At 71.0% G+C, this 57,671-nt stretch carries 23 protein-coding genes (2 of these 23 cut by a window edge); 18 read left to right on the forward strand and 5 right to left on the reverse strand.

What is annotated here, in order from left to right; genetic code table 11:
* Positions 1 to 414: the 3' end of a VWA domain-containing protein gene (locus BJ998_RS32795; RefSeq protein ID WP_184867189.1), read on the forward strand. Its footprint begins 1,542 nt before the window's first position; the window shows 414 of its 1,956 coding nt (coding positions 1,543-1,956); the start codon falls outside the window, past its left edge; its stop codon occupies positions 412 to 414.
* Between the two features lie 127 nt (positions 415 to 541).
* Here the strand turns inward: BJ998_RS32795 and BJ998_RS32800 are convergent, their stop codons facing one another.
* The gene (locus BJ998_RS32800) at positions 542 to 1,042 is read right to left on the reverse strand and encodes an FBP domain-containing protein (protein ID WP_184867190.1); all 501 of its coding nucleotides are present in this window, start codon (positions 1,040 to 1,042) and stop codon (positions 542 to 544) included.
* Positions 1,043 to 1,261: 219 nt separating this feature from the next.
* Entirely contained in the window at positions 1,262 to 1,948 is a 687-nt protein-coding gene (locus BJ998_RS32805; RefSeq protein WP_312890438.1) for a dienelactone hydrolase family protein, read from the reverse strand.
* 148 nt (positions 1,949 to 2,096) lie between these two features.
* Here BJ998_RS32805 and BJ998_RS32810 point away from each other — a divergent pair, with 148 nt between their 5' ends.
* From BJ998_RS32810 to BJ998_RS32820, 3 genes are all read left to right on the forward strand, one after another.
* A complete protein-coding gene (locus tag BJ998_RS32810; RefSeq protein ID WP_184867192.1) occupies positions 2,097 to 4,025 on the forward strand; it encodes a DUF6541 family protein in 1,929 nt (642 codons plus the stop codon).
* Between the two features lie 59 nt (positions 4,026 to 4,084).
* Positions 4,085 to 5,323, forward strand: a complete 1,239-nt coding sequence (mshC, locus tag BJ998_RS32815) for a cysteine--1-D-myo-inosityl 2-amino-2-deoxy-alpha-D-glucopyranoside ligase (RefSeq protein ID WP_184867193.1) — start codon at positions 4,085 to 4,087, stop codon at positions 5,321 to 5,323.
* 160 nt (positions 5,324 to 5,483) lie between these two features.
* Positions 5,484 to 5,786, forward strand: a complete 303-nt coding sequence (locus BJ998_RS32820; RefSeq protein ID WP_184867194.1) for a DUF1540 domain-containing protein — start codon at positions 5,484 to 5,486, stop codon at positions 5,784 to 5,786.
* Here BJ998_RS32820 and BJ998_RS32825 read toward each other — a convergent pair.
* Positions 5,771 to 6,523 carry a class I SAM-dependent methyltransferase gene (locus tag BJ998_RS32825; RefSeq protein ID WP_184867195.1) on the reverse strand — a complete coding sequence of 251 codons (753 nt, stop codon included), beginning with the start codon at positions 6,521 to 6,523 and terminating at the stop codon, positions 5,771 to 5,773. The two genes, BJ998_RS32820 and BJ998_RS32825, sit on opposite strands and share 16 nt — an antisense overlap.
* A 113-nt stretch (positions 6,524 to 6,636) precedes the next feature.
* On the opposite strand from BJ998_RS32825, the gene BJ998_RS32830 reads away from it, so the two are divergent.
* Positions 6,637 to 8,193: an ATP-binding protein gene (locus BJ998_RS32830; RefSeq protein WP_184867196.1), complete on the forward strand. Its 1,557-nt coding sequence runs from the start codon at positions 6,637 to 6,639 to the stop codon at positions 8,191 to 8,193.
* Positions 8,194 to 8,227: 34 nt separating this feature from the next.
* On the opposite strand, the gene BJ998_RS32835 is transcribed toward BJ998_RS32830, so the two are convergent.
* Together BJ998_RS32835 and BJ998_RS32840 are read right to left on the reverse strand one after the other, a co-directional pair.
* A complete protein-coding gene (locus BJ998_RS32835; RefSeq protein WP_184867197.1) occupies positions 8,228 to 9,319 on the reverse strand; it encodes a phospholipase D-like domain-containing protein in 1,092 nt (363 codons plus the stop codon).
* 81 nt (positions 9,320 to 9,400) lie between these two features.
* Positions 9,401 to 12,322, reverse strand: coding sequence for an AfsR/SARP family transcriptional regulator (locus BJ998_RS32840; protein ID WP_184867198.1), 2,922 nt, complete (start codon positions 12,320 to 12,322; stop codon positions 9,401 to 9,403).
* 728 nt (positions 12,323 to 13,050) lie between these two features.
* Here BJ998_RS32840 and eccCa point away from each other — a divergent pair.
* From eccCa to BJ998_RS32905, 13 genes are all read left to right on the forward strand, one after another.
* On the forward strand, positions 13,051 to 16,989 hold the full coding sequence (eccCa, locus tag BJ998_RS32845) for a type VII secretion protein EccCa (protein WP_184867199.1): 3,939 nt from the start codon (positions 13,051 to 13,053) through the stop codon (positions 16,987 to 16,989).
* A 76-nt stretch (positions 16,990 to 17,065) separates the two neighbouring features.
* Entirely contained in the window at positions 17,066 to 18,550 is a 1,485-nt protein-coding gene (gene eccD, locus BJ998_RS32850; RefSeq protein WP_184867200.1) for a type VII secretion integral membrane protein EccD, read from the forward strand.
* A gap of 3 nt (positions 18,551 to 18,553) precedes the next feature.
* Positions 18,554 to 19,894 carry a type VII secretion protein EccB gene (eccB, locus tag BJ998_RS32855; RefSeq protein WP_184867201.1) on the forward strand — a complete coding sequence of 447 codons (1,341 nt, stop codon included), beginning with the start codon at positions 18,554 to 18,556 and terminating at the stop codon, positions 19,892 to 19,894.
* Between the two features lies 1 nt (position 19,895).
* Positions 19,896 to 22,748, forward strand: coding sequence for a hypothetical protein (locus BJ998_RS32860; protein ID WP_184867202.1), 2,853 nt, complete (start codon positions 19,896 to 19,898; stop codon positions 22,746 to 22,748).
* Positions 22,745 to 25,885, forward strand: a complete 3,141-nt coding sequence (locus BJ998_RS32865; RefSeq protein ID WP_184867203.1) for a right-handed parallel beta-helix repeat-containing protein — start codon at positions 22,745 to 22,747, stop codon at positions 25,883 to 25,885. The genes BJ998_RS32860 and BJ998_RS32865 overlap by 4 nt, the downstream gene beginning before the upstream one ends.
* A 71-nt stretch (positions 25,886 to 25,956) precedes the next feature.
* Positions 25,957 to 26,280, forward strand: a complete 324-nt coding sequence (locus BJ998_RS32870; RefSeq protein WP_184867204.1) for a WXG100 family type VII secretion target — start codon at positions 25,957 to 25,959, stop codon at positions 26,278 to 26,280.
* Between the two features lie 49 nt (positions 26,281 to 26,329).
* Positions 26,330 to 26,620, forward strand: coding sequence for a WXG100 family type VII secretion target (locus tag BJ998_RS32875; protein ID WP_184867205.1), 291 nt, complete (start codon positions 26,330 to 26,332; stop codon positions 26,618 to 26,620).
* Positions 26,621 to 26,636: 16 nt separating this feature from the next.
* A complete protein-coding gene (locus BJ998_RS32880; protein ID WP_184867206.1) occupies positions 26,637 to 27,209 on the forward strand; it encodes a hypothetical protein in 573 nt (190 codons plus the stop codon).
* 104 nt (positions 27,210 to 27,313) lie between these two features.
* Positions 27,314 to 30,292: a hypothetical protein gene (locus BJ998_RS32885; RefSeq protein ID WP_184867207.1), complete on the forward strand. Its 2,979-nt coding sequence runs from the start codon at positions 27,314 to 27,316 to the stop codon at positions 30,290 to 30,292.
* A 28-nt stretch (positions 30,293 to 30,320) separates the two neighbouring features.
* Positions 30,321 to 30,752 carry a YbaB/EbfC family nucleoid-associated protein gene (locus tag BJ998_RS32890; RefSeq protein ID WP_184867208.1) on the forward strand — a complete coding sequence of 144 codons (432 nt, stop codon included), beginning with the start codon at positions 30,321 to 30,323 and terminating at the stop codon, positions 30,750 to 30,752.
* Between the two features lie 39 nt (positions 30,753 to 30,791).
* Positions 30,792 to 32,207 (forward strand): hypothetical protein, encoded by a 1,416-nt coding sequence (locus BJ998_RS32895; RefSeq protein WP_184867209.1) that lies wholly within the window; start codon positions 30,792 to 30,794, stop codon positions 32,205 to 32,207.
* Between the two features lie 33 nt (positions 32,208 to 32,240).
* The gene (locus BJ998_RS32900; protein ID WP_184867210.1) at positions 32,241 to 57,212 is read left to right on the forward strand and encodes a toxin glutamine deamidase domain-containing protein; all 24,972 of its coding nucleotides are present in this window, start codon (positions 32,241 to 32,243) and stop codon (positions 57,210 to 57,212) included.
* Positions 57,202 to 57,671: the 5' portion of a type VII secretion system-associated protein gene (locus BJ998_RS32905; RefSeq protein ID WP_184867211.1), read on the forward strand. It continues 43 nt past the right edge of the window; 470 of the gene's 513 nt are visible here — the first part of the coding sequence; the start codon lies at positions 57,202 to 57,204; the stop codon falls past the right edge of the window. Before BJ998_RS32900 ends, BJ998_RS32905 begins: the two co-directional genes overlap by 11 nt.

A 57,671-nucleotide genomic window follows, 5' to 3' on the forward strand; every position in this document is an offset into this window, starting at 1 on the left:
TCCACTGTGGACATCGGCGAGCTGACGGCGCTGGAGGGCGCGTGGGAGCAGGGCACCAACCTGCACCACGCGCTGCTGCTGGCCGGCCGGCACGTGCGGCGGCACCCCGACGCGCAGCCGGTGGTGCTCGTGGTCACCGACGGCGAGCCGACCGCGCACCTGGAGCCCGACGGCGAGGCCGTGTTCAACTACCCGCCGATGCAGCGGACGTTGGGCAAGACGCTCGTCGAGGTCGATGCGCTGGCCAAGCTGGGCGCGTCGATCAGCGTGTTCCGGCTCGGCGACGACCCGCGGCTGGCGCACTTCGTCGACCTGATCGCCCGCCGCAGCGGCGGCCGGGTGATCGCCCCCGACCTCGACGGCCTCGGGGCCGCCGTGGTCGGCGACTACCTGCGCAACCGCCGTCACCGCTGACCCCGCGAGGTCGTGCCGGCCTCCGGAGCCGCGGGCCGGGAAATCGCATCTGTTCAGCGATTTTTCCGGCCAAGGCGAAGAGGCCGGCACGACCTCGCCCTGCGCGGAACGCGCGGCACAAGCACTGTCAGGCGTTGTCCGTCAGCACCTCGTCCACGAACTTGTTCAGGCTGGCCATGGTCCGTGCGACGTCTTCGTCCACAGTGGACGTGAGTCGGGCGTTCGGCGTCGACGGCTTGCGCTTGCCGCGCAGATACAGGCTGCAGGCCAGGTCCGCGCAGATGTACGTGCCGACCGTGTTGCCCAGCTTGCCCGCGTTGCCGACACGCCGGGCGGCGAACAGCGACACGTCCGCCGCCGCGTGCGCGGTCTGGCACAGGGCGCACAGCGAGCTCTTGAGCTGGCTCGAGTGCGGCGCCGCCGCCCGCATCGCCAGGCCGACGTACTTGCCGTCGCGCGGCAGCACCAGGTAGGCGTTCGCCGGCGCCTTCGGATCGCGCCAGCCGAGGAAGTCCAGGTCGGCCCAGTCGACGTCGGCCAGGCGGCCCGGCAGGCTCAGCCGGCGCGCCTCGCCCTTCGAGCAGTTCACGAAGGACGCGCGGATGGTTGCTTCGTCGAGAGGTTCCACAGACCAGAATCCTGCCTCACCGACGCAACCGGGTTTCGCCCGTCAACCCCCGCGAGTCCCGCTCTCCGGCACACCGAATGTCGGTTTCGGACATACCCCCGCGAGTCCCGTTCTCGGGCGCCTCGGCGAGTTCCGCCCTCGGGCATTTTCCAGCGTGGTTGCGTGGGTGGGTGGGCCCGAGGACGGAACTCTCCAGCCCGAGAACGGGACTCGCGGGGGTCAGCGGAGGTGGGTGGTGAGGAAGGTGGTTGCCAAGCGCCAGGCGGCAGCGGCGGCCTCGGGGTTGTGGAACATCGGGGCGACGTGGTTGTGGAAGGCGTGCCCGGCCTGCTCCTGGACGTGGATCTCGATGTTGGCGCGGCCGGCGACGGCGGCCTCGACCTTGGCGACGGCGTCGCGCGGGATGTAAGGGTCCTGGCCGCCGAAGTGGAACTGCAGGGGACAGCTGATCCGGTCCAGCAGGTCGAGCTGGTCGGGCACGGTCGAGCCGTAGAAGGACACGACGGCGTCGGGGTCGGACACCGCGGCCAGGCCGTAGGCGAGGGAGCCGCCGAGGCAGAAGCCGAGGGCGCCGGCCTTGCCGGCGACCTCGGGCAGCGACCGCAGGTGCTCCAGGCTGGCGACGACGTCGGCCAGGCCCAGCTCGGGGTCGAACTCGCCGGCCACGGCCAGCGAGGCGTTGAGGCCGGCCTCGTCGTGGCCGGAGGACCAGCCGGGGTCGGTGCGCCAGAACAGGTCGGGCACGCCGACCACGAAACCGGCGGCGGCCAGCTCGCCGGCCACCGAGCGCAGGCAGCCGTCCAGGCCGAAGATCTCCTGGACCAGCACGATGGCGGGGCCCTGCCCGCCGGCCGGCAGCCACACCGGCAGGTCGAAGTCGCCGACGCTGTCCACGCGAGTCGTCACGGTGTGCGTTCTACCAGCCGCGCGGTCTCGGGTCGATAACGACCCGGGTCGCCGGGCAACGGCCATTCCGGAAAACCGTCTCATGGACGTACAGCCGGTTGGATGATTCGCCGGCCGATGAAGTCGGTGTGTGCAGGGGGGAAATATCATGAGCGGGGCGGCGTCTGCCGTCGCGTTGACGGCTGCCGTTTATCTGTTGGTCGTCATCGTGCCGGGCCTGGTCATCGGATTGGCGTCGGGAATTCGCGGGTGGTTGCTCGCCGCGGCGGCGCCGGTGCTCACCTATGGTGTGATCGGAATCTTCGGCCCGTTGGCGCCGATGATCGGTGTTCGGTGGAATGCGCTCACATTATTGACGGCGAGCGTGCTGTGCGCGGTGGCGGCGCACGGCGTCCGGCGGCTGTTCCGTATGCCGGACGCGGCCAGACCACGCGTGACACTGGATTGGCCCAGGCCACGGCACTGGATGATGGCTGGTGCGGTGGCCATCGCGACCGGAGTCGGGCTGCTGGCGATGCTGCGCGCGAGCGGCTTCACAGCCATCCCGCAGTGGTGGGACGCCGAGTTCCACGCCAATGCGGTGCGGTTCATCGCCGACACCGGCGACTCGTCACCGGCGGCTCTGGCCGCGATCAATTCGACGGGAAGCAGCAGCTTCTTCTATCCGAACGCCTATCACGTGTTGGACGCCACCGTGGCCCAGATCGGTGGCTGGCCGATCCCGCAGGTGCTCGACGTGAGCAATGGATTCCAGGTCGGCCTGTTCAGTCTGTCGATTTCAGTTCTGGTCGCGGAGATCACGAAGCGACCCGGCCTCGCCGCCGCTACGGCTCTTTTGGCCTGCGCGTTCACGCAATTCCCGTACGACACGCTCACGTGGGGTCCGCTGTTCCCGTTCACCGCCGGCGTCGCGCTGAGCCCGGCGTTCCTCGCGCTGCTGTCCCGGGTGCTGACCTCGCCCACCAGCGGCACGATCATCGCCACCGCCCTAGCCGGCATCGGCCTGACCGCGGTGCACCCCAGCATCACCGTCGCCGCCGCCATCCCGGCCGCCTTGTTCCTGGCCCAGCGCTGGATCCGCGCCCGAAAGGTGCCGGCCGCCGATCTGCGCACGCTGCTGCTGGTCGCTGTGGTCGGCGGCGTTGCCGGTGTCTTCCAGGTGCTGGGGGTGCTCACCGCCACCGGCGGCGCGGCCGTCACGTGGACGCCGGGCCTGAACGTGCCCGATGCCGCCGCGCAGTTCGTCACCGGCAGCCGGTCCACCGGCCTGCCCGCAGTGTGGCTGATCGCGCTGTGCGTCGCCGGCCTCGTCGGCCTGTTCCTGCTGGGTGGCGTGACCAAGCTGATCTGGTGGCTGCTCGGCGGCGCCGTGTTCGGCGTGCTGTTCGTGCTCGACGCGACCTCCGCCGCCCCGTGGGTACAGGCGATCACGCGGCCGTGGTGGAACGATTCGTGGCGGCTGTACGCGATCGGCGCGATGGGCCTGGTCGTGCTGGCCGCGGTCGGCCTGGTCACCGTTGCCGACCTGCTGTCACGGCTGGTGCCGCGGCTGCCCTCGGCCGTCGTGCTGGCGGTGGTCGCGCTGCTGGTGATCATCGCCACCAAGGGCCTCTACCTGAACCGCAACACCCAGCGGCTCGCCGTCGCGTTCCCCGACGGGCCGGTGGTCACGCACACCGAGCAGGCCGCGATGCTGGAGCTGGCCAAGCTGGCCCCGGCCGGGTCGATGGTGATGAACGACCCGTACGACGGCTCGCCGTGGATGTGGGCGCTGGCCGGCGTGCACCCGGTGTTCGGGCACGCCCCGATCTTCCCGAACGACGCCGAGGCGGTCGGCCCGCAGCGGCTGCACCTGTTCCAGAGCTTCAACCGCCTGGACACCGACCCGGCCGTGCGGGCGTCGGTGCGGGAGCTGCACATCCGGTACGTCTTCCTGTCCGACGGCTCGATCACCGGCTCGACCGCCGGCCACTCGCCCGGGCTCACCGGCCTCGACCAGGTCAAGGGGCTCAGGCTGGTGTTCCGGAATTCCCAGGCCGAGATCTACCAGGTCACGTCCCAGATCGTGGACGGCTGACTCGGCCGGTCGGACGGGGCGTGCTGACCGGTCCCGTTGCCACAGTTAGTGTCGGGGGCATGCAGACCTGGTCCTCAGTCCCGGTACCCCGGGTCCCCGGCACGCCCCGGCCCCTGCGGCTGTTCGACACCTCGACCGCGCAGGTCCGGCCGACCGCCCCCGGCGAGACGGCGACCATCTACGTCTGCGGGATCACCCCGTACGACGCGACCCACCTCGGCCACGCCGCCACGTACCTGGCGTTCGACCTCGTGCAGCGGCAGTGGCTGGACAACGGGCACCAGGTGCACTACGTGCAGAACGTGACCGACATCGACGACCCGCTGCTGGAGCGGGCCGAGCGCGACCAGGACGACTGGGTGGTGCTCGGCATGCGCGAGACCGCCCTGTTCCGGGAGGACATGGTCGCGCTGCGGGTGCTGCCGCCGCGCGAGTTCGTCGGCGCCGTGGAGGCCATCCCGGAGATCGTCGAGGCCATCGGCAAGCTGCTGGCCAGCGGCGCCGCCTACCGGGCCGACGACCCCGAGTACCCCGACGTCTACTTCGACCGGAACGCGTCGGGGCACTTCGGCTACGAGTCCAACTACGACATCCCCACCATGACCGAGTTCTTCGCCGAGCGCGGCGGCGACCCCGACCGCGTCGGCAAGCGGGACCCGCTCGACGCGCTGCTGTGGCGGATGGCCCGGCCGGGCGAGCCGTCGTGGGAGTCCGAGCTCGGCGCCGGCCGGCCCGGCTGGCACATCGAGTGCAGCGCCATCGCCCTCAACCGCCTCGGCGACGGCTTCGACGTCCAGGGCGGCGGGTCCGACCTGGTGTTCCCGCACCACGAGTTCAGCGCCGCCCACGCCGAGGCCCTCACCGGCAAGCACCCCTTCGCCCGGCACTACGCCCACGCCGGCATGATCGGTCTCGACGGCGAGAAGATGTCGAAGTCCCGCGGCAACCTCGTCTTCGTGTCGCGCCTTCGGGCCGACGAGGTCGACCCCGGCGCCATCCGGCTCGCCCTGTTCGCCGGGCACTACCGTCAGGACCGGGCGTGGACCTCGGACCTGCTGTCCGACGCTCAGGCGCGCCTGGCCCGGTGGCGCGAGGCGGTGGCGCTGCCGTCCGCTCAGGACGCCACCGACACCGTGGCCCGGCTGCGTGACCACCTGTCCGACGACCTCGACACGCCGAAGGCGCTGGCCGCCGTGGACGCGTGGGTCGAGCAGGCGCTGACCCACGGCGGCGGGGACGCCGACGCCCCGGGCCTGATCCGCACCGCCGTCGACGCGCTGCTGGGCATCGAGCTCTGACACCGCGGGTGTCCCTGGGCCTTTGCCCCAGGGACACCCCGGAAAGTAAGGGATTCTTCGCCTATTTGGTCGAGGCTCGCCTCATTCTCCTTCGCGTTGCGATCATGGTGGTGGGGTGGCAGCGTCGTTTCCGCCGAACACGACGCCATGAGGAGTACTCATGACCACCACGGAAATGCCCGTAGTCAGCGAGTGCACAGTCACGGGCTGTTCGTACAACCACGACGGATGCCACGCCTTCGCGATCACGGTCAGCGGCGAGCACGGCAGCGCCGACTGCGCGACCTTCATCCCGCTGGCCCGCAAGGGAGGCCTGCCGATGGCGGTGGCCCAGGTGGGCGCCTGCTCCCGGAGCGACTGCACGCACAACCGGGACCTGGAGTGCACGGCCCCCGGCGGCGTGCGCGTCGCGCCCGGCGATGGCGGGCACGCGAGCAACTGCATGACCTACGCCCCGGCGTAGCCGGCCGACCTCGCCGTGAACACCGCGAAGCTGGGGCTGCGGCGGAGGTCGGCCCAGAACTCCTCGCCACGGTCGTCGTCCGGGACGACCGTGGGGGCGCGCCGCACGTCGACGAGGCCGGCTCGCTGCAACGCGCCGTCGAAGGCGCCGGGCGGCCAGAAGTAGGAGTCGAAGGCGAAGGCGGGGGCGTCGAGGACCCGGACGGAGACGGGCTGCCGGAAGGTGGCCTTTGCGGTCTTGACGACGTCGTAGCCGTAGCGGCCGTAGGGGCCGGCGAGGATGTCGAAGTCGGCGTCGGGGTTCGGCACCAGCACGACGAGGGTGCCGCCGGGGGCGAGGTTCGACGCCAGGTTGGCGGTCATGCCGTCCAGCGCCGAGGGATCGTCGGCGTAGCCGAGCAGCCAGACGGCGGTGACGACGTCGAAGCGGCCGAGGACGGGCAGGGCGGTGGCGTCGTGTTGTAGGTACTCGATGCCGCGAGGCTGCTTGCCCTCGACGTACCGCGCGTACGCCAGCATCTCGGCGGCGGAGTCGACGCCGACGACCCGGGCGGCCCCGAGGTCGACGAACTTGCGGGGATAGAAGCCGGTCCCGCAGGCGACGTCCAGCACGGACTTGCCGGTGAGGTCGGGCAGCGCGGACAGGAAGGTGGCCTGCTCGGCCAGGCCGGTGGGAATGTGCTTGGCGCGCTCGTAGGTCTGGCCGAGCGCGTCGTACTGCTCGTCGGAATCCGCCATGGGCACGAACGGTAGTGGCAAACGACCCGCACGAACGGGCAGAGCCGGCCTGACGCGTGCTCACCCGTGCAGCGGATGCGCCCGCCGACTCCGCCCCGGCAGGCTTGTCGACCATGACCGACGGGCGGCAGCGGCATGTCAACCAGGCGCTCATGCGCATCCCGCGCCGCGCCGAGAGCACCGATCGGTACACGCTGGCCACGACGTACGTGGCGGCGGGATCGTTCTCGGCGATGCTGAACTCGGAGGACCACCAGATCCTGTACGGGCGCAGGGGCACGGGTAAGACCCACGCACTGCTCCATCTCAGCGACCTGGTCGAACGGACCGGCGACGTGGCCGTGTACGTGGATCTCCGCACCATCGGCTCCGCCGGCGGCCTCTACGCCGACAGCACGCTCACGCCGTCCGCCCGTGGCACGCATCTGCTCGTGGACACGTTGGAGGCGATTCACGAGGAGCTGCTCACCGTCGCGATGGAACGCGAGGTCGGCGACCAGGACGCGTTGCTGCGGGCCCTGGACGCCCTCGTCGACGCGGCCACGGCGGTCGAGGTGGTCGGCCAGGTGGAGGCGGAAACCCGAGTGGGGGAGAAGGAACAGCGCGGCGCCGGCGTCGAACTGTCCGTGTCCGCGACGCCCGGTGGGCGCTTCATCGCGGGGCAGCGGCGGTCCGTGCGGGCCGAGAGCCGGCTGCGGCGGACCGGCGTCGAGCGCCACCACGTGCTGTTCGGGCCGCTGAGCCGCGCCCTGAGAGCCGTGACATCGGCGATGCGCCCCGGCCGGTTGTGGCTGCTGCTCGACGAGTGGAGCAGCCTGCCCCTCGATCTGCAGCCGCTGCTGGCGGACCTGCTGCGCCGCGGCGTGCTGCCGGTGCCCGGCATCACCGTCAAGATCGCGGCGATCGAACGGCGGTCCCGGTTCTTCCTGCCCACCGGCGGCGACTACCTGGGCATCGAGGTCGGCTCCGACGCGGCGTCCGCGGTCAGCCTGGACGACTTCATGATCTTCGACCACACCCAGAACCGGGCGCAGGAGTTCTTCGGGCAGCTGTTCTTCAACCACGCCGGGCCGCGACTGGCCACCATGGTGCGGGAACCGCCCGCCACCGCGGAAGCCTTCGTCGCGGAGGCCTTCCGGCGCGGCGCGTTCGCCGAACTGGTGCGGGCGGCGGAGGGGGTGCCGCGGGACGCGATCAACATCGCCGCCCTGGCCGCGCAACACGCCAACGCCGAGCCGATCGCGCTCGCGGACGTGCGCAACGCCGCCAAGGACTGGTACCTGCGGGACAAGCAGAACGCGTTGACCGTCAACGAACCCGCGCGGCGGACGCTGCAGCTGCTCGTCGACGAGGTCGTGGGCAACCGGCGGTCCCGCACGTTCGTGCTCGACCAGCTGGGGTACGCCGCGTACGAGACGATCGACGAGCTGTACGACGCCCGGCTGCTGCACCTGCTGCGGCGCGGCATCGTGGACCCTCATCACCCCGGCCGGCTCTACGACGGCTTCGCCATCGACTACGGCTGCTATGTGGCGCTGTTGCTGGTGGGGGAGCAGACCTTCCGGGTCCGCGACCGCGGCGGCTGGCTCAGCTCGCCCAAGGGCGTCCCGCCGGACGGCTTCAGCCTGTCCAGGGTGGCGGTGGACCTGCCCGCCCTGCTCGGCGAGTGACCGGGTGTGCCGGAAACCTCCATTCGGTGTGCCGCTAAGCGTGACTCGCGAGTTTGGGGGTGTAGGCGTCGACCAGTTGGTGGATGTAGGCGGCGTAGGAGTCGGCGATCTTCGCGGCCGTGATGCGCAGCTGGTTCTCGGCGTTGCCCTCCGCGTTGGCGCTGAAGTTGTACGAGCCGGTGGCCACGGTGTCGTCGCTGACCAACACCTTGAGGTGCATGAAGTCGTGCACGGCGGTCGGTGAGTACGGAGTGGACTTCTTGCCGACCAGCTTGGCCGACACCGTCTTCCAGTCGGCCAACGCCTGCGCCGACGCCGCCGACTTGCTCTGCGCCCACTCGTGGGCGATCGGCCCCATCTGCCCGGCGTCGTACATGCCGGTCAGGTGCACGCCGGCGCCGACCGCCGTGGCCAGCGCCGACAACAGCGCGTGCGAGGTGATCACCATGGACGCGATCACCAGCCGGTGGCGCACGCCGGTGACCAGGCCGACCAGGTCGGCGTCCATCGCCGGTCCCTCCCCGGGAGCGAACGACCAGGCGACGGTCTCGTCGTCGATGGTGGTGACGCCACGGTCGCCGATGCCGGTGCGCCGGATGTCGCCGGACTGCCACAGCTGCTCGAAGTCCTGCTCGTACGCCGAGGCCAACACCGTCGAGGTGAACCGCAGGACGTTGTTCTCCTGACGGGTCCACGCGTCGTCGGTGAAGTTGGCCGAGCCGGTCCACACCCGCCGGCCGTCCAGGACCACGTACTTGTTGTGCATCAGCTTGCCGGACGGGGTGGTGACGGGCCGCAGCGCCACCTGGCTGCCGGCGAAGTGGGAATGCAGCCACTGCGCGGTGCCAGGTGGTGCGGGGTCGGCGCCGAGCGCGGCGAATCCGGTGGCCGGTTTGCTTGCGTCGTAAGCGATCCGGACGTCCACGCCGCCGGCGGCGGCGTCTCTCAGCGCCGACACCACGGGCTTGGCCAGGGCGTCGCCGAGGCGGAAGTCGTAGATCGCGATGTGTACGCTGGTCCTGGCGCCGGCGATGAAGGTGGCCAGCTGGGCGGCGATGCGGGACGGTTGGGCGGCCTGGCCGCCGTGGCCGGTGTCCCGGAGCAGCGTGATCTCGGTGTTCGTCATGGGGTCCATGACAGGCTTCGGACTGTCCCAACGGGACCGCCGGACGAGTGGAACCACCCGGCGGCCGTTCGGCTGAACCCTTCACCCGGCGGCGGTACGGCCCATCTCGACGAGCAGCTGGGCGACCTCGTCGCCCTCGGCCAACCCGTGCTCGGCGAGGATCTGCCTGGTCTCGTGCAGGCAGGCGGCAGCCCGGTCGGTCTGGCCAAGAGTGGCCAGGGCGCGACCCAGAGTGGCCAGCGCCCGCGCCTGGGCCCGGGCGAAGCCGATCTCCTTGGCCAGCATGGTGGCCTGGTCGGCGGCGGTCGCGGCGGCCTTGGCGTCGCCGGCCCGGAGGCGGGCGTCGGCGATCCGGATCAGGGTGTTGGCCTCGACGTAGCGGATGCCGAGTTCGCGGCTCAACGCCAAGGCGTCGACGTAGCAGGCCATCGCGTCCTCGGCACGGCCGGAGGCCTGCAGGGCGGTGCCGCGCTGCAGGAGGATCTGCGTCTCGCCCATACGGTCGCCGAGTTCGCGGTACAGCGTCAGCCCGAGCGCCCCGGCGTTGACGGCCTCGATGAGCCGGTCCACCTTCACGTACGAGTGGGTGAGGTTGCCAAGGGTGTTGGCCTCGGCTGAGCGGTTTCCGTTGGTGCGCTGGAGTTCCAGCGTCTCCCGGAACAGCTCGACGGCCGCGGCCGGGTCACCGTCGGAGTCGAGTGCCAATGCCCGCACGGTCATCGCCTCGGCCAGCAGGTGCGGCGAACCGTGCCGAGTGGACAGTTCGATGGCCCGGTCCACGTGCTCCCGCGCGGCCGCGCCACCGCCGAGCTGCCACAGCCCGCCGCCGAGCATGTACCGGGCGGCGGCCTCGGCCAGCGGCAGACCGGCGCGTTCCGCCCGGGTGGCAACGAGCCGGCCGAGCGTGACGATCTCGTGCCACGCGTAAGCCCGCTCCAGCAAGGGATCCAGGCCCAGCAGCACGTCGGCGACGAGTCCGACCAGCTCGGGCATCTGCTCGATCGCCTGCCGCAGCACGGAAAGCACGAAGTCGCGGTCCTGGTCGAACCACGCGTGAGCCTCGTCGGCGCCGGCGAAGGCGATGTCACTCGACGAGCGGGGGGTGAGCAGGTCGGCGATCCGATGACCGGGTCGCACGACGAGATAGGCGTTGCGCACGGTCGCCAGCAGGAAGTCCAGCAGCCGCCCCATCGCCGCGACGGTGTCGTCCTGCTCGACGCCGCGGTCCCGGGCGAACACCCGCACCAGGTCGTGGAAGCGGTATCGGCCGACCCGCGGCGACTGCACGAGCCCGGCGTCCACGAGCCGGTCCAACTCGTCCTCGGTGTCGTACTCGTCGAGGTCGAGCAGCGCCGCCGCGGCGGTCAGCGGCACGGTCTCGGCCTCCGGTAACGCCAACAGCCGGAACGCGCGGGCCTGGGCCGGCGGCAGCTGGTCGTAGCCGAGCCGGAAGCACGCCTGCACGTCCAGATCCCCGGCCCGTAGCTGGGACAGCCGCCGCCGCTCGTCGGACAGCCGCCGCACGCTGTCCTCGACGCGTGCGCCGGGCCGGGCCAGCAGCCGGCAGGCGATCACCCGGACCGCCAGCGGGAGATGCCCGCACAGCGCGACGAGATCGCGCGCCGCCTCGGGCTCGGCGGCGATCCGCTCCTCGCCGACCACACCGGCCAGCAGCCGCATCGCCTCGTCCGGCCGGAACGCGTCGAGGTCGACGGTCATCGCCGGCACCGCGGCCAGCCGCACCCGGCTGGTCAGGATCGCGGCGCTGGTGGGATAGCCCGGCAGCAGCGGCGTCACCTGGGCGGCGTCCCGCGCGTTGTCCAGCAGGACCAACACCTTCCGCCGGGCCAGCGTGGTGCGGTACAGGGCGGCGCGGGCGGCCTCGTCCTCGGGCACCGTGTTCTCCGGCACGCCCAGCGACCGCAGGAAGTAGCCGAGCACGTCGTGCGGCTCGGCCGGCCGGTCGGACGCGCCGCCGAGATCCACGTACAGCTGCCCATCCGAGAAGTGTTCACGGACGGCGTGCGCGACATGCACCGCCAGCGCGGTCTTGCCGGCGCCGCCGATGCCGTGCACCGCGCACACCGGCACGGCCTGGCCCGCGGGCGCGGTGAGCCGGCCGACGACCGCGGCGACCAGCTCGCTCCTCCCGGTGAAATCCGCGGTGTCGGCCGGCAGCTGCGCCGGGATCGCCGCGACCGGGGCGGCCGCCGGCTGGGCCGGGCGGGGGAGCAGGGTGGGGTCCGAGCGCAGGATTCGCTCGTGCAGCTCGGTGAGCCGGGGATCCGGATCGATCCCCAGCTCCTCGGCCAGGACCTTCCTCGTGTCCACGAAGACGGCGAGCGCCTCGGCCTGCCGCCCGGACTGGTACAGCGCCCGCATCTGCAAGGCGCGCAGGTTCTCCCGCAGCGGGTGCTCGGCGGTCAGCGGGGTGAGATCGGCGACGGCGGTCGCCCATTCGCCCAACTCCAGGTCCAGCTCGATGCGCTGCTCCAGAACGCTCAAGCGGCGCTGGATCAGGTGCTCCCGCTGGCTGTCGACGTACGGGCCGGTCAGCCCGGCCAGCGGCGTGCCGCGCCAGCGCGCCGCCGCCTGCGTCAACAGGTCGTGCGCCTGCGCAAGGTCGCCCGCTCGGCGCGCGGTCTGCGCGGCCGCCACCTCTTGTTCGACGTTTTCGACATCCACAGTGCCTTCGGGCAGCCGGAGAACATACGCGGTGCCCACGGAGACGAGCAGGCTGGGGCCGCCGGCGGTGCGGTGCTCGGGTTCGAGAAGCGTGCGCAGCCGGGAGACGTAGGTGCGGACGGCGCCGGTCGCGGCCTTCGGCGGATTCTCGCCCCACAGCGCCAGGATCAGCTCGTCGATGTCGACCGGGCGTTCGCCGCGCAGCAGCAGGACGGCCAGCGCGGCGCGCTGCTGCGGGCTGCCGAGGGTGAGCTCCTGGCCGCCCCGCCAGCCCCGGAGCGGTCCCAACACGGTGAACGCGAGAGCGTGCTCGGCCACCCGTCAAACCCCTTCCGACCTCGGTCCCGGCCCATCGTCGCACGGTCGTGGAGAAGGTGTGGAGACGGCGTTGATTGGCTGTTGATCCGGTCACGGCATGCTGAAATCCGACGGGAGGTGGATCGATGGGCGGCGGAGAGCGCTCCCATCGGACGGGTGAACGATCGGGCAGCGCTGCTCGGTCACGGGGGCAGGATCGGCCGGGTGCCGTCGCGCGGCGGACCCGAGGTCCCTTAAGACACCTGCGTGCGCGCCAAGGGCTGGCGCCGCGCTCGGCTTCCGTCCACTATGGACCTGCGTCAGCAGTCGAGGAGGCCGGCCGTGCCAGCACGATGGTTACCGCGTGCCGGTGACCAGCACACTTACTCGTCACCCGGTCGAGTGTGAAGCAGGTCACGTAGGCGAACCGGTTTTGTCGCTCGTCCGTGTGATGTGCGTACCGGGTTACGGAACAGAGACTCGACGCAAGACAAACGGTACGACATTGTTGTGATGTACTTCTGTGCTGTGTTGTCGACATCGTCGAAGAACCGTTGCGAAGTTTCACCTGATCACGGCCTCATGCCGCTCTTGCAGGGAAGTTGGCCATGTCGATCAACGCTTGGACGTGGGCGATGAGGGACCTTAGGGCACTCATCACTTACCTATGACGCCTGTAGTACAACAGCGACTCATCGGCTCACATAGCCTTTGAGAAGCGTGCCGCCGCTAGCCATGGAGTCAGACTGATGAGCATCGTGATCGTCAAACGATCGCAGCGCGTCGCCGGTCCTGCCCTGCCGACCGGAGAGGTGGAGCTCGCCGAGCCCCCCGTGCTCGGCGAGCCCGCCAGTCTCGACTTCAGCTCGGCGATGGTGTACCTGCCGATGGGCCTGGGCAGCGCGGCGATGGTGATGATGTTCTCCATCGCCGGCAGCTCGCCGACCGTGTACATGATGTCCGGGATGATGGGCGTCTCCATGGTCTCCATGAGCGTCACCCAGATCGGGCGCCAGGGTATGGAGCGCAAGCGCAAGATGCGCGCCGAGCGCCGGGACTACCTGCGCTACCTCGCGCAGCTGCGCGGCCAGGCCCGCGCCGCCGCCGACGAGCAGCGGGCCGCCACCCGCTGGGACAATCCCGAACCTTCCTCACTTTGGTCGCTGATCTCGGGCCCGCGCCTGTGGGAGCGCCGCGCCAGCCACGAGGACTTCGGCCGGGTCCGCATCGGCCTGGGCGCGCAGCGCGCCGCGCTGGAGTTCATCCCGCCGCGCACCCGTCCGATCGAGGACCTGGAGCCGCTGACCGCGATCGCGCTGCGCCGCTTCATCCGAGCCTTCCGCACGGTCGGCGACCTGCCCATCGCGGTCGGTCTGCGCAGCTTCACCAGCGTCGAGTTCGCCGGCGAGGCCGGTCCGGTGCTGGCCCTGGTCCGCGCCATGCTCTTGCAGCTGGCCGTGCTGCACTCGCCGGACGACCTGAAGATCGCCATCCTGACCGACGAGCCGGGCAGCGCCGAGTGGGACTGGTGCAAGTGGCTGCCGCACGTCACGCACGCCACCATGCGCGACGGCGCCGGCCCGCTGCGCCTGGTCTCCGACGACCACGACACGCTGATGGACCTGCTCGGCGCGGCCGTCACCGACCGCCCCGACTTCGACCGCACCGTGCCGCCCGGCCCGAACGAGCCGTTCCACGTCGTGGTGGCGCACCGGGTGCAGATCCCCGAGCACTCCCGGCTGCTGGACACCGGCCTGCGCAACGTGGTGCTGCTGGACGTCACCGGCGCCATGCACGGCGGCCCGGACGTGCTGCGGCTGACCGTGTCCGGCGCCGAGGTGGAGTTCCCGGCCGGCGAGAACACCGGCAAGGCCGTGGTCGACGCGGTCAGCGTCACCGCCGCCGAGAACGTGGCCCGCCAGCTGGCCCCGATGCGCACCAGCGGCACCGTCGACCTGGTCGAGCAGCCGCTGGAGAGCAACTTCGACCTGACCGCGCTGCTGGGCATCCGCGACGCCCGCACGTTCGACGTGCAGGCCCAGTGGCGGCCGCGGCGCAACCAGAAGGCGCGGCTGACCGTGCCGGTCGGCGTCACCGAGAGCGGCGAGGTCGTCGAGCTGGACATCAAGGAGTCGGCGCAGGGCGGCATGGGCCCGCACGGCGTGCTCATCGGCGCCACCGGCTCGGGCAAGTCGGAGTTCCTGCGCACGCTGGTGATCGGCCTGGCCGCGACGCACTCGTCCGAGGTGCTGAACATGGTGCTGGTCGACTTCAAGGGCGGCGCCACGTTCATGGGCATGGACAAGCTGCCGCACACCAGCGCCGTGATCACCAACCTGCAGGACGAGCTGCCACTGGTCGACCGCATGCAGGACTCGATCAGCGGCGAGATGAACCGCCGCCAGGAGTTCCTGCGCCAGCACGGCTACTCCTCGCTCTACGACTACGAGAAGGCCAGGGCTGGCGGCGCGCAGCTGGCCCCGTTCCCGGTCCTGTTCGTGGTGGTCGACGAGTTCTCCGAGCTGCTGTCGTCCAAGCCCGAGTTCATGGACCTGTTCGTGCAGATCGGCCGGCTGGGCCGGTCGCTGGGCGTGCACCTGCTGCTGGCCTCGCAGCGCCTCGACGAGGGCCGCATCCACCGGGTCGAGGGCCACCTGTCCTACCGGATCGCGCTGCGCACCTTCTCGGCCATGGAGTCCCGCAGCGTCATCGGCGTGCCCAGCGCGTACGAGCTGCCCTCGGCTCCCGGCCACGGCTTCCTCAAGATCGACACGACCAACCTGGTGCGGTTCAAGGCCGCCTACGTCTCCGGGCCGTGCCCGGACGGCCCCGGCGAGTCCGCCGCCGCGCAGAGCCGGGCCGTCGGCGAGGTCGCCCCGTTCGGGCTGCTGCCCGGCCGCATCCGCCGTCCCGAGGACGACGAGCCGGAGCAGGTGAAGGAGGAGCGCCTCGAGTCGGCCAACGACGACGAGGACAGCCTGATGGAGGTCCTGATCGACCGCCTGGTCGACCAGGGCCCGCCGGCCCGCCAGGTGTGGCTGCCGCCGCTGGCCGCCTCGCCCAGCCTGGACGAGCTACTGCCCGGCATCGTGCCCGACCCGGTGCGCGGCATGACCGCGCTGGACCACCCGGCCACCCGGTCGCTGCGCGTGCCGCTGGGCATCGTCGACCGCCCGTACGAGCAGCTGCGCGAGCTGCTGGTGGCCGACCTGTCCGGGGCCAACGGCCACGTCGGCCTGGTCGGCGCGCCGCAGTCCGGCAAGTCGACGCTGCTGCGCACGCTGATCCTGTCGCTGGCCCTGACCCACACGCCCGACGAGGTCCAGTTCTACTGCCTGGACCTGGCCGGCGGCGGTCTGGTCTCCACGGCCGGCCTGCCGCACGTGGGCTCGGTGGCCACCCGCCTCGAGCGCGACCGGGTGCTGCGGACCATCGAGGAGATCTCGCAGGTGCTGGAGCGCCGCGAGCAGGTGTTCGCCCAGGCCGGCATCGACTCCATGGTCGCCTACCGGCAGGGCCGCACCACCGGCCGCATCCAGGACCCCAACGGCGACGTGTTCCTCATCGTCGACGGCTGGAGCACGCTGCGCTCGGACTTCCCCGACCTGGAGCCGCGGGTCAACGAGCTGGCCTCCCGCGGCCTGGCCTTCGGCGTGCACGTGGTGATCGCGTCCAACCGCTGGTCGGAGATCCGGCCGGCGACCCGCGACCCGTTGGGCACCAAGCTGGAGCTGCGGCTGGGCGACCCGGTCGAGTCCGAGCTGGGGGCCCGCGTGGCGGCCAGGGTGCCCGAGCAGCCCGGCCGCGGCCTGACCCACACCAAGTTCCACTTCCTGGCCGGCCTGCCCCGCATCGACAGCTCGTCGGCCACCGACGACCTGACCACGGCGACCAAGGCGGCGTGCGAGGAGATCGCGACGTTCTGGGGCGGGGCGCGCGCGCCCGAGGTGCGGATGCTGCCGACCCGCCTGCCCATGGGCGACCTGCCGGCCCCCGAGGGCAGCCGGTTCTGCCTCGGCATCGACGAGCAGCGGCTCGCGCCGGTGTGGCACGACCTCGAGCAGACGCCGCACCTGTCGGTGTTCGGCGACACCGAGACCGGCAAGACCAACCTGCTCAAGCTGATCATCCGCAACGTGGTCAACCGGTACAGCCCGGCCGAGGCGCGCATCCTGCTCGGCGACACCCGCCGGCAGCTGCACGACGACGTGCCGGAGCCGTACCGGATCGGCTACGCGGTCGACGCCGACGCGCTGACCGACCTGATCGCCAACGCCGGCGTCTCGATGACCAAGCGCATGCCGGGCAAGGACATCACGCCGGAGCAGCTGGCCAAGCGGGACTGGTACTCGGGGCCGAAGCTGTTCATCCTGGTCGACGACTACGACCTGCTGGTCAGCGGCGGCAGCATGGCCTCGCCGACACAGCCGCTGATCCCGCTGCTGGCCCACGGCGCCACCATCGGCATGCACGTGGTGATCTCGCGCAGCACCTCCGGCGCGATGCGGGCGATGATGGACCCGCTGCTGCGCCGCATGTGGGAGCTGGGCAACCCGGGCGTGCTGCTGAGCTACCCCAAGGAAGAGGGCAAGTTCCTCGGCGAGGCCAAGCCGCGTACGCTGCCGCCGGGCCGGGCCCAGCTGGTGACCCGCCGGTCCATCCGGCTGTTCCAGAGCGGGGCCGCGTGATGCCCGTCACCTCGCGTCATGACCAGAACCTGAGCACGTCTCACTCCCGGCACGGATCCTCGACAGGAGCAGCAGAATGAGGCCCACGGACGCGATCGGCGCGGACGCGTCGTTCCCGGCCACGCCGCACGGGACCATGGTGGCCGTCCAGGACGCCCCCGTCGAGCAGGTGCCGCTGGCCGGTGGCGCCGGCGCCGCGGACCTGTGCCGCATCACCGTGCAGGGCCCGGACGGCCGCGCCGACCTGGCCATCCCCGCCGCGGCCACGTTCGGGCTGCTGCTGCCGGTGCTGGCCCGTCACGTCAACCGGGGCCAGGACGAGGGCAAGGACTGGGTGTTGCAGCGGCTGGGCGAGCCCCCGCTGGACCTGGACGCCACGCCGGAGCAGGCCGACCTGCACGACGGCGACGTGCTCTACCTGCGCGCGGCCGAGGCCCCGATGCCCGAGCTGACCTACGACGACCTGGCCGACGGCGTCGGTGAGGCCATCGCCGCCCGTCCGGACCGCTGGCGGCCGGCGTCGACCCGGCGGATCTTCCTCGGCCTGGCCACGCTGACCGTGGTCGTGCTGGGTGTCGCCACGTTGTTCGCCGGCGGCCCCGGTGGGCTGCTGGCCACCTACTGCGGCGTGATCACGCTGGCCCTCGGCGGTGGCGCGGTGGCCATCCACGAGATCACCGCGGACCGCCCGCTGTCCTACGTCGGCGGCGTCGCCGCCTGCGTGTTCGCCGCGGCCGCCGGCCTGATCGGCCAGCAGGACGTGGCCGACGTGCTTGCCCCACAGCCGTCCGGGGTTCTGCTGTCGGGTATCTGCGTGGTGCTGGTCGCGGCGGCGCTGGCCGCCGCGACCAGGGGCGGCATCGCCGTCTATGGCACCGCCGGGCTGCTCGGCATCTGTGGCATCCTCGGCTCGGTGCTGCTCACCGGCACCTCGGCCGACGTGCCCGGCGCGGTCAGCATCGTCGCCGTCTTCCTGTTCCTGTTCGCCACCTTCGGCGCGCGCATCGCGGCCCGGCTGGCCCGGCTGCGGGTGCCGAACCTGCCGCGCACCACCGAGGAGCTGCAGACCGACATCGACCCGGCACTGGCCAGCCAGGTGGCGGCCAAGTCGGCGGTCGCCGACGGCTACCTGACCGCGGTCATCGTCGCCGCGTCCGTCGTGTCCATCGTGGACTGCCTGGTGCTGGTGCGGATGGTCGACGGCTGGATCGGCTGGGTGCTGCCGCTGGTGTTCGGACTGGCCGCGCTGCTGCGGGCCAAGTCGCTGCTGTCGGTGTGGCAGCGCGGATCCACGGTGTGGGCCGGCGCGCTGATCGTCGCCGCGGTGGTGTTGAACTACGCCTTCTCGCTGTCCCCGACCGGCCGCATCGGCCTGCTCGTCGGCGTGCTGCTGGTCGTGGTGGCGCTGGTGATCGGCGCGTGGCGGCTGCCGCAGACCCGGCTGCTGCCGATCTGGGGCCAGGTCGGCGACATCGCCGAGCTGTGGACCGCGATCGCGCTGGTGCCACTGCTGCTGGTCGTGCTGGACGCGTACCACTGGTTCCGGGCGCTGGCGGGCTGAGGCATGCAGAGTCGACGCGATCACGTCCAGGCCTACCAGTTCGTCACCTCGCGCCTGGCCAGTGCCCTGACCACCGGCGACCCCGGCCGCGGCGAGCCGCCGCTGCGCCGGTCCTCGCTCGGCCTGATGTGGGGCGTGCTGGTCGCGGTGCTGCTGTGCCTCGGCTTCGCGGTGTACGGCCTGATCGTGCCGGGCGGCAACACCGACTACAAGAAGGCCGGCGCGATCGTCGTGGAGAAGGAGACCGGCAACCGGTACCTCTACCTCGACGGCGTGCTGTACCCGACGCTGAACACCGCGTCGGCCATGCTGTTCTACGCCGGCAGCAACCAGACCGGCCAGTTCACCCCGGTCTCCCGCAACTCGCTGGCCGGCGTGCCGCACGGCCCGGCCGTCGGCATCCCCGGCGCGCCGGACTCGGTGCCGCAGGCCAAGGACCTGGTCGGGCCCGAGTGGTCGCTGTGCGCGGCCCCCGGCGCCACCGCCCCGTCCCTGGTGATCGACATCGACCCGAACACCCCGACCAAGGGGCTGGACGACGACTCCCGCTACCTGGTGCAGGGACCGGACCTGGTCAACTACGCGGTCTGGCGGGACCGCATCTTCCCGATCGGCTCGCACACCGCGCTGGTCGCGCTGGGGTTCGGAGACGTGCCGCCGACCAAGGTGCCGATCGTCTGGATCCACCAGCTCGAGCAGGGCCCGACCCTGGACGTGCCGAAGATCCCCGACGCCGGTCAGAACTTCCAGGACGGGCTCAAGGTCGGCGACCTGGTGCGGGCCGACGCGGGCGGCACGCCGCAGACCTTCGTCGTGCGCAAGGACGGCGTCGCCCCGGTCAACCCGACCGCGCTGGCCCTGCTGCTGGGCCAGCCCGGCGCCGCCCAGCCCAAGCAGATCAGCACGGCCGAGCTGGCCACGCTGCCCGAGTCCGCCGACCACACGCTGTTGCAGGGCACGCCGAACCTGGTCTCCGCCCGCAACTTCATCGCCGACCAGGCGATGTGCGTGCTCCAGCACTCCCGTGGCGACGTGGTGGGCAAGGGGGAGCTGGTGATCGAGCCGCTGCCGGTGGTCGCCGGGCGGATCTTGATGAACGTGCCGCCGGGGCGAGGCATGCTCGCCGTCGCCGAGCCGGCGCCGTCGCAGGCCAACAACCGGACCTACTACCTGATCACCGACCAGGGCGAGAAGTTCCGCGTGGCGCAACAGGCCTTCGGCCCACTCGGGCTGGGCAACGCGCCGGTCGGGGTGCCGAAGGAGGTGCTGGACGCCATGCCGTCCGGCCCCGACCTGGTGATGGGCAAGGCCGTGTTGACGGCGAATCGCGGAGGAGGGCAGTGACATGATGCTGGGCACGAGGTTGCGTACCTGGGCTGTGGGCACCACTTCCCAGAACACGGCACTGCCACAGGTGGTCGCTGTCGACGCGGGTCACGCCATGCTGCTGCACCTTGAGGGGCACCTCAACCAGCGCGCGCTGGCCTTCGCCCGAATGATCGCCAAGGACCCCGACCACACCGTGGTCGTGGTGGACGTGCCGCCGGACGGGCCGATCGAGCTGTGGCACGCCGTCGCCGCGCTGCTGGGCCGCCGTCGTGGTGGGTACCGCCTCGTGCTGGGCAAGCACTCCCGGGACGCCGCCGTGATGACCGGCCAGTGGCTGGCCGAACGGCTCAACGTGCCCGTGCTCGTGCCCGACGGCGACGTCGTGATGGCGCCCGGCGGCGCGCTGTTCAGCTCCGCGCTCAAGGGCGTCGGTTGGGTGCTGTTCAAGCGTGGCCGCGCACCGCAGCACGACTCACGCCGTTTTCCCGTTCCGGAGTGGACGTTCCCGGGCACCGAGCAGATCTGGCAGCCCGGTCCGGTCAGTGTGGTCGAGCCGTTGCCGTCCGGCGTGTGGATCCGGCCGCTGGAATCGGCCGACGACCAGCGGGCGCTGCTGATCTCGGGTTTGGTGCCGCGGCTGGACCTGATGACCGTGGTGCTGGGCTCGCCCAAGTCGCGCCCGGTGCCGATGAGCGAGATCGCCCGGTTCTGCCACTCGGTGCCGCCGGAGAGCCGCGACCGGCTGCGGTTCGTCCAATACGGACCGGTCGAGACGCTGCGTTCCTCGGTGGGGCAGGCGCTGGCCGACCAGCTGGGCGCGCCGGTGACCTTCCACGCCGGCATGCCGTCCACCGCCGGCACGCTGCACGTGGTGTCCCCGGAGGGACAGCTGGGCTGGCGCTCGTTCGCCCGCGAGCTGCGCTACCAGCCGCGCGCCGCCGCGGCCGGCCGGATCCTGCCGCCGCAGCTGCTGTCCCACGACAGCCCGATCGACGGCGCCACCGAGCTGTCGCCCGGGGTGTACTGGTACGCCAACGACGCCGTCGTCGAGATCGTCCAGAGTGGACTGTGGCTGCGGCCGCCGGTGGCCCCGGTCAACGCCGAGTTCGTGCGCACCGCGCCGATCGACCCGCGGCACGCCGCCGTCGTGTTCGACACCACCACGCGGCACCTGTCCGAGCGCATGCACAAGCTGGCCGGCGACCTCGTCGGCGCCCTCGACCCGGCGATGCGTCGCATGTTCCGGGTCCTGCCGGCGTCGGCTCTCGCCGCCGGCAACCACGTTCCGACGTTGCCGGCCGCGCGCGGCATGGTCGTGGAGACCGTGCCGGGCCGCTGGACCGCCGGCTCGACCGTGCAGCTGCCCGTGGACGCCGGCGTGGAGCAGATGGCACCCCAGCTGTCGCTGCCGGCGCTGCCGGCGGCTGCGGTGGACGCCCCGGTCGAGGCCACCCAGGTGGTGTCGGCGGAGATGATCGAGGATGCCGACGTCGTCGAGGACGACGAGCTGGACGCGCCGACCGTGCACGTCCCGTTCACGGCCCGGGTCGCGCCCGCCGAGAAGGCACCGGAGAAGGTGACCGAGAAGGCGGCCGAGCCGGTCGCCGAGGCCCCGGTGACTGAAGCCCCGGCGGTCGAGGTCGAGGTTGTCGAGGCGGACGAGCCCGAGGTCGTCGCGACCGCCGAAGCCGAGGTCGTCGGGCCCGACGTCGTTGCGACCGCTGAGGTTGCCGAGCCCGAGCCAGAGGTCGAGACCGCCGGGCCGGTGATCGAGTCGCCGACCGACGCCGCACCCAAGCCGATCCTCACCGCGGCGGTGGACGCGCCGCCGGCGGCGATGCCGTCCGGGCTGCGCCTGGAGTCCTCGGTGCCGGACTTCGGCATCGACTTCGCCGCCATCGCGGTGCCGGCCCCGGCGCCGGTCTCCGCGACCGCCGCCCCGGCCCCGGCGGCCACGCAAACCCCGTCGCCGCAGGAGATCCTGGAGCCTGAGCCGCTGCCCGCCCCGAAGCCGGAGCCGGCCCCGGTCGCGGCGGCCGCGGCGGCCGCGCCTACCCCGGCCAAGCCGGCCACGCGGGTGGCCGTGCAGCCGGTGCCGGCGGCCAACGCCTGCGCGGTGCCGCCGGCCCGGGCGCTGACCGAGGAGCGGGCCTGGCTGCGCAAGACCCTGAGCTCCCAGTACGACGTGGCCGCCAGCACGGTCGGCCGGATGCTGTCCCAGGTGCCGGGCCTGCGTGTCGGCGTCGACGCCGACGAGGTGCTGGCCGACCTGGTCGCGGTGCGGCTGTACCTGACCGGCGACGCCGCCGGTGTGGACGAGGCCATCCGCTCGGCCACCCCCGGCCCGCACGTGCCGCTGGCCCGCGTGGTCAGCTCCGGCCTGAAGCGACTGCCGTCCTACCGTGGCGCCACCCAGCTGTGGGCCGCCGCCGGACCGTCCGAACTGGACTGGTACCGCAATCGCCTGCTGGTCAGCGAATGGGCCTTCCTGACCGCCACCATCAACGGCCGGCCGGCTGCGGCGGGCGAGGTGGAGTTCCGGGTGTGGTCGATGACCGCGCGCCGTACCCAGCTGATCGACCCGTCGGTCGCCGACCAGGTGCTGTTCGTGCCGGGCACCAACTTCAAGGTGCTGGACGTGCGGGCCGAGCCCACCCCGGTGGTGCTGCTGCGCGAGCTGTCCAGCGCCGAGATCGGCGAGGACGGCAAGGTCAACACCGGCCGCAGCATGTTCGACGACCTGGCTCTCAACGGCCTGGACCAGGCGGCCGAGGCGTGGGCCGAGTCCACCGCCAAGGACGCGGCCCGGCCGACCGCGAGCGCCCCGCCCGGGCTGCTTTCCGTCACGTTGGAGAGGACGAGCGCATGACCCGCCAGGTCCTTCAGGTGCCGGGCGCGTTCCGGACCATCGCGGAGGCACTGACCAGAGCGACCAACGGGTCGGTGATCAACGTTGCCGCCGGTCGCTACGAGGAGTCCCTGGCCATCACCGGCGTCGTCACGATCAACGCCGAGGACGGCCCCGGCACGGTCCGGCTGCACTCGGCCACCGGCAGCACGCTCGTGGTGGCCGGCGGCGCGGTGCAACTGTCCGGTTTGGACATCACCGGCGACGACGCCGAGCTGCCGGTGCTGGACGTCCGGCACGGCGAGGCGGCGCTGGACAACTGCCGGGTCGGCGGCGCGGCGTGGACGGCCGTGCTGGCCCGGCAGACCGGCGTGCTGGCGATGCGGCAGTGCCGTGTGCAGAACCCGACCGGCGCGGGAATCGTGGTCACCTCCGTGGGCAACAGCTCGGTCGAGGAGACCGTGATCGCGGAGGTCGGCTCGTCGGCGATGGTCGTCGCCGAGCAGGGCCGGGTGCAGGTGCGCGGCTGCGTGTTCGACCGCGTCAAGGGCAACGGCCTGTGCGTCAACGGATCCGGCGTCGGCCAGGTCGAGGACACGAAGATCGTCGGCGCCGGCAAGCCGGCGGTCGTGATCGAGCAGGACGGCCGCGCCGAGCTGACCCGGGTGTCCATCAGCGACAGCGCCAGCCTCGACGCTTACCTGACCAGCGCCGGCGCCGTCACCCTGACCGACTGCACGTTCACCGGTTCGGGCGGGCAGTCGGTGCACATCGCCAACGGCGCCAAGCCGGCGCTGCGCGGCTGCACCTTCACCGCCGCCGCCCGCCAGGGCGTGCACGTGACCGGCGGTGCTTCCCCGCTGATCGAGGGCTGCACCATCACGGAGAGCCCGATCGGCCTCCTGGTCGACGCCGCCGCCGACCCCAACGTGAAGATGCTGACCGTGACCAAGGCCGAGCAGTCCTCGGTTCTGGTCAGCGGCGGCGGAAAGCCCCGCATCGACGGGCTTTCGGTGACCGGCGGCGTTCGGGTCGTCGACTCCCGCATCGACCTTCGCCGGGCGCTGGTCGAGCTGGACAGCGGCGTCGGCGTGGCGCTGGAGGGCTCCTCCACCGGCCGTATCGACGAGCTCAGCGTGCGCACCGGTTCCGGCGCGGGTCTGCTGCTCACGGGCAACGCCAACGCTTCCGTGACGTCGGCGGCGGCCAAGGGCTGCCCGATCGAGATCGGCTCCGGCTGCCTGCTGACGTTGGAGGCCAGCGAGGTCTCGGAGGTCAACGGGGCCGGCATCGTCGTCGCTGACGGCGGTACGCTGCGCGCGACCCGCTGCCGCGTGCACCACAACTCGGGGCCCGGTATCGACGTCCGGGGCAGCGGAGTGTCCGAACTGGACAACTGCGAGATCTTCGACAACGAGGCCGTCGCCCCGCCGGCCCCGGCTCCCGTGGCCCCCGCCCCGGTCGTTCCCGCGCAGCCGGAGCGCACGCCGGCCGCCCCGGCCGCGAAGCCGGAGCAGCCGCCGCTGCCGCAGGCCGAGGAAGCGCAGCACCGCGGCGACGGCCCGCTGGCCGAGCTGCACAGCCTCGTCGGCCTGGACTCGGTGAAGGCCGAGGTCACCGGCCTGATCAACCTGAACCGGATGGCCCAGCGGCGTGAGCAGTTGGGCCTGCCGATGCCGTCGGTGAGCCGGCACCTGGTCTTCGCCGGCCCGCCCGGCACCGGTAAGACCACGGTCGCCCGCCTGTACGGCTCGGTCCTGGCCGAGTTGGGCATCCTCCGTGAGGGCCACATGATCGAGGTGGCGCGGGCCGACCTGGTCGCGCAGTACATCGGCGCCACCGCGATCAAGACCACCGAGGTGTTCGAGAAGGCGCTCGGCGGTGTGCTGTTCATCGACGAGGCGTACACCCTGACCTCGCAGTCCGGCGGCTCCGGCCCGGACTTCGGCCAGGAGGCCGTTGACACGGTGATGAAGCTGATGGAGGACCACCGGTCCGACATCGTGGTCATCGTGGCCGGCTACACCGACCAGATGGAGCAGTTCCTCGCCTCCAACCCCGGTATGGCCTCCCGCTTCACCAAGACGGTGGAATTCCCCAACTACACGGTGGACGAGCTGGTCACCATCGTGCGGGGAATGGCGGCCAAGCACTACTACGAACTCGACGACGACGTGCTCAACGCGCTGCACCGGTACTTCGACAAGACGCCCAAGGGCAAGACGTTCGGCAACGGCCGCGTCGCCCGCCAGCTGTTCGAGTCGATGATCTCCACCCAGGCCTCCCGGCTGGCCATGACCGGCGGCGCGGACAACGAGCTGTCCCGCTTCGCCGTCAGCGACGTGCCGCTGGCCGAGGGCGACGACGGCACCGACACGCCCGAGGACAACCTGCCGCCCGGGGCCAGCGCCCGCCGACTGTCCACTTTGGTCGGCCAGGCCGCGGTCAAGGAGGCGCTGTTGGCCCGGCTGACCGGTCTGCTGGCGCTGAGCCGGCGGCGGCAGCCGCTGGGCGGACTGGCCAACCTGGTGCTGGACGGCCCGTTGGGCACCGGCCGCCGCACGGTGGCCCGGCTGTTCACCCGCTCGCTGTCCGAGCTCGGGCTGCTGGCTTCCGGTGTGGTCACCGAACTTCCGCTGTCCACGGTGCCCGGACGCCACGACGGCCAGGCCGCCGTCCGGGTGCGGGCGGCGCTGGACGCGGCGGCCGGCGGCGCGCTGCTCGTCGACATCGACCCGGCCTTCCTGCGCCGGTCCGACGAGGAGAAGAACCGCGTGGTCGCGGCCGTGCACGAGGTGCTCGGGGCCGCGTCCGACACCGTGCTGCTGCTGTCCGGGCAGCAGCAGCTGATCAGCGCACTGCTTGGCGGACGGTCCGAACTGGCCGCTCGCTTCGCCGAGCACGTGCGCTTCACCGACTACTCGCCGGCCGAGAAGGCCGAGCTCGTCCTCCGCTGGTGGAACGAGAACGGTTGGCAGGCGGGGGAAGGCGTCGTGGCGGCGCTGGCGGCCGGGGCAACGGCCGGCGGCGTGCGCGAGGCGCACCAGTTCGCGGCGGCGGTCGCCGCGAACGCCACCTCAAGGACGGTCACCACGGCCGACCTCGACGGCGTCATGCCGTCGACCGAGGAGCGCAAGGCGGTGCCCGTGCCGGCCTGAAGCGGCACGGACGACCGGGACAATCCGACGTGGTGACCGAGCGCACCACCGAGTTCGAGGAGTGAAACCGCATGGCTTCCGTTTCCAAGGTGACTGTGCAGGAGCTGTACAACACCGCGACCAGCCAGGACGACGCCATCCAGGGCGCCGACAAGGAGCTGCAGAACCTGCAGCAGCACTGCGACACGCTGGCCAGCGTCTGGACGGGGCAGGCCGCCGCGACCTACCACGAGGCCATGAACTCCTTCCAGGACGGCGCCAAGCAGGTGGTGGCGAAGCTGAAGGAGATGCAGCAGACGATGCTGGAGACCGCCAAGCTGTACGGCGCGACCAACGAGAACATCATCTCCGTCGCCGGCAAGGCCCGCAGCCACACCAGCGGCCTGGGCATCTGAGCCTCCCTCACCTCCGTTCCCCTACAAGACTCGCACGAAAGAGGAGACAATGTCCGACTACTCCATGGAACTCCACGTCGTCGAGGACATCTCGCAGTCCATCCAGGCCGTGGCCAACCACCTCAACCAGGTCGGCGAGACGCTGTCGCAGCAGGTCAAGCAGCACACCAACGAGTTCGAGGGCGACACCAAGAACGCGTTCGTCCAGGTCGAGGCCCAGTACGAGCAGGCCCACGAGACCATGACCAACGACCTGGCGCTGGCCCAGCGCGACCTGGAAGACATCCGCAACCACATCCTCGAGGCGGAGCGGGTCGGCTCCTCCAAGTGGGGCGTGTGACCGAAGGAGGTTCGTCATGACGTACGGCACTCTCGACGGCAGCACGATTCCGCCGCCTCCGCCGCCGCCCAAGCCCGACGCGAAGCCGTTCGACACCAGCACCATCCCCGGTTTCACCAGCGCGGACGGCACGCCGGACAACCCGAGCTTCACCCCGCCGGACGTGCCCGGCACCAAGGGGGACGGCAAGGGTGGCAAGACCGAGGTCCACACGGCGACGTTGAAGTTGTTCGCGGACAACATCGACAAGCTCAAGGAGCCGCTCAACACCGCGTTGACCAAGCTCCAGGACCTCAAGCCGGTCGAGGCCGGTGACTTCAACACCGGCCACGTCATGAAGACCATGATCACCGGCAGCGACGGCACCGGCATGCTGCAGGCGGGCTTCGAGACGGTGCTGAAGAAGACCATCAAGACGGTCACCGACGTGCACGAGGCCGTGGTCAAGATGGCCAAGGACTACGACAACGTCGACGACCTCAACAAGATGACCGGCCAGCAGCTGAATCGCGCGCTGGACGACAGCTGGGTCAGCACCGACATCGGCGCCATCGGCAGCGCCGGTTCGGCGTTCGGCTCGGGCAAGTAGCGGGTCCTGACCGGCTGCTGGTCGGTCACCCGTCCACAATGGACGGGTGACCGGCCGGGCCGGGTAGCACGACACGAAGTCGGTTGAAGGAGCTGGAAGGCGACATGGCGGACCCGAGCGAGACGAACAACAATCCCGGTGAGGGCACGCCCGACGACTTCAGCACCTGGGACTGGCACAAGATCATGACGGCCATCGTCGGCCACTACGGCGGCAACACCGACACCGGCCTGTCCAACCCGCAGTCGCTCAAGGACGCGGCCAACGCGCTCAACTACGTCATGGGCGCGCTGGACATGGTCGGCCAGAGCATCCGCGACCAGGCCGACGCCCTGTCCTACGGCGACGACGCGCCGTGGAAGGGCGAGGCGGCCACCGCGTTCAACTCGAAGATGTACCAGCTCAGCCAGAACATCAAGGCCAACGCCCAGGTGCTCAAGGGTGACATCGCCGCCGACAACATCCCCAACCAGATCTTCCAGAACGGCGTCCGGCTGGACCAGGCGATCCAGACCATCCACGCCATCGACCAGTGGTACGCCGACCAGGCACTGGCCCGTGGCGCGAGCAAGGACTCCAACGGCTACGTCATGGTCCACGAGGACCCGACGATCGTCGAGATGATGACCAACGACATGCGCAAGGTCATCACCAACCTGTCCGGCCACTACCAGGTCACCAACGACGGCTTCACCGCGCCGAGCACCGACGACCTGCCGGGACCGAACGACGGCAGCAACTTCAACCCGCCGCCGCCGCCCGGTGGCGACGGCGGCAACAACAACCCGTTCGGCGACGGCAACAACAACCCCTTCGGCGACGGCGACGGTGGCGGTGGCGGAGGCGGCGGGGGCAGCGACTTCAAGCCGCCGCCCGTCAACGCGTTCAACGGCGGCGGTGACGGTGGTGGAAGTGGCGGTGGCGGCGGCACCGGTGGGGGCACCGACTTCAAGCCGCCGCCCGTCAGCCAGTTCCCCGGTGGCGGCGGCGACGGGCTCGGCGGTGGTGACGGTCTCGGCGGCGGAGGCGGCGGTGGTGGCCTCGGCGGCAACAACCTGGCCGCGATCCCGCCCCCGAGCCAGTTCCCCGGCGGTGGCGACGGTCTCGGCGGCGGCGGTCTTGACGACACCGGCCTCGGCGGCGGCAGTGGTGGTGCCGGCGGCGGCAGCGGCGGTGGCGGCAGCAACTTCGTGCCGCCCCCGGTGAGCCAGTTCCCCGGCGGTCTCGGCGGCGGCGGCCTTGGCAACACGGGCCTGGGCAACTCCGGCCTCGGCAACAACGGCCTGGACGGGCTGGGCAAGAACAACGACCTGTTCAACGACAAGGGCGGCCTCGACACCAGCGGGCTGGACAAGAACAAGTTCAGCCCGCCGCCGGTCAGCGGCTTCCCCGGCGACACCGGTCTCGGTGGTGGCGGTGGCGGTGGCGCTGGCGGCCTCGGCGACGACAAGCTCGGCGGCGGTGCCGGTGGCGGCCTGGACGACCTCAAGAACCTGGCCAACAACCTGGAGCAGAACGCCCCGGACCAGTTCCCCGGTCTCGGCGACGGCACCGGCGGTGGCCTCGGCGGCGCCAACAACGGCCAGCTCGGCCCGGGCGCCATGCCGCCGATGGGCGGGATGGGCGGCGGCATGGGTGGCATGGGCCAGAACAACCCGCCGCCCAAGTCCGACGCCAGCGGCCTGCTCAACCCGACCAAGTTCCCGGGCTCGCTGGACGGCGACGTGTTCGACCCGTCCACGCTGCTGCACGGCGGTGGCGGCGCGTCCGGCGGTGGTGGCGGTCTGTCCGGTTTGGACGGTCTGAAGGGCCTGGACGGCCTCGACGACCCGAAGGGCTTCACCGGCCTGGACGGTCTGGACAACCTGACCAGCGCGGGCGGCGGCGGTGGCGGCGGCAGTGCCGACCTGCCGCCGGTGAGCGCTTTCCCCGGCGGCACCGACGTCAACGACCCGTCGCTGGCCGGCGCGGGCGGCGACCACGGTCTTGGCCAGGACGGCCTGGGCGGCAACGACCAGCAGCTGCAGGCCGGCGGCGGCCCTGCCGGTATGCCTGGCGGACCCGGCGCGGGTATGCCGATGAGCCCGGGCATGGGTGGCATGGGTGGCGGTATGGGCAACCAGAACCAGGCTCCGCCCAAGTCCGACGCCAGTGGCCTGCTCAACCCGACGGCGTTTCCCGGTGGTGGCATGGCCGACTACTCCGGCGACCCGTCGGTGCTGTTGGCCGGCGGCACCGGTGCGGCCGGCGGCTCTGGCACGCTGTACGGCCTGGACGAGACCACGCCGGCCCCGGTCGCCGACGCCGAGCCGGCCACGCTGCCGGACGACGGCACCGCCGTCGACCAGCCGGACCTGCCGGTCACCGGCGTCACCGAGGCCGCGGCCGAGCCGCAGCAGGCGACGCCCGGCATGCCGATGATGATGGCGCCGGGCGCGGTACCGGGGCAGCCGTCGTCGACGCCGCCGGGCGGGCACCGCTCCGAGGCGTCCGAACTGCTCGCGCCGGGCAGCGGGGTCGGTGAGAGCGCCTTCGCCGAGGGCCACGGCGGGCACCACCCGGGCAACACCGAGCACATCGGCGTGCCTTCGGATGAACCGACGACGCCGCCCGACCGTGTGGCCATGGTGCACGGGAGCGACGGGGCCGAGGACTTCACGGCGTGGGAGGTCGGCGGCGCGGCGTCGGCCGGCGTGCTGCCATGGCTGTTCGGGCGCAAGGGGCAGGACGGTCAGGGCGACCTGGCCACCGACGCCCCGGTCGAGGACAACGACAAGTGGGTGCAGGGCGACCTGCGCGGCGTGCCCGGGCCGGCCGACGACCAGGCCAAGCTGGCCACCTGGCGGCCTGGGAAGATCATCCCGGGTTCGGCCGAGCCCGAGCCCGAGCTCAGCGGGGCGCGCAGTTCGTTCCACATGCCCGACCCGAACGCCGAGCCGGAGCCCGAGCCGGAGCCGGAGTCGGCCCTCGCCGAGGGCGAGGAGCCCGAGGAGGAACCCGAGCGGACCTCGGCCGACCTGCTCGACCGGCGTTCCGACCAGTGGGACAGCCGAGGCTCCGACCTGCCCGGAGTGCTGGGATGACCGTGACCACCCGTGAGAGGAGCTGACGATGTCGGAGTACGACGACGCCGTCGAGAAGCTGATGGCCGAGTACCAGCAGCAGCTGGAGAAGCTCGGCGAGCACCAGCGCAAGATGTCCGAGCTCACCGGGACCGGTGTGTCGCAGCGCAAGCAGGTGTCGGTGACGGTGGGCGCGCAGGGGCAGCTGATGGAGCTGAAGTTCCTGACCGACTCCTACCGGGACATGGCGCCGGCCGAGCTGTCGAACCTGATCATCGACACCTTCGCCGCCGCCCGGAACGAGCTGATCAAGCAGCAGCGCGAGCTGATGGCGGCCAACGCTCCGGCCGGGTTGAACGTGGACGCGCTGTTCGGGCCGGACGCCGACCTGACCAAGGCCGTGCCCCGCAACCCGTTCATGTCCGACGAGCTGCGGGAGTACGTGGACAACGGGCGCATTCCCGGCGTCTCCGACGACTGATCGGTTCCGCTGACCGGCCACCCGACACAGGAGGTTCTCATGGCCGACGACAAGGTGTCCGTCAACACCGAGGGCATGGAGCCCGCGGTCGACGGCTTCAAGAGCCTGGGTGACCGGTTGGTGCAGATCACCTCCAAGCTGGAGCACACCCTCGACAGCCTCGGCACGCCGTGGGGTGACGACAAGAACGGGCACGCCTTCTTCAAGCAGTACGGCACCGCCCGCGACCAGACGCTCACCGGCGTGGCCAACATGGCCGACGTGGTCCACAGCGTCGGCCAGGGCGTGCGGCAGATGATCGACGCCTACGAGAAGGTTGAGGAGCACAACCAGGAGCTGGCCCGCAAGATGCAGCTGCGCCGTGAGGGCAACGGCGGCGGCGGTGGTGGCGGCTACGGCGGCGGCGATTCCGGTGGCGGCAACTACGGCGGCGGTGGCAACGGGCCCGGCAACACCAAGAACCTCGCCGCGGACAACCAGAAGAAGGTGCCGCTCCGGCGCGCCATGCGGGAAGAGCTCAAGCCGCAGATCCCGGCCGAGCCTGCGTTGGACGAGAACGGCCATCCGCTGGAGCAGCGCAGGCTGATGGACCGTATCCCGGAGAAGCCGGCGCTCGACGAGAACGGCCAGCCGTTGCATCCGACGGAGAGCCGTCGGTTGATGGCCCGACTTCCGGAGAAGCCTGCGTTGGATGAGAACGGGCAGCCGTTGGAGCCGGAGCAGAGTCGTAGGTTGATGGCTCGGCTTCCGGAGGAGCCGGTGCTCGACGAGCACGGCCGGCCGCTGGAGCCGCTCCGGCCGGCCCTGCGGGAAGAGCTCACCGCGCAGACACCCGGTGTGCCGCTGAAGCCGACCGAGCGGCACGAGCTGTTGGCACGTGGCGAAGAGGTGCCGGCGGAGCCGCTGATCCCGGCCGAGAAGCGCACCTTCGTGAAGTCCGTCCCGGCCGAGCCGGCGGAGTTCATCCCGGCCACGCCCGGAGTGCCGGCGGAAAGCCGGTTCGACGCGTCGATCCCGGCCGAGCGGGGCGAGTTCGTCCCGCAGACGCCGGCACTGCCGGTGACCGAGGCGAAGGTGTTCGCCGGGGAGCCGGGAATGCCGATGGGGCACCTGGTCCGGGCCGAGAGGGGCATCCCGGCCGAGCCGCTGACGCCGGCCGAGGGCGAGGTGACGCTGCCGCGGCACGAGAGCATGCCGGTGCACCGTGCGGATGGCGTTGTGACGCCGCCTTCGCATTTCAACGCGCCGCACCGGGCCGAACGTCTGGTGACGGAGCCGGCCGAGGGCGAAGTGACGTTGCCGCGGCACGAGAACATGCCGGCGGAGCCGCTGCGCCGGGCCGACGGCGTGGTCTTCACGGCGAGGCACCGGTCCGAGCCGGTGGGCTTCGCCGAGCTGGAGCCCGAGACCTTTCTCCCGGTGGAGCCGGCGATCCCGGCCGAACCGGAGAAGTAGACCTGACTGCGGTAGGACGCTGAAGGGCAGACCATGAGTCTGGAGATGCCGCCCGAGCTCGACTGGCTGTTCAAGATCGTGGCCGGTCAGGCTTGGCCGAAGGGCGACGAGGACAAGCTGCGCGAGCTGGCGCGCGCGTGGACCGAGTTCTCGACGTCCGTGCACGACATCTCCGCGGAGTTCGAGCCGTACTTCACCATGGTCACCAGCAACGCGACCGGCTCGGCGGGGCAGCAGTTCGCCGAGTTCGTCAAGCAGATGCACGAGCAGCTGCCGGCACTGATCGACGCAGGCGCGCAGATCACCAAGCTGTCGTACAAGACGGCGCAGCAGGTCGAGTACTCCAAGTACATGATCATCGGCCAGTTGGTGCTGCTGGCCGCCGAGCTGGCCTGGTGCATCGCCAACGCGGTGTGGACGTTCGGCGCGTCGCTGTCGTTGGAGGCCGTGTACATCGCGGCCACCCGGCTGACCGTGAGCATGATCCTGCGGCGGCTGGCCATGGCCATCGCCATGGGCGTCATCTCCCAGGTCGCGCTGGACGTCGCCATCCAGCTGATCCAGAAGCTCAAGGCCAAGGACCCGGGCGAGTTCTCCTGGAACCTGCAGAACACCGGCATGGCCGCCGCGATGGGCGGTCTCGGCGGTCTGCTCGGCGGTGGCTTGCACATCGGTCTGAACAAGGGCATGTCGCGTGGCTTCGGCGACAGCGTCGCCGGCCTGTTCACCAACGCCGGTCTGACCGGTCTCGGCATCACCGGCATCAACGTCGCCATGGACCCCGAACACGACACCTCGGACCTCGGCTACGGCGTCACGTCCGGTCTGGCCGGTGCCATCGGCAGCGCCATCGGCGGCGGCCGTGGTGGGCGCGGCGCCCACGGCGGCGTGCCCAAGATGGGCGACATCCACGTCGGCAACGTCGACGGCGTGCACTTCGACCTGCCCAACATCAAGGACGACCTCAACCTGGATGTGTTGCCGCCCAAAGAATCCCTCGGCGACGGCAACCACAGTGGACTGTCCGGTTTGGAGAGTCCGCCGTCGGGTGTCGGCGGCAGCCACACGTCCACCGGCAACACCGGTGTCGGTGGCGGCAACAACACCGGTGGCGCCGGGCACACCAGCACCAACACGAACACCGGTGGCGGGAACTCGGGCGGTGGCAACAACACCGGCAACCACACCGAGGTCAGCGCCCCGCCACCGGCCAACACCGGCAGCGGCAACACCGGCAACCACAACACCACGGTGAACCAACCGCCGCCCCCGGCGAACACGGGCACTGGTAGCGACACCGGCAGCCACAACACGGGTGGTGGTAACAACACCGGTGATCACAACACGACGGTGAATCAGCCGCCGCCGGCGAGTACGGGTGGTGGTAACAACACTGGCGGCCACAACACGACGGTGAATCAGCCGCCGCCGGCGAGCAACGAGACCGGTGGGTCGTCGAACACGAACGTGCCGCAGCGGCACGAGAACGTGCCGCCGCCGCAACAGCAGCACCAGGACACGCCCCCGCCCCAGCATCAGGAGACGCCGCAGGGCAACACGAACGTCCCGCCGCACGAGACCGCGCAGCCGCCGGCCGAGCACAGCGCCCCGCCGGTGCAGCGCAATGCCCCGCCGGTGCAGCGCAATGCCCCGCCGGTGCAGCACAATGCGCCGCCGGTCGAGCACAACGGCCCGACGGTGCAGCACGACAGCATCGTGCAGGACAACACGGCCCAGAACATCGGCCAGCACGACACCGTGCAGTCGCCGCCGCCGGTGCGGCAGGAGACCGGCGGTTCCTCGAACGTGTCGCACCAGGACATCACCCAGCACCAGGACACGACCCAGCACGACACCAGCCAGAACGACACCCACTCCACGGGCGACAACCGGCCCAACGTCCAGCACCAGAACGACAACGTCGCGCCGCCGGTCCCGTTGGGCGGCCACCACGACGGGCCGGTCAACGACACCCGCACCACCCCCACCGGTGGTGACAGGCAGACCGCGACGCCGCCGCCGCGAGGCAGCGAGCGGCCGACGGTCTCGGACAAGACGTCCGACACCACGACCAGGACAGGGCCGTCCAAGATCGACACGGACCGCGGCGCGCCATCGGTCGAGAACAACGAATCGCACTCGAACCGCGAGCAGCAGCCGCCGGCCGAGGGACAGCACGACGTCCGGCAGCACGGTGCCGAGACGGCGCCGCCCCGCACCACGACCGACACACCGGCGCCGCCGCCGCGCACGCAGACCGACACGCCCGCGCCGGTGCCACACGCGGCGACCGAAACGCCGGTGCCGCACGAGGAACAGCCGCCGTCGGGGCACCGGCCCCCGCCGGAGGAGATCATCACCCGGCCGCTCGACGACATCGACGTCCGCCTGGGCGCCAACGACGAGAAGGTCGGCCGGCCGGGCTACTACGATCCGAAGCTGCCGTCCGACAAGGCGCTCGGCAAGATGACCGCCGACCAGCAGCGCGCGGTTGAGCAGCGGTTCACCGAGCGCAAGGACGAGTTCCGCAAGCTGGCGCCGGACATCGCCAAGCTCACGGCCGACGGCAAGATCAAGGTGGTCGACGGCTCGCTCGAGTCCGCGGGCCCCGACACCCATCACGGCGTCGGTGGCAAGGACGAGCAGACCCACCACGCGACCAGCCAGCCCCAGTCGCACGACCAGAACCAGCCGCACGGCGACACCACGCCCGAGCCCAAGGACCCGCCCGCCGACAAGAACGAGGGCGGCGACAAGAACGAGGGCGACAAGGACACCGCGCCACCGAAGGACAAGACGCCCGAGGACGACGGTCCGATCAAGCTGCCCAAGAAGCGGATCTCGGACGACGAGAGCTGGCGCTACAGCGAGGCCGACACCGCGCCGTGGATGCTGCCGGACAAGCCGGTGCACATCGACCAGTGGTCGCATCTGCGCGGCACGCCGGCGTACGAGAAGGCCAAGGTCACCGTCAAGGTGGAGAAGCCGGCCTTCGTCACCTCGTCCAAGGTGGAGATGACCGACGTCAACCGTCGGCACTACGACGACCCGCCCGCGGCCAAGGCCGGCGAGAAGTCCACCGTGGATCCCAACCCGAAGCACCGCACGCCGCAGGAGAAGGAGGCGGCCAAGAAGGCGGCCGAGAACGACCCGGGCCCGAAGGTCACGATCAAGCAGGAGAAGGGGCCGAAGCTCACTCTCAACGCCGAGCAGAGCCCGACGACCTACGACGTCCGGCGGATGGAGGTGCTGCCGGGCAAGTGGGTCAAGGAGTTCACCGTCAAGGTGCACCTGGACGTGCCGCACGGCGCCGACCCGGCCGCGGTGCGCCGGGTCCAGGAGGGCATGGACCGCGGCGTGGACCGCTTCTACAACCAGGGCAACCGGCTGCCCAGCGGCGACCAGCTGCACGTGAAGGTGGAGTTCACCACCGACAAGGACGAGGCGCACATCTCGGTGGCCGCGCTGCCGGACGGCTCCCGGGCCCACCAGCTGGGCTGGACCGGCCTGGACAACGACCACACGCTGGCCCACGAGATCGGCCACACGCTCGGCTTCTTCGACCACTACAAGAACGAGAACGTGGTCTTCCAGGACAAGGCCCACGGCACGAAGATCAAGGGCTGGAACCAGAACACCAAGACCTCGCACGACACCGCGCACACGGTCAACAACCGGGTCGTGTCCGACTCGGACAAGGGCATGATGACCAACGGCCTGTACGGGGCCGATTCGCACATCAACCCGCGTGAGCTGTGGCTGCTGGAACGCAACCTGGAGCACTCGGGCGTCATCGTCCGGGACACGCCGCTGAAGGACCTGTACGGCGACCAGACGCCGAATCCCGGTCCCTCGCTGTACGAGCGGGCCGCCGCCGGCGACGGCAACGCCTTGACCAAGCTCGCGGAAGAGGGCAACCGCGACGCCATGACGACGCTGACCGACCTGGCCCGCAACGGCGATCCCGGTGCCCGCCAGGCGTTGGTCGACCTGGCCGGCAAGGAGCACGTGCACGCGGTCGACGGCCTGGTGCGGGCGGGCGAGCAGGGGCCGCTGGACGTGCTCGGCAAGCAGCGGCCGATCGACGTGTTGGAGGGGCTGGCGTTCCGCAACCCCAGCCACGAGGTGGCCAAGGCGCTGCTGACCAAGCTCGGCCAGGACAACCACGTGCCGGCGCTGGAGGCGTTCGCCAAGCACGGCGACAGCGGCGCCGGGCAGCGGCTGCTGTCGTTGGCCACCGGTGGCAATCACGACGCGCTCAACGGCATGGTCAACCGCGGCGAGGTGCAGAACCTGGCCGAGGTGGCCAACCGCGGCCAGCAGGCCGGCTACGAGGGCATCAAGCACTTGGCGGGCAAGGGCAACGTGCCGGCGGTCGACCATCTGGCCGGCAAGGGCGACGTGCCCGCGCTGGTGGAGGCGTCCAAGAACAACTCGCTGCCGGCCTACGACAAGGTCAAGGAGTTCGCCGGCCGGGGCGACACCCGCGCGGTCGACCACATCGGCGACCGCAAGGACGTGCCGGCGTTGGTCGACCTGGCCCGCAACGGCAACCAGCACGCGTACGAGGCGATCAAGAAGCTGGCCGTGGCCAACCACGTGCCGGCGTTGGAGGCGCTGCACGGCCAGAACGACGTGGCCGGGCTCAAGCACGTCGTCGACTCGGGCAACCCGTCCGGCTACGCCGGCATCAAGGACCTGGCCGGCAAGGGCAACACCGAGGCGCTCAAGCTGGTCACCGAGGCCAACGACGTCACCACGCTGACCGATCTGGCGGGCAAGGGCGTGCCGCACAGCACGGACGCGTTGCGCCACCTGGCCGCCAACGGCAACGAGCAGGCCGTGCACTCGCTGACCGGTCTGAAGGACGTGCCGGGCCTGTCCGACCTGTCGCGGGGCGGCAACTCGCACGCCGAGGCGGCGCTGAAGAACCTGGCCTTCGGCGGTGACCACGACGCGCTGAACGCGTTGGTGCAGAACCGGAACCTGGACGCGCTCGGCGACCTGGTCCGGCACGGGAACGTGGCCGCCAACCAGGAGCTGATCAAGCTGGCCCAGACCGGCGACATGGACGCGATCCGCGCCCTGGCCCACGCCGGCAACCAGGAGGCCATCCAGTTCCTCAACAGCCAGCAGCATTCGATGGCCGCGCCGACCCCGCCGCGCGGCGCGAACTTCGACACCGGCGACCACGTGATGCCGGGCTCCTTCGAGCAGCACCGGCCGCCCCACGAGGAGGACGACTCCCAGGCGTGGCGCGGGATGCAGGAGCACCAGCCCAACATGGACGGTGTCGGGCTGGTCGAGTCGGTGTTGCGCAGTTCCGCCTTCCAGCACGTGAAGGTGGACGGCGCCGCGCCCTTCGTGGGCCGTGACGGCGTGAAGTCGGCCACCGACGCGGTGGTTTCGAAGATCAACGCGAATCCGCACCGCTACGAGTTCCCGGGACTGGACAACCGCGGTCTGGCGAAGTGGGCGGCCGATCACCTCGGGCCGGACGACCTGGCCAGGGTCGCGCCCGATCTGCGTCCCGACCACCGGGGGCCGGCCGACGAGGCGCATACCCAGCAGTGGCGCGACGCGCTGGCGCACGACCTGGCCGGCGGCTCGTCGCGGCGCTGGCAGGACGTCAGGACCGGGCTGAACGACGGGCCGATGTCCCGTGGGGACAAGGAAGTCCTCAGCCACGTCACCGACACGGTCGTCAACGAGCACCGTCTGCCCACCTCGGCCGAGCTGGTCGGCAAGGGCCTGCGGACGCCCTCGTGGAACCAGTCGCACGTCGGCCAGCACCTGCCTGACGCGCTGGCGCATGCCCTGGGCGTGCATCTGTCCGTCGACCATGACGGAAGGACGAGCCAGCACGGACCGGCCGACGGGCCGCCGTTGAAGATCAACTCGAAGGACGGCCAGTACTCGGCGCTCGGCGAGCCCACCCGCAAGGAGATGCTGGACGGCCTGGCCGCCTCGCTGTCCACCAAGAGCACCGCGGACATCGGCCGGACAGTGGCCGACATCGTCGGCGGCGGCCAGGACAAGCAGGTGTTCGACACCGTCCACCGGATGCAGACGCTCAAGCGCGCGGTCGAGCATCCCGGCGGCCCCAACGCGTTCCTGCGCGACCTCACCGACGATGCGCAGGGCCTGCGTGACCGGATCCGAAAGCTGGAGTCCGAGGGCAGCTCGCTGCCCAAGTTCCTGCGCAGCGAGCAGCAGCAGCGGGCTGAAGAGCGGCGCCTGCAACAGATCGACGACCTGCGGCAGCTGGTGGACGACCGTGAGGGACGGATCAGCCAGCTGCGCTCGGAGTCCCGCACGCTGGGCCTGATGAACCTGGTCGACAAGCACGTCGAGGGCCGCAACGCCGACGGGTTGGCCAACCTCACCGCGCACCAGATCGTCGACCTGGGCGAGCATCTGTCCCGGCAGATCGCGGCGGCCGAGAAGGCCGGCTTCGACACCTCGCACCTCACGTCGCTGCACGACCGCGTGAGCAAAGAGATGGGTGTGCGGCAGGTCTACGCCAAGGTCACCAAGGACGGGGTCGAGGGGCTGCGGGAGACGCAACGCAACTTCGAGGTCGCGCTGCAGAACCTCAAGGAGGGCAAGGAGTCCCGCAGCGGCTTCATGCACCTGTTCTCCAGCCTGTTCGACGAGCACACCCGCGCCGAGGACGCCGAGCTGGAGAGCAAGCTCGAACAGGCCGAGCACGGCGTGGCCGAGGCCAGGCGTGAGCTGGACCTGATCGACCACCCCGACTACCGGGAGCGGTTCGCCCGCGCCGAGGACACGCACCGGACGGTGCAGAAGCTGCGCGACATCAACACCCGCTCGAAGAACATCCAGGACCGTCAGGAGGCCCGGGCCGAGCAGGCCATGATGGCCGCGGTCGAGCAGCGTCGGCAGGAGGAGATCGAGCGCCAGCAGGCCGAGATCGCCGAGATGCTGGCCGACGCCGAGGCCAAGCAGCGGCAGCTCGACGAGCAGCTGGCGCACGACATCGACCACGGCGCGCTGGAGCGCCAGCAAGAGGAGATCCAGCGGCAGCTGGACCGGATGGAGGCCGACCAGCACCATCTCCAGGAGCAGGGCGACCGCGACCGGCTCGACGCGGCGTTGCGGCGCCAGCAGCACGAGCTGGACGAGCAGCTGTCCCGCCTCGAGCGGGAGACCAACCTCGCCCCGCCGCGGGAGCTCACGCCGCGGCAGGAGTTCGCCGCGTTCGAGGCCTCGCTGTACGGCAAGAGCGTCGACGAGCTGCGGCAGCTGGACGAGGTGCACGGCGACGACCCGTACCGGCATCGCGCGATCGAGCAGATGCTCGAGTACCACGCCATCTCCGAGAAGCCGGGCGGGATCGAGCAACACCTGCGCGACCTGGAGCGGGAGGTCGAGGACACCCGCCGTCGGGCCGTTGAGCTGAGCAAGGCGACCGACCTGCTGCCGGACGTGTTCAAGTCCGAGCTGACCCGCCGCGACCAGGCCGACCGCGAGCGGCAGCAGAGCGAGCTCAAGCAGCACGTGTGGCGGCTCAACAACCGGATCGAGCGGCTGCGGCACGACCGCAACGGGGCGATGACCACGCATGCCCTGTCGCTGGGCGACGATCCGCACGCGCCGGGCTGGGACCGGTTGACGCCCAACGACCTGCTGGCCGTCGAGGACCACGTCAGCGACCTGATCCACGACGCGCAGCTGGGCGGCCATCCGACCGAGCACCTGGAGCGGCTGTTCGACCGGGCCCGTGACATGCGGGTGGTGGACCGGATCCCGCTGCCCGAACCGGAATCGCACGCCCGGCCGGAGCCGGGCTCCGCGCACGACACCGGGTTCGAGCCCGCGCGCGACACCCGTGGCGAGAACCAGGACCATCAGCCGCCGCCCGAGCCGCAGCCGTTCATGCGCGACGGCGGCCGGTCCGAGCACACGCCGGACAGCGACCTGCATGTGCCCGGTGGTCTCAACCCGGTGGCCGAGGGCGGCCACCGGGCGTTCGAGGCCTCCCTGTACGGCCGCAGCCGCGAGGAACTGGAGCAGCTTCGGCACGACTACGCCCACGACCAGGCGCGGTCGGCCGCGATCAAGCGCATGATCGATCTCAACCGGGCGGGCGACTACGACCACCGGATCGAGGCCGCGCGCGAGGGCCTGCGCGATGCCGAGTCGAGGCGCGACAAGTGGAAGCTCACCGATGTCGTGCCCGCCGGGCTCAAGAGCGAGCGGATGCTGCGTGAGGAGGCCGCGAACAACGAGCGCGTTCAGGACCGGCAGAACCGGCTCGACCAGCTGATCGAGGATCGTGCCGCCGCACTCACCGTGCAGGCGCTGCGGTGGCCCGACCGTGCGGGCGCGCCCGGCTGGCGGGACATCACCCGGGCCGATCTGGAGACCGTGCACGAGCACGTCCAGCAGCAGATCCACGATGCACGCCAGGGCGGCCACCCGGTGGAGCACCTGGAGCGCTTCCGGGACTTCACCCAGAAGCTGCGCGAGGACCGCGGTTACGTCGAGCCGGAGAACCATGAGCCGGCGCCGCATCAGGCGCAGACCCATCACGCGACCAACGCGCCGGTCGCGCCGCACACCGACCTGTCGCCGGACGTGCCGCACGAGCCGGTGGACCACGAGACGGCGACGCGGACCGTGCTGGACGCGTTCGAGCAGCAGCACGAGCAGGTCGTGCACGAGTTCGGCAGTCGGACCGAGAGCGAGCACGGCCCGTCCGAGCTGTTCGGTTCGTCGAGCCGGCAGCACATGCCGGGACTGGGTTCCTCGCACCATGTGCCGACGAGGGACCGCGGCCGGCAGCTGGAGGAGGCGCGCAACAACCAACGGATCCATGAGAACAACGTGCGTCTCGGCCAGGAGCACGTGCACAACATCCGCCAGCGGGCCGAGCTGCTGAACCGGCAGATCACCGAGCAGCGGGCCGCCGTCGCCCGGGCCGAGCAGGGCGTGCGCGGCGAGCAGTCGCGCCTGCGGCAGTTGACCAACAACCGTGACTTCATCGCCCGGGCCGGCGGTCGGAAGATGCATGAGGCGTTGGCCCGTGCTGATCACGAGATTCGATTGCAGCAGGACAACGTGCAGCGGGCCGAGCGGCACGCCGAGAGCTATCGCCTGGGCCTGTCGCAGTTGGAGGAGAACGCGCGGGCGACGCAGCACGAGTTGGTCGAGAACGAGGCCAAGCTGCGCGGCGCCGAGGGCGAGTTGAACGAGGTCCGCCGGCGGGCCGAGGAGTTGGCCGTGCCGGAGGTGATGTGGCGGGAGCGGTATCCGGAGCATTCGCTGGAGCCGATCCGGTTCATGCGGGAGAACTACCCGCAGTTGCGTGATCTGAACGCGCCTCGGTTCAACGCCGGTCACCAGGACGCGATGTACAACTGTGTCAACAACGTGGTCTCCACCATTGAGACGCTCAACGGCAACCGGACGGTGCCGCATCCGTCGGCCTTGCCGCGTAGCGGTGATCTGCTGACGTCGCATTACAACCGTCCGCAGCGCATGGTGAGCGGTCCTCAGGAGATCGTGGACACGCTGCGGAACTCGGGGCCCGGTTCGCACGGCATCGTGTTCGAGCATCGGGCCGACGGCGGTCACGTGTTCAATGCGCACTACGACCGTGACCTGAACGCGATCGTGTTCATCGACACCCAGAACGGCCGCCTGGCGTCGCTGTCGAACCAGCATCGCTACGGCCTGATGATGGTGCACGGCGACGACCCGCACGCGCCGATGCCGATGGACACCAGCCCGTACGGGGGCCGGTACGGCGGTGCGGAGCGCGAGGCGACCGGTGGGCACGACAACGCCGAATCGCACGGCTTCGGGGAGAAGACCCCGGAGCACGCACCGCCGCCGTCGGATTCCGGTTCGCGTAAGCGGAAGTTCGAGGCCGACGAGGACAGCGAGTACGGCCGCGAGGGTGTGCGGCATCATGACGCCGTCGAACCGGTGCCCGTGGACCCGAACAGCCCGGAGCATGTGGCGACCACTCGTTCGTTGCTGGAGGCGTTCGAGCAGAAGCAGCGGTCGATCGAGCAGGAGCTGCGCGCCACGCACGAGGAATCGCCCGAGCACGAGCCGGCGCGGGAGCACGAGCGGTCGGACGAGCCGCCGCTGGCCAAGGACTTCGGCATGCCGCACTACGTGCCGACTCGCGATCGGGGGCAGCAGCTCCACGACGCGCAGAACGCCGTGCGCACGCAGGAGGAGTACGTCCGCAACGGCCGGTCCTATGTGGACAATCTGCGGTCGCAGATGGCGTTGACCGAGCGGCAGATCGCCGACCAACACGCCGCGGTGACCCGGGCCCAGCGTGCCGCCGACGGCTACCACCAGCAGCTGCGGCAACTGGAGACCAACCGCAACTTCATCGCCAGCACCGGCGGTCGGCGCAGTCATGAGGCTCTGGCCCGCGCGGACCGCGACATCCAGCAGCAGCGACAGATCACCGAGCAGGCCCAGCGGCTGGCCGACAGCTACCGGCAGGGCCTCGCCGACCTGGAGAACCAGGCGCGGACGTTGCGGCAGCAGGTGTCCGACGGTGAGCGTCAGCTCCGCACGGCCGAGGACGACCTCACGGCGGCGCGGCGGCGGGCCGACGAGCTGGCTGAGCCGCAGGTGATGTGGCGGGAGCGGTATCCGGAGCATTCGCTGGAGCCGATCCAGTTCATGCGGGAGAACTATCCGCAGTTGCGTGATCTGAACGCGCCTCGGTTCAACGCCGGTCACCAGGACGCGATGTACAACTGCGTCAACAACGTGGTCTCCACCATTGAGACGCTCAACGGCAACCGGACCGTTCCGCACCCGTCGGCCGCGCCGCGCAGCGGGAGCCTGCTGACGTCGCACTACGGCCGTGACTACCGCATGGTGTCCGGCCCCGACGAGATCGCCCGCGCGATGCGGGCCTCTGGTCCGGGGTCGCGGGGCATCGTGTTCGAGCACCGCGCCGACGGTGGCCATGTGTTCAATGTGGACTACAACCGCGACCTGAACTCGATTGTCTTCCTGGACACGCAGAACGGCCGGTTGGCGTCGATCAACGACCAGCACCGCTACGGGTTCATGATGGTCGAGGGGCACGACCCCTACGCGCCCGACGCGATGGACACCACCTTCGGCTCCGGGCGTTACGGGGGTCCGGAGCAGACCCACTTCGGTGGCCCGCAAGAGAACACGACGACGCACGAGCCGCCCGAGACGACGCACGAACAGGCCGAAGGGGCGACCGAACACGGTCCCGAACAGACCGAACACGAAGCGGCGACCCGGGCCGTGCTCGACATGTTCGAGCAGCAGCACGAGGAAGCGGTCCGGGATTTCGGCGCTCCCCGCCCCGAGCACGACCAGTCCGAGCTGTTCGGTTCCTCGCACAACCAGCACATGCCGGGGCTCGGCTCCAACTCCCACTACGTGCCGACGCGCGATCGCGGTCGGCAGCTCGAGCAGGCGCGCAACGACCAGCAGATCCATGAGAACAACGTGCGCCTCGGCCAGGAGCACGTGCGCAACCTGCGCACCCAGGCCGATCTGCTGGACCGGCAGGTCGCCGAGCAGCGTGCCGCGGTGAGCCGGGCCCAGCGGGCGGCCGACGGCCAGCGCACTCAACTGCGCCAGCTGGAGACCAACCGTGACTTCATCGCGCGCACCGGCGGCCGCCGCAACCAGGAGGCGCTGGCCCGTGCCGAGCACGACATCCGGCAGCAGCGGGAGATCGCTCGGCAGGCCCAGCAGCACGCCGACGGCTACCGGCAGGGCCTGGTCGACGTGGAGAACCGCGCTCGCGCGGCCCGGCAGGAGTTGGTCGAGAACGAGGCCAAGCTGCGGGGCGCCGAGGGCGAGTTGAACGAGGCCCGCCGGCGGGTCGAGCAGCTGGCCGAGCCGGAGATCATGTGGCGGGAGCGGTATCCGGAGCATTCGCTGGAGCCGATCCGGTTCATGCGGGAGAACTACCCGCAGTTGCGTGATCTGAACGCGCCGCGGTTCAACGCTGGTCACCAGGACGCGATGTACAACTGCGTGAACAACGTGGTGTCGACGATCGAGACGCTGAACGGCAACCGGACGGTTCCGCATGGCTCGTTGACACCCCGCAGCGGCGACCTGCTGACCTCGCACTACAACCGTCCGCAGCGCATGGTGAGCGGTCCTCAGGAGATCGTGGACACGCTGCGGAACTCGGGTCCCGGTTCGCACGGCATCGTGTTCGAGCACCGGGCCGACGGTGGCCACGTGTTCAATGCGCACTACGACCGCGACCTGAACGCGATCGTGTTCATCGACACCCAGAACGGCCGCTTGGCGTCGCTGTCGAACCAGCATCGCTACGGCTTCATGATGGTGCACGGCGACGACCCGCACGGCCCGACGCCGATGGACACCAGCCCGTACGGGCGTCGTTACGGCGGTGCGGACGACGACACGGCCGGGCAGCACGGGCCGGCCGACAAGACCGGGTTCGGCGACAAGACCCCGGAGCCCGCCACGGGTTCCGGTGCACGCAAGCGGAAGTTCGAGGCCGACGAGGACAGCGAGTACGGCCGTGAGGGCGTGCAGCACCACGAGGCCGTCCAGTCGAACCAGGCGTCTCATGTGGACCCGAACAGTCTCGAGCACGTGGCCAGGACCCGTTCCGTGCTGGACGTTTTCGAGCAGCAGCACCGGTCCGTGGAGACCGAACTCGGTGCGCCGCGCGAAGCCCACGAGACGCCGGAACCACCGCTGGCCAAGGAGTTCGGTGCTCCGCAGCAGCTGCCGACCCGTGACCGTGGCCGTCTGCTCGACGAGGCCCGCAATGCCGTGCGGACGCAGGAGGAGTACGTCCGCAACGGCCACGCCTATGTGAGCAACCTGCACGCGCAGGTGCAGTCGGCCGAGCGCCAGCTCGTCGACCAGCACACCGCCGTGGACCGTGCCCAGCGGTCGGCCGACACCTATCACGCGCAGCTGCGCCAGCTGGAGACCAACCGCAACTTCATCGCGGGCATGGGCGGCGGCGGCCGACGCCACCAGGAGGCACTGGCCCGCGCCGAGCGCGACGTCCAGCAGCAGCGGCAGGTCACCGAGCAGGCGCAGCGGCAGGCCGACAGCTACCGACGGGGCCTGGCGGACCTGGAGAACCGGGCCCGGGCCGTGCGGGAGCAGCTGGCCGACGGGCAGCGCCAGCTGCGCGCCGCCGAGGACACGCTGGTCGACATGCGGCGGCGGGCCGACGAGCTGGCCGAGCCGCAGGTGATGTGGCGGGAGCGGTTCCCGGAGTCCGCGCTGGAGCCGATCCGGTTCATGCGGGAGAACTACCCGCAGTTGCGTGATCTGAACGCGCCGCGGTTCAACGCCGGCCACCAGGACGCGATGTACAACTGCGTCAACAACGTCGTGTCGACGATCGACACCCTGCGCGGCAACCGGATGGTGCCGCACGGCTCGCTGACCCCGCGCAGTGGTGACCTGCTGACCTCGCACTACGGCCGTGAGCAGCGGATGGTCGGTCACCCGGACGAGATCGTGCAGGCGATGCGGGCCGCAGGCCCCGGCTCGCACGGCATCGTCTTCGAGCACCGCGCCGACGGCGGCCACGTGTTCAACGTGACCTACGACCGCGACCTGAACTCGATCGTCTTCCTGGACACGCAGAACGGCCGCCTCGGCTCGTTCAACGACCAGCACCGCTACGGCTTCATGATGGTGCACGGCGAGGACCACTACGGCCCCGCCCCGATGGACACCACCTACGGCACCGGTCGTTACGGCGGCCCCGAGCACACCGTGTTCGGCCACAACGGCTTCGGGCGGGACTTCGCCGCCCCGTCGACGTCCACCGGCCACGAGTCGACGAGCCAGCCGGTGCACGAGCTGACCAGCATCCCCGAGGAGTTCGACGAGGAGCGGCTGCCCAGCTACGTGCGGGACAACGAGTCCCTTGGCCTCGGCCGGCTGGTGAACGGCGACGCGCTGGCCGACCGGGTCCGTCAGGGCGTGGTCGAGCAGTTGCCGCACGGCCTGGCGGAGCGGGCCGGCGCGCAGGGCCTTGGCGACGTGCACCACGCCGTGACCGAGGACTTCGACTCGCTGCTCGGCCAGGGCCGCAAGTTCGAGGTCAGGGTGGGTGACAAGGTCTACGAGGCGACGGTCAAGGCGAAGGTCGACTTCGGCGCGGCCGAGCACACCACCGAGCCCGGCCGCAGCCTCGACCGCTCCGGCGGCACCGACCGGTCCACGTCGGAGAGCACGACCAAGGCCAAGCAGCACGACCTGGCCGCCGCGGTCAGCGCCGGCAACGGCATCGGCGGCGGTTCGGTGTTCGCCTCGGTGCTGCACGCCAAGCCGGTGGTCACGTTGGAGTCCTCGCACGGCGCGAGCCACTCGGTGTCGATCAGCCACGAGGGCTCGGACGTCGTCGCCGCCAAGGCGCACGTCGAGATCACGCTGACCGACAAGTCGGGTGCCGAGGTGCACCCCGGCGGCGTCCACCTCGATCACGACGCCACCATCGCGCTGCCGCACGACGCGCTGGGCACGAAGGCGGAGCACGCCACCCCGCACCCGGTGGACGGACGCGACCTGACCGTGTTCGCCGCCGAGTCGGTCAGCGGCGTGCACGGGGCGTTCGACATGGTGGCCAAGGACCTGCACCCCAAGGTCACGGCCATCGGCTCGCCGGGCCGCAAGCAGCTGCTGCACTTCCTGTCGGCCGGCAACATCAAGGACAACCTGCCGGCCATGACCAAGGACTGGATCTACTCGCCCGACCTGCTCAGCGCCGACGGCGGCAAGATCGGCGCGGTCCGGATGAGGATCGAGCCGGTCGACGCCACGCTGGAGGGCAGCGGCCAGGGCTACAAGATCGGCGCGACGCTGGGTGGGTCCGGTGGCGCCGGCAGGTCCAACACCTCCACCACCGGCGGCGAACTGTGGCTGGGCGGCAGCGCCGCCGGCGTCGCCGACCCCACGCACAGCATCTCCGCCGGGGCCAGCCTGACCGCCGCGTTCAGCAAGACCGACAGCCTCGGCACGAAGATCGGCGACGCCGCCAAGTGGGAGTCGGTGCTCGAGACCGAGGGCGTCACCGGCCTGTACAAGCTGGGCTTCAGGCTGCACGTGCAGGCCATCGGCCACGACCCGGTCATCTTCCGTGACGGCTCCGCGCACGTGCGGATGGGTGGCGTCGAGGCCAACCGGGCCGGCATCGAGCCGCCGCACGGCGCCAAGACCGACTTCGAGCCGACGCCGGAGCCGCTGCACGCGCCCAGCTACCTGTCCTCGGGCAAGTCCATGGGCCTGGCCAAGATCCTCAGCCTCTCCGGCGGCGACCAGGTGCGCCAGCGGGTCGAGGAGACGTTGCTGGGCAACGACAAGCTCAAGGATCTGGCCCCGGACTTCGGCAGCCGCACGTTCGCCGACGCCTCCCGCGGCGACAAGGCGCTGGCCGCGGCCAACCGCCGCGCGTTGGACACCAAGCTGTCCGACGAGCACCTCGCGGCCAACATGGACAGCATGCTCGGCGACGGCATGAAGATCCGTCTGAAGAAGCCGGGCCTGTTCGTCAACCGCTACGTCACCGTCACGGTCAAGGCCCGCCTGACCGAGTTCGAGCACCTGGGCCAGGCCCCCGATCACACCGTGACCGGGGCCGGCGGCACCTCGCACGCGCTGGGCATCTCCGGCACGGCCAAGAAGGGCGTGACGGTGTACGCGGACGGCCGCGTCACCACGCCTTTCGACGGTGGCCACGCCAAGGGTGCGCCGACCGCCTCGGTCGGCGTCCAGTACGGCTACAACCGTGCGCACGACACCGAAGCCGGTCCGTCGACCGGACACAAGCTGTCCACCGGCGGCGGTGAGGACGTGCACGGCTTCAAGGCCAAGGTGGCCTACGACGTCACCGTGGACGACCACAGCCGGTCCCGTTCCTGGGTGCGCCGGCTGACCCCGGGAACCCCCGGTCTCGACGTGCCGGCCGTGCACCGGACGCCGCACGTGGGCCCGGACGACGGCACGCACCGCACGCCGCCGTCCGGCGAGGTCACCGTGCTGGTGCCGCACAGCCTGACCAGCAAGACCCCGCCCCACCAGCACGTGGACAACCACGTGACCACGCCGATGGCCAACGCGCCGCACATCAGCGACCTGCGCGCCACGGCCCGGGCCAAGCGGCAGCCGGAGTTCCAGCGGGTCGAGGCGATCGTCGGCGCGGAGCACATCCAGCGGGCCGCCGAGGATGCCCTGGCCGAGGCCGGCGGCGGTGACCGCGCGCTGGCGTTGCCGGGCACGGTCAGCGCCGACGCGCTGCATCACGCCTTCAGCCCGGAGACGCTGACCGCCGACCCGCAGCTGGTGTCGCACGGCGTTCAGCTGGACGGCTTGCAGCACAACCGACGCGTGATGGACCGGGTCGGCGCGGTCGGCATGACCATGGAGCTGTCCGAGCCGAAGCTGGTGTCCGTCTCCGACGAGATCTCGTTGAAGCAGCAGCAGTCCGGCGGGTACTCGGTCAGCGGCGCCAAGCAGACGCAGCACTCGGTGGGCATCAACGTCGGCACGTCCGCGTCCCGCAACGCCCTCACCATCACCCCGGACACCGCGCACCCGCACGGCCGGGCCGGCATCTTCGCCACGGCCAGCCTGCGCAACTGGACCTGGACGTCCAAGGTGGCGCGGTCGATGGGCGGCACCGCCGAGCACAGCGTGTCCTCGCCGGACGGCCGGACCGTGCTGCTGCGGATGAACGCCAAGGTGCACGTGGTCGCGGAGTCGCGGCAGACGAACATGCTGCACGACACCGATGTCCGTACCGCGGGCCGCACGGTCGACCTGCCGGACAGCGTCTTCGTGCGCGTCACCGAGCAGCAGGCGCGGGCCATGGGCGTGTTGCCCGAGCACGACCTCGCGATCGACCCGACGCCGATCGGGCCCAAGCCGGGTCTGCCGGTGCCGAACACGCTGCGCACCGAGCGGCCGTCGATCGGATTCGGCTACGTGGAGCCGACCGGCGACCTGGTCAAGCTGGTCCCGTCGCTGCGTGAGAACCTGGGCGACCTCGGCAAGGAGCTGCTGCCGCAGTCGGTTCTCGACGACGCCATGGGCAACCTGCGGCGTCTGGAGGAGCAGTCCTCCCAGGACGGTGTCCGGTCCTTCGTGGACAGCGCGCTCAACGGCGGCGTGTCGCTGATGACGCCGAAGCCCAACACCTTCACGCACGACAACTACGAGGTCGTGCTGCACGCGACGCCGACCGGGGACGGTCCGACCTACCTCGGCGTGTCCAACGACGGCAGCACGATGGCGCACAACGCCACCGGCGCACTGGCCGAGGCCCAGACCAAGGGCAAGGAGGCCAGCTCCGGGATCGGCGGCCGGTTCATGGGCACCGGTCTGCCGCAGCTGAAGGACCCGGCGGCCAGCATGACCGTCAACAACGCCACCTCGGCCAGCATCAGCCACTCCACCGGCACCACGACCACCAGGACCGACTCGACCGAGGTCAGGCAGACCAGCGAGGCCGCCGGCCCGCAGGCGCGGTTCAAGCTGCCGGTGAACTTCCGGCTGGAGATCAAGCACAAGGGCGAGCACCTCCAGTTCTCCGCGCCCGAGCCGCACGACCTGGTGGTCCGCAAGCTGGCCGACGACGTCAGCACCACCACCGACGTGCCGGTGCGTAACGGTGCGACCGTCACGCGCATGGAGGACGGGCCGGTCGACCACGCCGACTGGCAGCGCGACGGCGCCAAGCTGCCGGACGAGGTGCACGTCGACGACTTCACCGGCTCGGTGAACCTGCTGCGCACCGAGGCCCGGCGGCTGGCCGGCGACCTGAGCAGCACCTCGGAGCACGCGCTGACCACGACGCTCACCCCCGAGGTGATCAAGGCGAACCTGCCGGCGATGCTGCGTGGTCCGGTCGACCTGCCCGGCCTGCGCGAGGCCGGCCTGACCGCGTACGCCAAGCTCACCAACCCGCGGCTGGTCAGCGTCAGCGACTCCGTCGACCTCGGCGGCGGCACCGCCCATTCGTCGAAGATCGACACGACCGTGTCGCGCACGGTCTCCGGTTCGGTCAACGCGATCATCGGCGGCGTCGGCGGCAACGTCACCGACGCCCCGCACGCCCCGCAGCACCGGGACTTCAACGCCGGCGAGTCCGGTGTCTACCTGGACCGCGGCGGCATGTCGCACACCGAGAGCTCCAGCACCGGCGGCACCGTGCACCCGGCCCCGGCCGGCAGCACCGCCCACCCGGGCCGCACCCAGGTTCTGGTGCACGACACCGAGATCCGCCTGGTCAAGGGCGACCGGGCCGTCTCGCTCAAGTTCGACGATTCGTCCCGCGTCCGGACCTACGACGACGGCACGCTGCCCGAGCCGGTCCGGCAGGCCCAGGACAAGGTCCGCGAGGCCGAGAAGGCGTGGCGGACGGCCGAGAACAACGTGGTCAAGGCCCGTCACGTCGCCGACGACGCCTACCTGGCCGCGAAGGACCAGACCGAGCCGCTGCGCGAGCAGTTGGAGCGCAACCGCCAGGCCCAGGAAACCAACAACGACGAGCTCGGACGGCTGCGCGGCGAGCTGTACAACGCCTACGCGGCCGACGACCGGGCCCGTGTCAGCCAGGTCGAGCAGCAGCTCGCGCTGGCCCATGAGCACGCCGACGAGCTGACCCGACAGCAGGACGAGTTGACGAACTCGTTCCGGCAGGCCGACCGGGCCCGGCAGCAGGCGTTCGACCACGCCGTCGACACCTACCGCCAGGCCCGCGACGCCGAGGACGCGTGGTGGGCGGCCCGTCGCGAACGGGACGCCGCCCTGGCCGGCCGACCGCCCGTGCACGAGGAAACCCGTTCCTCCAACGACGACATGCCGTTCAACCCGCCGGAGCGCGACCGCAGCGCCGAGTTGCAGCACCACCGCTCCCTGCTGGACCGCAACACCCGGGACAGCGCCGTGCACATGGCCAACGCCGCCGCCGCCCGGGAACGCTTCGGGCAGGCGCTGCACGACCGGGACCTGCCCGGCACGCGTCGGGGAATGGCCACGCTGCAACGGATCCACAACGAGGGCCAGCGGCTCGCCGACAACCGCCGGCACATGCTGGAGTCCATCGCCGAGATCGAGCACGAGCACGAGCCCGAGATGCGGGCGCTGCCCGACGAGTTGCCGCCGCCGGTGCCCCCTCGTCCGGCGCGCACCCTGTCCGAGGCGCTGCCCAGGAACGACTGGTGGCGGCTCTACCTCGACCCGCGCCACCACGAGCAGGCCGCGCGGGAGTTCCCGGACGACCCGGGCTCGCTGTACGACAACGAGCGCTCGCCGGGCTTCCAGCGCAGCATGGTCGGCGCCTACGAGAAGTTCCTCGACGCGCGGCGCGGCGAGCGGCTCGACGCCGACATCTACAAGGAGATGCACGAGGCCGCGACCAGCAACCTGAACAAGAAGTTCGAGTGGACCGGCAGCCAGGTCGTCAAGGGCGTCACCGTGCCGACGAACTTCCCGGTCCGACGCCGTGAAGTCGACCCGGACGTGTTCCTGGACCACGTCGGCGACCGCCCGCTGGTCGTCGACGTCAAGAAGGCGCTGGCCACGCCCGGCGTCAACCCGGTGACCTACACGCACGTCGAGGGTGGCCGCCGGCTGATCACCACCAACTACAACCCGGGCGAGGCCCGGGAGATGGTGAACACCACGTTCGACCAGTTCTACGCCGAGATCGGCCGCGCGCACGACGACTTCGACCGGCTGCGGGCCATCGCCCGCGCCGTCCGCACGCTGCACATCATCCATCCGTTCGAGGACGGCAACCGTCGCCTCAACGTGCACGTGCTGCTGCCGAAGCTGTTGCTGGAGCACGGTTTCGACCCGGTGATCCGGCCCGACATGGACGAGCTCTTCCAGGGCGGCCGGTCGCTGGACCAGATCGTGTCGGCCATCCACGAAGAGCACCTGGCCATGCGCAACCCGGTCCTGACCGACGAGCGCTGGCGGCACAGCGAGGCCGATACCGCGTCGTGGTCGCAGCCGCATGAGCCGCTGACCGCCGACCAGTGGGACCACCTGCGCCGCGACGACCTCAAGACCACCGTGCACACCGAGGTCACCGACGTGAAGGCGGTGCACGAGCACAACAACGGCGAGACCCCGAAGCCGCGGTCGATCTCCTCGGACGCCACCATGGTCCGCTACGACCTGCGACGTATCGAGGTCGAGCCCGGTCGCTTCGTGCAGGAGTACACGGTCAAGCTGCACGTGGACGGCCCCGACGCCGACACGGTCTGGCACAAGGCCGAGGCCGGCGTGAACTCCCTGCTGAACAAGGGTTTCCGCCTGCCGACCGGCGACCAGTTCCACCTCCGGCTGGAGCGCGCGGCCACCACGGCCGACGCCCACGCCACGGTGTCGGTCGGAGACCACGGCGTGACCCGGCAGAACCAGTGGGACCGCCACGACTCGCCGGAAACCCTGGCCCACGCGGTGATGCAGTACGTCGGCCCGAGGGACGACCCGCGTCGGCCGATCACCTCGGAGCCGGCCGTCGGCCCCCGGCCCAGCGACCTGTGGCAGATCGAGCGGATCGCCCGCAACCAGGTCAACGTGCCCGACACCCGGCTGAACGGGCCGAACCCGCAGCGCTGGAACACGGTGCCGCGCACGGAACACGATGTTCCCGAGCACCTGCCGCCGGTGCGCGAGCGCAACGCCGACCACGACCGTGAGCAGATGGCGCAGGAGGCTTTGCGGCGCGGCCAGGAGGCGTCGGCCCGGCGCCAGGCGGAGCCGCAGGACGAGAACCCCGAGCCGATCCCGCCCGGCCCGGCCCGGCCGCTGGACGCCGTGCTGCCCAAGAAGGACTGGTGGAAGCTGTACCTCGACCCGGCGCACCATGAGGAGGCGCTGCGTCGCTTCCCGGACGACCCGGGCTCGATGTACGACCACGAGCAGTCCAAGGGCTTCCAGCGCAGCATGGAGTCGGCCTACGAGCGCTACCTCAACGACATCGACCCGAACGAGCGCTTCGACTCGGCCAAGTACAAGCAGATGCACGACGCCGTCACCGCGCACCTCGGCAAGACCTACAAGTGGTCGGGTTCGATCGGCCGCAGCGGCACGGCCAAGAACACTCACTTCCCGATCGGCGACCGCCCGCTGGCCCGGGACATCCTCGACGAGAGGCTGGGCGACCGACGCCTGGTGTCCACGCTGGCCTCGATGGTCAACGACGAGCACGACCAGCCGCCGGCCACGTTCACCAGCAACCTGGTCGGCAAGAACACGACGATCACCACCAACTACACGCAGGAGCACGCCCCGCAGTTGATCGACTCGGCCTTCGCCCAGTTCCACGACGAGATCGGCCGGGCGCACGACGACTTCGACCGGCTGCGGGCCATCGGCCGGGTCGTGCGCACGCTGCACGTGCTGCACCCGTTCGAGGACGCCAACGGCCGGCTCAACGTGTACCTGCTGCTGCCGAAGCTGTTGCTGCAGCACGGTTTCGAGCCGGCGATCCGGCCCGAGATGAGCGAGCTGTTCAACGGCGGCTACAGCGTCGACCAGATCGCGTCGGCGCTGCACGACTCGCACCGCGCGGCCAACGATCCGGTGCTGGCCAACGAGCAGTGGCGGCACAACCCGGCCGACACCGCGCCCTGGTTCGAGCCGAACCGGCCGATGACCCCGGACCAGTGGGAGCACCTGCGGCGCGACGACCTGCTGGACTCGGTGCACACCGAGAACACCGGCGTGCGCGACCGGCACAGCGACGTCTCCGGCCCGGCCCGGATCCTCGACTCCGACACCGGCATGGTGCGCTACGACGTGCGGCGTATCGAGGTGGAGCCGGGCCGGTTCGTGCGGGAGTACACGGTCAAGCTGCACATGGAGCGCGGCTCCGGCGCGACCCACGAGGACGTGGACACCGCCTGGCAGAAGGCGTCCGACGGCGTGCGGGACGTGCTGAACAAGGGCTACCGCCTGCCGACCGGCGACCAGTTCCACGTGCGGATCGAGCGAGTGGCGGCCGACCAGGCGCACGCCTCCGTGCGGGTCGGCGGCGACGAGACCCGACAGAACCGTTGGCGCATCGAGGATTCGCCGGAAACCTTGGCCCACGCCGTGCTCCAGTTCCTCGGCCCGCGCGACGACACCGGCGTGCTGCATGGGCACGACGCCGGCACCGCCCTGCGCCCGCGCGACCTGTGGCAGGTCGAGCGGGTCACGCAGGACCAGGCCGTCGTGCCGCACACCCGGCTCAACGACACCAGCGCCGCGCCACGGACGGTGGTGCCGAAGACCGGCATCGAAGGCCCGGCGTTCCCGCAGCCCGTGCACCAGCGCGAGGCCGACTCCGGCGCGCAGATGCACTCCGCGCCGGACGTCGTCGTGCCGCGACACGACCGGGTGTCGCTGGCCGATATCGACCTGGTCCGTGACGACGCCCCGCTGAACATCGTCCGTGCCTCCACGGAACACGGCCGGTTCAGCTACGACATGCGCCGCATGGAGGTCAAGCCGGGGGAGTGGGTCCGCGAGGCCACCGTCAAGGTGCACTTCGACGGCGACGTCACGCCGCGCCAGGCCCGCGAGGTCCTGCGCAACCTCGACCTGGGCGCGGAGAAGCAGTTCAACCACGAGCGGCTGCCCGGCGGCGACCAGTTCCGGGTCCGCTTCCAGCAGGTCGAGGACCGGCTCGACGCGCACGCGCGAGTCAAGCTCGTCGCCGAGGGACCGGCCGAGGGACACGCCGTCTGGAGCCTGAAGGACGACCCGGCGCAGCTGGCCCACAAGATTGGCACCCACCTCGGCCTGACCGGCCACCACGTGGGCGAGAAGCTCACCGCGCACCACCTGGAGCAGCTCCAGAACGACCCACGCCGCGGCGTGGACTCGTTGCCGCACAGCGATTCCCACGGCGACACGCGTCAGGACTGGTTCAGCGGCGAGGACGACGCCGGTCGCGAGCGCCGGTTCCCGATGTCCAACGTGACCCACACCGAGCTGCGGGACCGCTCCGGCAAGGTGTTCGGGACGTCGTTCTTCCACGACGACGCCGACCAGCGGCTGGCCCGGCGCTGGGCCGGCGGTGCCAACCCCGACCGCGTCTACCAGTACGACAAGGACGGCCACGGCCGTGTCGTGAACGACAAGGACCTGGCCACCACCGTGCCCGGCCTGGCCGACGAGTCCGCGGTGCTCATGGCGCACGCCAACCCGTACAGCGCCGGCCTGCATGTCCGGGGGCTCGGCGACGTGCGGGTGAAGGCCGACACGCTGGCCGACATCGCCGTGCGGACCGAGGGCTTCAACAAGGCCGTCGACGGCGGCCGCCGCACCACGATGTTGCTGGCCTGCAGGGCCGGCGCGGTCGACGGCCCCGGCGGACTGGCCCACGACCTCCAGCTGGCGCTGGCGGCCAGGAACAAGGCCGACCGGGTGGTCGGTGCCAGCCAGATCATGCTGTTCGGTGAGGGCAACGGCGACCGGCTCACCGCGGTGGAGAGCGGCGGCCACTACAACGTCTTCGGGTCGGTCCTGCCCAAGCACGAGGCAGCCATGGTGTCCGAGATCGCCACCGCCATGGGCAGGGGCTGGAAGTACGCCGACGGCCCGGCCCGCCTCGACGGCAAGATCGGCCTGTCCGACCGGGCCAACACCATGCGGCTGGCCAAGGCCATCGCCGACGACGCCGTGGCCAAGCTGCCCGGCAACGGCGGCCACCTCGATCTCGCCGACGTGTATCGCAAGGCCGGCAAGCACCAGCGGCCCGACATCGTCACCGCGGTCGTGCTGTCCCACATCGCCTCCGACCCGGCGACCAGCGAGGCCGTGCACTCGATCACCGACCGGTACCGCGACCGGCGCGACCGGTGGGTGCCGGTGCCGGTCGGCAGCGCCCGCGAGCGGTTCACCGTCACCGGCGAGTCCACCTGGCACGAGGGCGAGGGCAAGGTGACCCGGCCGGTGCGACTCAACGCGCTGGGCGAACACGGGCCGCTGAGCGAGCCCGGTGGGCATGAGCCCGTCGGCGTGCAGTTCAAGCGAGGCAAGTTCACGTTGCCGACCGGCCGCGTGCCCGAGCTGGACGCGTTCGCCGAGCGATTCGCCAAGCTGGCCCTGGAACGCCAGGCCGACAACCTGCCGCTGCCGGTCGCCAAGATCACCGGCTACTCCAGCGGCTCACCGCTGGGCAACGCCCGGGCCACCGGCGAGGTGTCGGGCCGGCAGCGGGCCGACGACGTGCGCGAGTACCTGATGAACCAGATCCAGCGGCAGCTCAACATCTATGCCCCGCCGCGGACGCGGGAACTCGACGTGGAGCAGCTGGTGCCGGAGTCCGACACGGTCGGCGCCTACGACGCCCACCGGCGCGACGCCGTCGTCACCACGCACCTCGACCACGGCGACCAGGCCCGGCACACCGTCACGCCGCCGGCCACGCGATTCCACGACGCCGCGGTCCGGTCGGCCGGAGTGGAGCTGGGCAGGCATTTCCGCGACGACAGCCCGTTGTCGCGGATCCGCCGCTGGACCTCGACCCAGCCGCTCAGCCGGCTCAAGCGGCCCGCGCCGCTCAGCGCGCACCTGCTGGAGCCCATCCCCGACACGCCCGTCGCGCCCAAGCGGGTCGACCTCGGCGCCCGGCTGTCCGGGCACGGGGCGTCGGACGAGACCGTGGACCTGGTCAAGTCCACCACCGACGAGGCCGCCGAGGAGATCAAGGCGGTCGAGGGCGAGGCCGCCGCCGGCAAGTTCCGGGCCGGCTTGCAGCGGGCCGTGGAGATGCTGGAGCGGGACGGGGCGCTCAATCCGTACCTGCGCAAGGCCGGCGACCCCGTGACGGCCGGGCTGATGCTGTCGCACCTGTTGGACGGCATGGCGCGGGCCTGGGCACAGGGCGGCAACGCGGCGGCCGCCGCGGCCGCGCAGATGGAGATGCGGATGATAGGGATAGAGTTGCCGCCCGTCGGCTCAGTCGGCGTGCCGAGCGAGGGACGTGGGACCGATGACCAGTGACCAGTGGCTGTTCCTGGTCGACCCGGCCTGGCAGCCGGCCGAGGAGGGCCAGAACCCGCCGGCCGAGTCGGTGGTCGGCGGCTGGCTGGTGACCGACGGCGTGGTCGGCCGGTTCGAGCCCAACCCCGACTACGAGCCGCTGAGCCCGGAATCGCCCACCGACCCGGTGGACGCCGCCCTGCGGATGGCCGCCGACGGCGAGGTCGACTCCGACGCCCTGTTCGCCGTGATCCGGGAGTCCGAGTTCGGCGTGGCGCTGGACGAGCATCAGCGGCCGTTGATCGCGCCCGCGCCCGACGACGTGCTGTCGCTGCTGGTGACCACCGCGCCGGCGCACCGGGGCCGGGTGCGGGCCGAGGCGTGGCAGGTCGTCAGCTGCGCGGAGCTGGCCGGCATGTTGGCCGAGCACGAGGTGGACGCCCTGGTCAACCCGGGTGCGTCCACGTCGACACGGTTGTT

It is taken from the genome of Kutzneria kofuensis (assembly GCF_014203355.1).
In the GTDB taxonomy this organism is placed as follows: domain Bacteria; phylum Actinomycetota; class Actinomycetes; order Mycobacteriales; family Pseudonocardiaceae; genus Kutzneria; species Kutzneria kofuensis.

Bases quoted from the DNA above. Each gene is read 5' to 3' on its own strand.
- BJ998_RS32810 (WP_184867192.1), top strand. From the start codon at position 2,097: ATGAGCGGGGCGGCGTCTGCCGTCGCGTTGACGGCTGCCGTTTATCTG.
- mshC (WP_184867193.1), top strand. From the start codon at position 4,085: ATGCAGACCTGGTCCTCAGTCCCGGTACCCCGGGTCCCCGGCACGCCC.
- BJ998_RS32820 (WP_184867194.1), top strand. From the start codon at position 5,484: ATGACCACCACGGAAATGCCCGTAGTCAGCGAGTGCACAGTCACGGGC.
- BJ998_RS32825 (WP_184867195.1), bottom strand. From the start codon at position 6,523: ATGGCGGATTCCGACGAGCAGTACGACGCGCTCGGCCAGACCTACGAG.
- BJ998_RS32830 (WP_184867196.1), top strand. From the start codon at position 6,637: ATGACCGACGGGCGGCAGCGGCATGTCAACCAGGCGCTCATGCGCATC.
- BJ998_RS32835 (WP_184867197.1), bottom strand. From the start codon at position 9,319: ATGACGAACACCGAGATCACGCTGCTCCGGGACACCGGCCACGGCGGC.
- eccCa (WP_184867199.1), top strand. From the start codon at position 13,051: ATGAGCATCGTGATCGTCAAACGATCGCAGCGCGTCGCCGGTCCTGCC.
- eccD (WP_184867200.1), top strand. From the start codon at position 17,066: ATGAGGCCCACGGACGCGATCGGCGCGGACGCGTCGTTCCCGGCCACG.
- eccB (WP_184867201.1), top strand. From the start codon at position 18,554: ATGCAGAGTCGACGCGATCACGTCCAGGCCTACCAGTTCGTCACCTCG.
- BJ998_RS32860 (WP_184867202.1), top strand. From the start codon at position 19,896: ATGATGCTGGGCACGAGGTTGCGTACCTGGGCTGTGGGCACCACTTCC.
- BJ998_RS32865 (WP_184867203.1), top strand. From the start codon at position 22,745: ATGACCCGCCAGGTCCTTCAGGTGCCGGGCGCGTTCCGGACCATCGCG.
- BJ998_RS32870 (WP_184867204.1), top strand. From the start codon at position 25,957: ATGGCTTCCGTTTCCAAGGTGACTGTGCAGGAGCTGTACAACACCGCG.
- BJ998_RS32875 (WP_184867205.1), top strand. From the start codon at position 26,330: ATGTCCGACTACTCCATGGAACTCCACGTCGTCGAGGACATCTCGCAG.
- BJ998_RS32880 (WP_184867206.1), top strand. From the start codon at position 26,637: ATGACGTACGGCACTCTCGACGGCAGCACGATTCCGCCGCCTCCGCCG.
- BJ998_RS32885 (WP_184867207.1), top strand. From the start codon at position 27,314: ATGGCGGACCCGAGCGAGACGAACAACAATCCCGGTGAGGGCACGCCC.
- BJ998_RS32890 (WP_184867208.1), top strand. From the start codon at position 30,321: ATGTCGGAGTACGACGACGCCGTCGAGAAGCTGATGGCCGAGTACCAG.
- BJ998_RS32895 (WP_184867209.1), top strand. From the start codon at position 30,792: ATGGCCGACGACAAGGTGTCCGTCAACACCGAGGGCATGGAGCCCGCG.
- BJ998_RS32900 (WP_184867210.1), top strand. From the start codon at position 32,241: ATGAGTCTGGAGATGCCGCCCGAGCTCGACTGGCTGTTCAAGATCGTG.